This is a genomic window from Pseudooceanicola lipolyticus (assembly GCF_002786325.1).
Lineage (GTDB): Bacteria > Pseudomonadota > Alphaproteobacteria > Rhodobacterales > Rhodobacteraceae > Pseudooceanicola_C > Pseudooceanicola_C lipolyticus.
The window spans coordinates 1-57,671 of sequence record NZ_PGTB01000007.1 but is presented as its reverse complement, the minus strand read 5'-3'; the positions used below and the strand labels follow the sequence as shown (position 1 = coordinate 57,671).

The window sequence follows — 57,671 nt, the reverse complement described above, 5'->3', positions numbered from 1 at the left end:
GCCGAGCCCGCGGCTGTAGCGGCTTTCATGAAAAATGAACTTTTTTCCGAACGACCAGTGCCCGTACATCAACGGCATGCCCGACGAGGAATAAGCGTCCAGCATCTGTTCTGCCGAGATGATCTCGATCTGGTTCGGGTAAAGATCAAGCCCGAGATCTTCCAGCGCGACCGCCTCGATTGCGTCATAGGTCCGCCGGATGGCATCGAATGTCCATTCGCTGCCTTCGAACAACAATTTGTCTGTGGCGGCAGGCTCAGCCATCGCGGCGCTCCGATTGGGCCGAAAAGAGTTCGCGAAACACCGGGTAAATGTCCGCGGGCGCCGCCACCCGTTTAAGCGCGAAATTCGGCCATTCCTTTGCGACGCGCAAATACGACTGCCAAAGCTCGGTCCCGCTGTCCGGGCTTTTCAGGATCAGCGCTTCGTCCGGTTCGATGATTTCGACATAGGCGAAATATTGGCAGATCCGCAGCAGCTCGGCGTCCAGGATATTGACGCATTTATCCGAGTCGCCGGGATAATTTTCGCCATCCGACGCCTGTGCCGCATAGATGTTCCATTCCGCCGGAGGGTAACGCGCCGCGATCAGGCGCTGCATCTCGGCAAGCGAGGTACTGACAACCGTGCCGCCACTTTCCTTGGAATGAAAGAACGTGTCTTCATCAACCTCCTTGGCTTCGTGCGTGTGGCGGATGAAGACCAGTTCGACCTTTTCGTAGCATCGCTTCAGGAACAGGTGCAAAAGCGCGAAGAACCGCTTGGCAAGATCCTTTTCCCGTTCGCCCATCGAGGCCGACACATCCATCAGGCAGAACATCACCGCATGCGCGGTCGGTTCCGGTCGCATCTCGTAATAGCGATAGCGCAGGTCGAGCGGGTCGAGGAAAGGCACCAGCTGTCGCCTTTTCAGGAGATCGTCCAATTGCCGTTTCAGGCCCACCATTTCCCCTGCATCCCGCTGCTCAGGCACGCCTGGCGAGGCAAGGTCTCCGATCCGGTCCCGCAGGCGCTGGATTTCCTCGTTGCGCGGACGCCCAAGCGCAAAGCGGCGTCCGATCGCATTGCGCATGCTGCGGCCCACACTGAGATTGGCGGGCGTCCCGGTGACCGAGATCCCGGACCGCCGGGGCCGGACCGCCTCGACCCGCTTGAGCGACCGCTTGACCATGTCGGGAAGTTTCAGATCTTCAAAAAAGACATCCAGGAATTCGTCCCGGGACAAAACGAAAAGAAAATCATCCTCGGCCTCGCCTTCCGGCGCGCCGCCTTTTCCGGCGCCGCCCCCGGCGCCCTGCGGCTTGTCGATCCGGTCGCCGGGGCGGAAATTCTTGTTGCCCGGCAGAACATGTTCGCGGTGTCCGCCTTCGCGGGCATGATGGAAAGTCGGCTCTTTTATGCCTTTGGCAGGAATGCTGACGCTATCGCCGCGGTCGACATCCGCGATCCCGCGCTTTCTGACCGCACTGTCGACGGCCTCCTTGACCGCGCCTTGCACCCGCCGGATGAAACGGCGTCGGTTCCCGAGGCTACGGTCCTTTGGGTTGCGACGCCTGTCGATGAACTGTGTCATGGTCGAACACCGCTATCCCGCCCTGCTGACCCGCATGTACCATTCAACCAGGCGTTGCACCTGGTGCTGGGTATAGCCCCGCGCCTGCATCCGCTCCACGAATTCCGTATGCTTGGAATCGGTTTCGCGGTCGCGTTTGGCGCCGAAGCTGATCACCGGCAGCAGGTCTTCGACCTTGCTGAACATGCGTTTCTCGATCACCCGGCGCAGCTTGGCATATTTGCGCCAATCCGGATTGCGGCCGTCATTTTCGACCCGAGCCCGCAGCACGAATTTGACCACCTCGTTGCGGAAATCCTTGGGATTGGCGATGCCGGCCGGTTTCTCGATTTTCTCCAGTTCGTGTTCCAGCACGTCGCGGTCAAACATCTGACCGGTGTCGGGATCCCGATAATCCTGATCTTCGATCCAGGCATCGGCATAGGCGATATAGCGATCGAACAAATTCTGACCATAGTCGGAATAGGACTCGAGATATGCTTTCTGGATCTCCTCGCCAATGAAATCGGCATAGCGCGGGGCCAGCTCGGATTTGACGAAATCCAGATAGCGCCCCTCGACCTCTTCGGGGAACTGCTCGCGCAGGATGGCATTTTCCAGCACATACATCAGGTGCACCGGATCCGCCGCGATTTCCTTGGTGTCATGATTGAATGTCTCGGACAGAACCTTGAAGGCGAAACGGGTCGAGATGCCGGTCATGCCTTCGTCGACACCCGCCTTGTCACTATATTCCTGTTTGGACTTGGCCTTGGGATCGGTGTCTTTGATGCTTTCGCCATCGTAGATCCGCAGCTTCGAATAGGGGGTCGAGTTCTCGTGTTCGCGCAAGCGGGTTAACACGCTGAACCGCGCCATCATCGTCAGCGTCTCGGGCGCGCAGGGCGCTTCTCGCAGCGTACTGTCGGCGATCAGTTTTTGATAAACCTGCGCCTCTTCGGTCGCCCGCAGGCAATAGGGCACCTTGACGACCGTGATCCGGTCAAGGAAGGCCTCGTTGTTGCGGTTCGCCTTGAATTGCAGCCATTCGGATTCGTTCGAATGCGCCAGTACGATCCCCTGATAGGGCATGGCGCCGATATTCTCGGTGCCCATATAGCTGCCTTCCTGCGTGGCCGTCAGCAGCGGGTGCAGCACCTTGATGGGTGCCTTAAACATCTCGACGAATTCCAAAAGCCCCTGCGTGGTCCGGTTGAGCCCGCCGGAATAGCTGTAGGCATCGGGGTCGTTCTGGCTGAAATGTTCCAGTTGACGAATGTCGAGCTTGCCGGTGAGCGTCGAGACGTCCTGGTTGTTCTCGTCTCCGGGCTCGGTCTTGGCGACGCAAGCCTGCCGCAGCACCGATGGGTAGATCCGCGCGACGGTGAACTTGGAAATGTCACCGTCGAATTCCTCCAGCCGCTTCACCGCCCAGGGCGAGATCGGGTATCGCAGCAGATGTCCGGGGATGTTGTACTTATCCGCCAGCAACTTGCCGAACCGCGCCTCGTCGAACAGGCCAAGCGGCGATTCAAAGACCGGGCTGATCTGATCGCCCGCCTTCAGCACATAGATCGGCTCGCGTTCGACAAGTCGCTTGAGTGTCTCGGCCAGGGTCGACTTGCCGCCGCCTACCGGCCCCAACAGGTAGAGGATCTGCTTGCGCTCCTCCAAACCCTGCGCCGCACGTTGGAAGAAACCGACGATGCGCTCGATCGTCTCCTCCACCCCGTACATCTCCGAAAAGGCCGGGTATCGCCGGATGGTGCGGTTCTGAAAAATCCGGCCCAACCGCTGATCGCGACTGGTGTCGACAAGCTCGGGCTCGCCAATGGCGGCGGCCATCCGCTCGGCAGTTGTGGCGCGCATCTGGGGCGAATCTCGACAGCCAAGCAAATAGTTTTGCAGCGACAGTTCCTCGACTTTGCGCTTGTCGAAATCCTCGAAGAACCGTGAAAATACCTCCATCGTGGTTTCTCCATTCACGGGATTGGCGACGCCGCCGAACGTAATGAAAAGCCACTGGCGGCTGGTCTCTATCTTAAAGATGGGATGCCTAACCGTCTATTCCCAGAATTTTTTTTCCTTCAGCGCGAATATTTGATACCCTGTGAGTGATGGGTTGTGGGCTCAGATCGGACCCGCATCACCGTCGCCGGGTGGAGTCATTCGGAACCGCGTTTGACGGGCGTCAGAGGCGCCCCGCAGGCGTTGCAGGGCGACGGCAAACGGTGCGGTTTCGCCGTCGAAGGCCTGCCGTCCGGCAGGTTCCAGTTGATCCATCTCGCGCAGACTGACCTCTCCGGGATGCCGCCGGAAAAGGTGGGTCACCCGATGCTCGAAACCCAGGCCAAATGGCGGAGACACAGCGTCGCGGTGCCGAACGACCAGGCAGACCTCGGCCCGGTGGCAGCGGCGGCCAACGACGTCGATCCCGAGCCAAGATGATGGATGCGATCCACGAGTTGACCGGCACGGCGGGCAAACCTGAAGATTGGTTTTGGAGATCATGGCGGCCTTGGCGTAACATCCGGGGCGGAGGAGACATGATCGGAGACATGCCAGACGCTTTCACCCGCGAGCAGATCGCGGCCTCGTGGGACCGCTGCGAGCGGCAGCACAGGCTCACCCGGGATGCGGCGCGGCCGATTCTGCGCCTGCAAGCCAGCGAGATCGCGCCGCGGCTTGAGCAGATAACCGAACGGACCGGCGGCAGGCAGGGCTTTTTCCGCCAGCTGGCATCGTTCGCAGGCGATGGCAAACGGTGTCTGGTCGTTACGGATGCCGATGGCGTTCTGGTGCGGCTGGAAATGGCCGGACCGTGGCGGGGCGCCGAAGACTGGAACGGCATCGCGCTGGGGTCCTGCTGGGATGAACGGGTGGCCGGGACGAACGGCGTCGCGATGGCCCTGCGCGCGGGCCGTGCCTTTACCGTTGGCGGGGCCGATCATTTCTATGCGCGGCTCAAGCCCTTTGCCTGCACCGGCGCGCCGATCTTCGATGCCGAGGGGGCGCTCGTTGGGGCGGTAAACCTCGTCACCTTCGAAAACGGGAACGCGGCGGAGCATTATTTTGCCCGCCAGTTTCTCGACACCGCGGCCGAGCGCATCCAGCACCAGCTGTTCGAACAGCATTTCGCGGACAGCATGATCATATCAGTGTCCTCCGGCGCTGAGGGGCAGCCGCTGTCGGGAGGCGGGCTGATCGCGGTCGATGAAGCCGGGATCATCCTTGGCGCGACATCCGCGGTGCAGCGGATCGTCGGTGACCGCGCGCCCGGGAAGCTGAAGGGGCAGCCCTTCCAGGCGGTTTTCGATATGGACAGCGACACGCTGGCGAAGGTGCCGGAGCGTGTGCTTTCGATACCCACGACGACGGGCCGGGCGATGACGCTGTCTGCTGTGCTGCCGAAAACAGCCGCTCCCCTGCCCCGCACCGCCCGCCCCGCCTCGCCGCCCCGGCGACGTCGGCTGCCGCCCTCGCTGCTGGAACTCGCGACGGGCTGCAAGCTGATGGCGGCGCGTTGCGCAGAGGCGAAGATGCTGTTTCGTGCGGCGATGCCCTTCCTTGTCGAGGGCGAGACCGGCACGGGCAAGTCGGCGCTGATCGCGGCACTGGCAGGCACCTCGCCCGTGCTCAAGATCGATTGCGCCACGATGGGCGGCACGGCGGCGGATATCGACGCTCTGCGCAGTGTTCTGTCGCAGGCGCGGATCCTGTCGCTGATGCCCGAAGCGGCGCAGGACAGGGCGTCGGTGCTGCTGGACAACATTGCCGAGATGCCGTCCGAGGCGCAGGCGGAGCTCCGCAGGCAATTGGACGAGGTGGAGGCCGACCGGCAGGGGGAAGATGGCGCGCAGCCAAGGATCGTTGGCCTGAGCCGCCAGCCCTTGCTCGATGCGGTGGCAGAGGGGCGCTTCCGCGATGACCTCTACTACCTGATCGCCGGGGCGCGGGTTGCGCTGCCACCGCTCAGAGAGCGCGCGCATCCCGAGATGCTGGCACAGGTTCTCGCCACCAAGATCGCCGGCCGTCAGGTCGACCTCAGCGACGAGGCCGCCGCGATGATCCGCGCGCACCCCTTTCCTGGCAATGTCCGTGAATTGAGTGCGGCCCTGTCGCGCGCGCTGATGACCGCATCGAATGACCGCCTCACCCCGGTCGACCTGCGCCCGACCTCGATCGCCGCGGGTGCGGCGATTGCTGCCGCGCCCCCCGCCGCGCGGGCACCTCGGCTGGTCTATGACGAGGCCACGCAGATCCGCGATGCCCTGACATCCAGCGGCTGGAACGTCAGCGAAGCCGCGCGGCGCCTCGGCATGAGCCGCGCGACCATCAACCGCAAGATCAAGCGGCACAGGTTGATCCGGCCATCCTGACCGGCAGTCTCGGAAACAGTTGAACCCGGCCTTTTAGGAGAGCTTCGGCGGCCACGGCCCCTCCGGCACCACCGGATATAGGGTGTCGCCTTGTCGGAGGCGGTGGCCTCGCCACGCCCCACCGATTGGCAAAATCGGCCGGCGGAGGGGGCGGCAATGCCTCTGACCTGCCTATCCCCTGCTCCGCATCGGCGTCGCGCCCTGCTCCAAGCGGTGGTGAATTCAGGCGGCGAAGATCGCCGGCGGCGGGGCGAGCGCTTGCGCCGCGTGGGCCGCGAGGTGTCTGGCAAGCTGTGCAGGCTCGGCTGCCTCCGGCCCAAAGACATGCGCAAGGGTCGTATGGGCCTGGTCCGTCACCCGCGGCAGGCCAAGGTCCGCATGCAGCCCGTTTACCGCCTCGACGCCGGCCGAAAGATCGCCCTCCAAGAGGATTAGCGCGTGCACAAGAACGCGGCGCCGCCCCCCGCTGGCGGGGCGGATACGCTGCGCGGTGCCGACGAGCTTCCGCCCCGCCACCGAGAGGTTCCAGGCGCCGTCGCAGAAGCTGTCCGGCGTGGCGCCGGTGGCGAGGCTGCGGCCGAAGGGGCCAAGCGCGTGGCGGATGACATCGGTGACCAGGTGGTAGCCCGCTTCGATGCCAAATTCGGGCCCAGCGGTGAAAGCCAGCGCGAGGTTCAGCACCCCCGGCCCCTGCGGCACGGCTCCTCCGCCGGTTGGCCGCAAATGCAGCGGCCAGTTCCGCGCGGCCGTGGTCCGCGCGGCGGCGTCAAAGCCGCGCTTGCGTCGAAAGGCCGCCGGACAAACCAGCGCCCGAGCTTGCGCCATCCAGAGCCGCACCGGCGGGCCGGTGCCGTCGAAAGCCTCCGCCTCCAACGCCAGACCCTCGGCCACCGTCGGCACCACCCGCAGTGCAGTGCTCATGCCCGTATCGCCTCGATTTCTTCGCAGATCGCCGTCAGCAAGTCGCCCGCCGGGGCGCCGTCAAGCGCGCGGTGATCGAAGGTCAGCGACAGGCCGACATGGGGGCGCAGCGCGATCCCGCTGTCCGGCGCGCGCACGGCGCGGTCGGTCACGCGGCCGATGCCGAGAATGCAGATTTGCGGCGCGTTGATGATAGGTGTGAAATGCTCGACCCGCGTCAGCCCAAGGTTCGAGACGGTGAAGGTGCCACCGGTCATCTCGGTCACGCTCAGCTTGTTGGCCTTCGCCCGCCTGGCCAGGTCCTGCCGGGCAGCGCGCAGCGCGCTCACCCCCATCTTCTCGGCGCCGAAAATCGCCGGGGCCACCAGCAGATTGCCCGGCAGCGCGATGGCGACCGACAGATCGACCGCCTCCGACAGCTTGACCTCGCGCCCCTCGACCCGGCCATTGGCATCGGGCACCGACCGGAGCGCTCGCACCACGGCCAGCATCAGCAGATCTTCGACCGAGACCTTCGTCCCGGCCTCCGCCAGCCGCGCCTTTTCGGCCAGGAGCGCCGAGGCATCGGCGCTGCCGTGATGGGTCAGCTGCGCCGCCGTTTGCAGGCTTTCCACCATCCGGTCGGCGATCATGCCGCGCACGCCTTTCAGCGGAACGATCTTGGCCGCGCCGCTCATTCGATCCGCCCGATGACCGCGCCCTTGGCGACGACCGCGTCAGCCTCTTCGGTGATCCTGACGCTGCCAGCGGCCGGGGCGTGCACCTCGTATTGCACCTTGGCGGTCATGATTTCGGCCACCAGCGCGCCCTCCTCGACCGCCGCGCCGTCATCGACGAGCCAGCCGGTGATGACGCAGTCCTCGTCTTCTTCCCAGAGGTCCGTGGGGATGGTGATGTCTGTTGCCATGTGGATTGTCCTTCTCTGTTCGGGGACAGGCACCGCCTGCCCCCGGTGGGCTCCGTGAGTGGTGAGGTGGGGATCAGGCGGGCTGCATCGCCGACATGTCGCGCCACGCGGCGACGATCTTGACCGGATTCGGCAAGCAGTGCTGCTCCATCACGCGGGCGAACGGGATCGGCACGTCGGGGAAGGCAACCCGCTTGGGCGCGGCCTTCAGGACCGAGATGTCATGCTCGGTCACGCTGGCGATCACCTCGCCCGAGACGCCATAACTCTGGTAATCCTCGTCCACGACAATCAGCCGGCCGGTCTTGGCGACGCTGGCCCGGATCGTGTCGCGGTCGAGCGGCACCAGGCTGACAAGGTCCACGACCTCGGCACTGACGCCATCGGCCTCGAGTTTCTTCGCGGCCTTCAGCGCGTTGTGCACTCCCATACCGAGGCTGACAATGGTGACGTCCTTGCCCTGGCGCACGACCTTGGCCTTGCCGATCTCGAGCGTATAGCGTTCCTCGGGCACGTGCACCGTGGCGGCGGGCTCGGTGCCCAGCCAGCCCATGCCCTGCAAGCCCTTGTGGTACATGTAGACCACCGGACTGTCGTCGCGCATCGCGGCGGTCATCAACCCCTTGGCGTCATAGGCGTTGGACGGCGCCACCACCTTCATTCCCGGCAGATGCGCAAACGTGCCGTAAAGGCATTGCGAATGCTGCCCGCCGTCGGAATAGCCGCCGCCGGTCGAGGTCATCAGCACCATCGGCACCTTCAGGTTGCCGCCGGAGAAATAGATGTTCTTGGCCATCAGGTTGTAAATCGCGTCGAAACAGACGCCGAAGAAGTCCACGAACATCAGTTCCACCACCGGGCGCATCCCGTCCTGTGCGGCACCGACGGCGGCACCGATGAAGGCGGTCTCGGAGATCGGCGTGTCGCGGATACGCTCGGGGCCGAATTCCTCAAGCAGGCCGCGGGTGTTGCCATAGACGCCACCAAGGGCTGCGATGTCCTCGCCCATGACAAAGACGCTGGGGTCCAGCCGCATTTCCTGCGCCGTGGCCTCGGCCATGGCGCGGGCGATGGTCAGTTTTCTCTCGTTCGATTTGGTCATTGGTTTTCCTCCCTTCAGGCTGCAAAGACGGCGGTCAGCGCGTCTTCGGGCGCCGGTTCCGCGCTGTCGCGGGCGAACGTGATGGCCGTTTCGACGCGGGCCTCGGCCTCGCGCTCGATGGCGGCAAGCTCCGCCTCGCTGGCCGCACCATCGGCGAGCAAACGGGCGCGCATTGCAGGGATCGGGTCCTTCTCGAACAGGCCATCCTTTTCGCCTTCCGGACGATAGCCCTCGGCGTCGCCCATGAAGTGCCCGGCAAGCCGATAGGTCTCCACCTCGATCAGCGACGGGCCCTCGCCGTTTCGGGCGCGGGCGATGGCCTCGCCGGCGGCCGCGTAAATGGCGAAGGGGTCATTGCCCTCGACACGGGTGCCGGGAATGCCATAGGCCGCCGCGCGCACATCGTTGGTGGGCACCGCGGTTGCCGCGGACTTGGCCACCGAGATGCCCCAGGCGTTGTCCTCGATCACGCAGACGAAGGGCAGATTCCACACGGCGGCGAGGTTCATCGCCTCGTGCCAGCCGCCCTGGTTCACCGCGCCTTCGCCGACAAAGGCCACGGCCACGCCCGGCTTGCCCTGCATCTTGCGGCTGAGCGCGGCGCCCACGGCCGGCCCCATGCCCTGCGCGATGATACCCGAGCAGGCAAAGTTCACATCCGCATCGAACAGATGCATATGCCCGCCGCGTCCGCCGGAAAGCCCGGTTGCCTTGCCAAAGATCTCGGCCGCCATCTTGTTCAGATCCACGCCTTTGGCGATCGCCTGATGGTGGGGGCGGTGGGTGGCCGTGACCACATCCTCGGGAGTCAGGTGTGCACAGACCCCCACCGCCACCGGCTCCTGCCCGTCGGACAGGTGCATCTCGCCCGGGATCGGCCCGTTTGCCATGTTGAACGCGGGCGTCTTTCCTTCGAAATAGATCTTCGCGATGGTCTCTTCGAACCGACGGCTCGTGACCATGTTGCGATACATCCAATGCTGTTCGTCGCGTGTAGGTGCCATGAACTCCTCCCTGTCATGTGCGGCGGGATTGCCGCCTCGAACACTGGGCAGAGGGTTCATCGGGGCAGAGGTTCGGGCAATCTTCCGACGCCTGCCAAGGCGCCGCGAGAGCTTATCTGTCTCATCGTGAGTCAGGTTGAGACAGGTCGGGTTGCCGCGTGAGGCAGGGGGCCGCGCTCACCTCAATTATATTCCAAATCAAAAAACTGAACTCATAATCTGAGCCATTATCTCCGGATCGATTGGCCTGTATCTCGGATCCAAACAACACACAGGAGCTGACCAATGAAAGCCATGACCCTGAACGCCTACGGGCCTGACGCGTCCTTCGACGAAACCGATCTCCCGCGTCCGATGGCGGGCCCCGGCCAGGTCCTGGTTCGCGTCAAGGCGACCAGCGTCAACACGATCGACACGATGATCAAGAACATGGGCCGCGACCTGCCCCTGTCGCCCGCGCTGCCGGCCATTCTTGGCATGGATTTCGCCGGCATCGTGGAAGAGATCGGCGATGGCGTGACCGGCTACCAGGTAGGGGACGAGGTCTATGGCTGCGCCGGCGGTCTTGCCGACCTGCAAGGGGCGCTGGCCGAATTCATTCCCGCCGATGCCCGGCTGATCGCCCACAAGCCGAAATCGCACTCCATGCGCGAAGCCGCGGCCTTGCCGCTGGTCGGCATCACCGCCTGGGAGGGGCTGGACCGTGCCGGCGTGACCGCGGGGCAGAAGGTGCTGGTTCAGGGCGGCGCCGGCGGCGTGGGGCATATCGCCGTGCAGCTGGCGCGCCATCTCGGGGCCGAGGTCTCGGCCACCGGAACCGGTGCCGATCAGCTTGCGGTGATCGAAGGCTTCGGCGCGCGGCCGATCGACTTCAAGTCCGAAGAGATCGAGGCGTACGTGGGCAGCCACACCGGCGGCGCGGGGTTCGATGCCGTCTTCGACAGCGTCGGCGGCGCCAACCTGACCAATTCCTTCGCGGCGGCGGCGTTGAATGCGCAGGTTGTCACCACGGTCGCGCTGTCGGAAATCGACCTGTCCCCGGCGCATTTCAAAGGGCTGTCGCTGCACATCGTCTTCATGCTGCTGCCGATGCTGCATGACCATGGCCGCGAGGTTCACGGCAAGATCCTTGCCGAGCTTGCGCAACTGGCTGACGCCGGTGCGGTGAAACCGCTGCTGGATCAGCCGTCCTTCACCTTTGCCAAGACCGGGCAGGCCTATGGCCGGCTGCAAAGCGGCAAAGCTATCGGCAAGGTGGTCGTGGAAATCTGATCTCTGAAAGGGGGTCCGGACCCCAATGCATCCGACCCCCTTTTCCGCGACCCGTGCACGGCCGCCAGGCCGGCCATGATCCGCGCGAAGACGCCCCTGTCGCTCCACCGCTTCCAACGGTTTTAGAGCGTCTTGTGCGCGCGGGACCGCGATATCAAAATGCTGAAAATTGTGATATTATTGCCACGCGCATGCTGAGGGGGGGAGGCAGTCGTGGCTTTGTTCATTTTCGGACCGAGCAAGTTAAGCGTCAGATCACTGAAGGACGCGAAACTTGCGATATATGGAGCCATCACCGAAGACTTGGTTTCTGACACAGGAGCAGTGCCTGTAGTACCCCCGATACCTATCCCCGATCTTGTTTCAAAACTTTTCCAAGGGAACATTGATGGTATCGCAGTCGAGGGCAAGAACGACCGCGATGCGTTGCGCGCCGTAATGCCAAACGATGTTCTTGACTACAAAATTGAACTGTCTGGCGCCTCGGCAGCTGCCCTCGATCTGGCGGCAGGCGCGCCTGACCTGACGGCAGAGGATGTGAAAGTCGCCGACACCTCCCCAGCTGCGGGTGACACCACGACCGTAACATTCGACGTCCATAACATAGGCGACGCCAACGCGGCTGGGTCCGTGGCGGGCGTTTACCTTTCGACGAATTCCATCATATCCACTGCAGACACGTTGCTGACCACAAAATCCTTTGCCAGCCATACAGCGGGAAAGTACTACAATGACGTGAGCGCGTCGGTCACTTTGCCAAACTGGGTTGTTGAAGGCCAAACCTACTACATCGGCGTCATTGCCGACTACGATGACAAGATTGCCGAAAGCAAGGAAGGCAACAACGAGAGTTCCAGCAGCAGCAACGATGGCAGCGGCGTCGCCGTAACCATACCCACAGGGTCCACGGGTTCGCCTGACCTAACGGCAGAGGATGTGAAAGTCGCCGACACCTCCCCAGCTGCGGGTGACACCACGACCGTAACATTCGACGTCCATAACATAGGCGACGCCAACGCGGCTGGGTCCGTGGCGGGCGTTTATCTTTCGACGAATTCCATCATATCCACTGCAGACACGTTGCTGACCACAAAATCCTTTGCCAGCCATACAGCGGGAAAGTACTACAATGACGTGAGCGCGTCGGTCACTTTGCCAAACTGGGTTGTTGAAGGCCAAACCTACTACATCGGCGTCATTGCCGACTACGATGACAAGATTGCCGAAAGCAAGGAAGGCAACAACGAGAGCTCCAACAGCAGCAACGATGGCAGCGGCGTCGCCGTAACCGTTGCGACACCTGTGCCGTCGAGGCTGGTCGGGACCAGGGACCCAGACAAGCTGATTGGGGATCGCTACGATAACGTGATCCTGGGCAAAGGTGGAAATGACACGCTTAGGGGTGAGGCAGGCGACGATACCCTGCTTGGCGGTGCGGGGCGCGACATTCTGAACGGCGGCAATGGCAAGGACAAAGTAATAGGCGGCTCAGGCGCCGACACCTTGGTGGGCGGCGGCGGGGCCGACCTTCTAAAGGGTGGTAAGGGGGCCGATGTGATGATCGGCGGTGCGGGGCGGGACGTGTTCGTGTTCGGCCACGCCAAGGAGAGCAATCCCAAGGCGCCAGACTTGCTGAAAAAGTTCGGGACCGGCGTGGACTTGATCGACCTGACCGCACTCGACGCCGACGACGACACCCCCGGCAATCAGGAGCTAACGTTTATCGGGCGGAACCAGTTTTCCGACAGCACAGGTGAGTTGCGCTACGTAAGGAAAGTTCAACAAGACAAGACGATCATCCTGGCCGATTTGGACGGCAATTCGGAAGCAGATTTCCGCGTTATCTTGACAGGTGCAATAGCTCTAAGTGATACCGATTTCTCGCTTTGACCATCAGAGATACTAACTTAAAAAAGCTGCCCCGTTGAAGGAGAGCGGTCTCCCCTCAATGAGTTGGGACGGCTCGGCCGCAATGGTCGTTTTTCCGGCCGATACCTTTCCGCGAAACATGTGCAGCGTCGGTTTTTCTCCATTCTTGGATTGTCGGCTTCATATGACTTGCTATCATGTCACTGAGGATTGTCAGCTGATTTGTTGTCGCGGTGTTTGGCTTTAGGGTCAGGACACATAGCCAATAGATGACGGTTGCGGCGAGTGCGATTGCCGAGAGGAAGACCTTTGGGCATCTGTCGTATCGGGTTGCCACGCGTCGCCAGTCCTTCAGTCTGCCGAACATGGTTTCGATGCGGTTGCGTCGTTTGTATCGGCGCTTGTCCACCGCCCGGCAGGGAATCGCGGCAGCAATGTCCCGAGAGGGAACTTTACAGTTTTCTTGCGCTGTTTTCGACCGGAGATACACGGGCGTATCCCTTTGTCTTTCAATGCTTCTCGGAACCAGTCGGCGTCATAGCCGCGGTCTCCGAGTAGCCAATCGACATCCGGCAGGTCGCCGTGCAATGCCCGCGCGCCGATGTCGTCGCTGACCTGACCGGCGTGACAAACAAGTTGAGCGGCCGCCCCTGTCTGTCGCAGATGGTATGCAGTTTGGTGTTCATGCCGCCCTTGGTTCGGCCCATCAGGCGTCCACGCTCCCTTTTTCGCGGCCATGCTTGTCGCGGTCCGGTGCGCCTTCAGATGCTTGCGCAGGCTCACTCGAACGCATGGCGTTCACCTACTTATGTCGATCAGGACCGTCTTCTCCTCACCGTGCGCGGCCGCCAGGCCCGCCATGATCTGCGCGAAGACGCCCTTGTCTCGCCACCGCTTCCAACGGTTGTAGAGCGTCTTGTGCGGGCCATAGGTCTCAGGCGCATCGCACCTCCGCAAGCCATTGCGGATGATGAAGATAATCCCGCTCAACACACGCCGATCATCGACGCGCGGCTTGCCGTGGGGCTTCGGAAGATGGGGCTCAAGACGCGCCATCTGCGCATCTGCCAGCCAGAAGAGATCAGACTTTGCACCGCGCGGTTTTCGAACCGTGAAGCACGCCCCTACGCGGGATTAAATAAATCCTGACCCCAGTATCGAAGTTGGCCCCATATAGTCATGGGCCAGCGACCACGCCTATCGTCTACATATCGACCTGAAGCGTTTGAAACGGTCAATTTAGCCGCTCAACAAGTCGCACCAGCCGCGACGCGTGCGCACCTCCGGTTCCACGATCGATGCTACCGCCTCCCCGGACAAAGTCAGGGCATTCTGGTGCTCCACGAGATCGCTTAACGCTTCGGTCCAGTTTTCCACCGCAAGACCGCGGACCGGGATCGCCCCCATGGCGACATGATCGCGAAGACCGTCAACTGCCGTCACCATCAATGGGCGCTGCGCTGACCTGGCTTCCAGCGCAACCAGGCCAAACGGCTCCCAGCGCGACGGCATCACGACGGCGTCACATCGCGCTATGGCATCGGCGGGATTGGCTGCGAAGCCGGGAAAGCGCACCCGATGATCCGCTGCCCCGAGTTGGTGCAGCCGTTCCGCTTCGGGTCCATCGCCGAAAATCAGCAATTCCAGGTCTTCGCCGGGGACGGAGCGAAAAGCTTGGATCAGGATGTCAAAGCCCTTCTGGCGATCAAACCGGCCGATCGCCCCGATCCGGCGGACCGGGCCAATTGGCGCCGATATTTGCCGGAACGCGCCGAGGTCCACGCAAGGTGGTATCACCGTCAACCTCTTCGCCGCGATCAGGTCCAACCGGCGCATCCAGTCGGCCTGGACCGTACTGACGGCCACAACCCGGTCGAACAGGCTGTATCCACTGCCCAGCAGGCTTCGAAACCGGCCATGCGCGGTGACATTTGCAGCGGCAAACCCTCCGCAATAGCTGTGTTCGACATGATAGATTGGCGTGCCCGGATAACTGGCGCGCAGCAGCATCAGCCCCGGCAGCCCACGCCAGGTGATGGTCAAGTGCGACACGATGAGATCGGCCTCGATCGGCTTTGCCGCGGGCCTGATGCGCGAAACCGGGATCACCTGGTGATCGGCCAAACCGGTGAGTTCGCTGCTGGTGGCGAGGAAATCGAGATAGCGCATGACACCACCGGGCTGGGTGTCGTCTATCAGATGGGCGATACGCAACATGGCATTGGTTCCTTTCATGAAATCAGGCGCGGGTTCTGCTGGCGGAAATGCGACGCAAGGCAGCAACCGGTGCCGGACCGAAGGCCGCCAACACACTGGTCGCAATCAGGGTGCTGAGCGTCTTGAGTGGTTCGCTCAGCAGCGGGTGGAGCGAACAGCGCATCGAAGCCTGAACGTTGCGCCAGGCCGATGGGACATCACCCGAACTGATTGCCCGACGCGCGAGATAACGCAACTGATAGGCGCGCGCCGCCGGCGTATGCGCCGCCATGAATTGCGGCGCGATCGGGCTAAGCTTCTCGACCATGCGCTCCCAGGTCGCAAGCTGGGTGTCGGTGCCGGCCGACAACCCTCCTGAACTGATGCGATAGCGGGTCAGCAGCCCGTCGACGCCTTCGATCTGCCAGTCGGTCGTCAGCGCCAGGCGCAGCCAGCATTCGATATCCTCGGACTGACGGAAGCTTTCATCGAACCACCAGTCCCGCTGCGTTTCGCGGGCGGGGCGCCATGCGATGTCGTCCAACGCCGCTCGGCGCATCACCGCGGCCGACCCGTTGCCAACCGGGTTGCGCAGAAACACATGCGCCGCCGTGATCCGCTTCAGGCGCGGACGCTGAGCCAGCCCGAGCGGATTGCCCGCGTCGTCGATCAGCTCAGAGCCGGAAAAGCTCAGGCCTACGACCGGGTTGGAATTCAGGTGGGCGACATGCGCCGCCAGCTTGGTCGGGCGCCACAAATCATCCGCATCACAAAAGCCGATATATTCGCCGCGCGCTTGCGCAATGCCGCTGTTGCGGGCGCCAGCCAGGCCACGGTTGGGCTGCTGTACGACCCGAATGCGTCGGTCGCCCAGACTGCGCGCAACAGCGACTGTGCGGTCCGACGAGCCATCATCGACGACGATGATCTCGAAATCGGCAAAGGTCTGGGCACATAGGCTTGCAAGGGTGTCCGCCAGGGTGGTGGCAACGTTATATGCCGGGACGACGATCGTGGCCTTGGGCATGGCTTGGTTCCTTTCAGCTTGCAAAAAGAGCGCGGTGGAGAGGTGCCGGCATTGCCGAGCCGACAACGGCCCCCAACAGCGTGAGACCGCCGCGGCGGAAGTCGGAAAAAAAGCCCCGAGGGCTGGTTGCAATGCCGGCCAGGGCAAAGCGCAACGCGTCCCGACCCGGCGCTCCGACGCGCAACGCCCGACGCGCGAGATAGCGATAATAGACCGCCTCTGCGCAGGGGTTGGTGGAAAATCCGTAATGCGCCGCGGTTGCCAGCGCCGCTTGTCGACCGGATTGCATGGCCTCCAGATCAGCGGACAATCCGGTCACGCTGGTGCGATATCGCACCAGGCATTCGTCAATCCCGCTCAGCCGGTATCCCTGCGCAATCAACCGGACCAACCATTCCAGATCCTCGTTGTGAACCATTTTGGTGTTGAACCCGCCGGTGGCGGCAAAGACGTCGCGGCGCACCACCAGGTTGGACATGGTGCACACCGGATTTTCGCCCAGCAATGCCGGCACCGTCAGATCACCGGCGCGCACGGTCGATTGCGAACGCGTCCGCGCACCGTCAAAAAACGCGATCCGGGCATAGGCGGCAGCCACCGTGCCATCGGCAAAGGCCGCGTTCATACGGTTCAACTTGTCTGCCATCCACAGATCGTCGGCATCGCAAAAAGCCAGGAGGTCACCATTTGCCTCTGTGATCGCCACATTCCGCGCCGCGCTTGGCCCCCGTTCCGGATTGTCCAATAGACGTATGCGCGGATCCTGTGCCGCCGCATCGGTCAGCAACCTTGTGGTTGCATCGGTCGAACCGTCATCGATGCACAGCATTTCCCAATCTGAAAAGCTCTGCGAACGCAGGCTATCCAGCGTATCCATCAGCGTTTCCGCCGCGTTGTAGCAGGGCATGATGATCGAAAACCGGGGCATATCAGGCGACCTTTGCAATGGGGTTGCGGAAAGCCGACGCAAGGGTCGGAACAGCTGCGCCAATCTGGGTCACAGTGGCGATGATCAGATAGCCCCAGGCCACGGCGGTAAGCCCGTGAGGGATCATCAGGACCGTGTTCGCGACCAGCGCCAGCGTGACCACGACGGTGACGACAAATTCGAATTGCGGCCGTTCCTGGCTGCGCAGCCATTGTGCCGCACCGCTCCAGATCACCGCAGGGATGGCTGCCAGGCAAAGGATCGACACCACCTCGGCGATCCCGTCCCAGCCGTCGCCGAAAAGGACAGGCACATAGTAGGGCGCAGCCAAAGCCTGAAGAACCACGATGACGGAAATCACCGCCGTGCTGAGCCCAAGCGCCCCGCGCAGGGCGCGGTCGCGGTTCTCGGCCGAACAGAGATGCGGGAACAAGGCGATCGCAAACGCCTGGGCGAAGGAATTCGCCAGGCCGAGACCGGCGTTGAACGCCATGAAATAGAGCCCCAGCACTTCCGTCCCGGCCATAGCGCCGATGACCAGCTTGTCGGCTTGCAGCCGTAGCGCCTTGACCACTTCAACGCCCAGAACCGCCCAACCATACCTGATAAAGGGGGTAACCGGGGCCAGAGCAACGCGCGGGTCCGGGCGCCAGGGATGCAAACGGCGCATGCAGACCAACCAGACCGGGGCCGCCAACAGCCGAGGCAGGACCAGGGCAAGAGGCCCCGGAAAAACGAAGGCCAGCACCGCCGACGCGGTATTGGCACTGACCACCTGACCGGCAGAGATCGCCGCAGTCTGGCGCAGCTTTCCGGCCCGCATCGCCAGCGCGCATTGCACCAGGCCGGCCGGCATGAAGAGGTATTCCCCCGCCAGGATTGCGAGTAAAACAAAATGCGTGGCTTCGCCGCTGATCCGCCAGATCACCGCGCCGATCACCAGCTGAATTGCGAACAGCCCGAGGCACCACACCCAGAAAATGCGGCTGGCTGTCCGGCAGGTCGCGTCCAGCCGGTCCGCAGGTGCGGCGATGATGCGCTGGCCTGCGCCGTTTTCAGTCAGAGACTTGAAAATATCTGCGGCGGCCAGTGCAATTGCGGCAACCCCGATGGCCGCCGCATCCATCGAACGCGCGACGGCGATGACAACCAGCAGCCGTGACGCCTTGGCAGCCATTTCCGACAGCAGATAGGCCATCAGGTGGCGAAGAAAGGGACCGATGCGATTGGTCTTGAACATGGTGGCACTTCCGAGACTGAGGGGCCTATTCCGGCTGGGTCATGCCTAAACCAGATGGCTCAGCCTGTCCGAGGCGCGCGCGGACAGTGCAAAGAAGCAACGGACTATCGGCCTATCCTGTTGGATAGGACGCCTAGCCGCGCGTGCTTGTGGACGTAGTGTCACCACTGCGTTTAGATTCGCGATCAACCAAGACGAGAAAAACCCGGAGCAGTAAATTCATGGCCCGCACCAGTGCCCGGAATGCGGCAAGCACACTGGCGATAATTGCCTTGGCCGCGTGTGGGGGCAAAACCCCCGCCAATATCGAGGCAGTGTCGCGCGGCGAGTCCTACCAGGCGCAATATAGGGATCTGGAACGCCCCGCCGCCGACAGTCCGACTTTGCGCTCGGCCCTGATGAACGCATCGCGGTGCAAACCTTACAGCGGTTCGGCGGGTGCTGGTAAGCTTCGCACCTATCTGCCCGACGCTTTGCGCGGCGAGCTGCTGTCACGCGGCGATCTGATCGATCTGCGCGTGCCCAATGACGAGACCTTCACCGGTGAGTTCGTCGTTTCTCGTGACGGGATGCTGAAGATACCGTTTCTCGACCCGATCCCGGCACAGGGCCGGCGGACCGAGCAGGTCGCGGCCGAGATCCGCCGCAAGCTTGTCGCGGGTGGCTTCTATGTCGACGAACCAGCCCTGTCTCTGCTGGTGATGGATTTTGCCCCCGTACGCATCGGGGTTTCCGGTGCCGTCTTCGATCCGCAGGCCAGCGATATCGGCGGGGTTCAGGGCGATCAGGTGGACTCGCGCCGGCAGGCCGCCTTGGGCGCCTCGACGGAAGGCCGCAACCTGTCGGTCGCGCTGCGCAGTGCCGGCGGAGTGCGCCCCGATGCGGACCTGTCCGCCGTGCGCATCACCCGGGCAGGAACCAATCATATTGTCGACCTCCGTGGCGCCGTCGACGGGCGACATTTCGATGACATCATGCTGGTGACCGGAGACGAGGTTTATGTTCCGTCACGGCAGTGTTTTCAGGACGAACTGATGACGCCGAGCCCGGTCAGTCCGCCGGGCGTATCGCTTTACATGTCGAACCTGACCCAGCCCGCGAACAACAACGCCGCGGCGGCGGTTTCGCAAGGCGTGCGCGAGGTGCCATATGGAACCCGCTATTTGCAGGCAGTGATCGACGCGAACTGTGTTGGCGGCGCCCGAGCCACCAGTGCAGACCGATCGGCAGCGCTATTCTCACGCAATCCCGTCACGGGTGTTTCCGTCGTGATCGAACGGCGCGTCGAAGAACTGCGCACCCGCGCGGATCGTGATGACTATGACCCCTATGTGCTCCCCGGAGATGCCATCGCCTGTTATGACAGCGGGGTCACCAACCTGGGAGAAATCGGGCGATTGATTGGTGTGTTCACGCTGGGCGCGTTAGTCGACTGACGGGTTCTCCAGTCGCCTCCCAAACCTGCAGAGCCAGCTTGCTGTCTTCCCAGACCGACGCGAGCGCCTGTAGGTCTTGCCGCTTGACGGACCCGTTGGCCGCTTGAGTTTCGATCCGCCCCAGCGCCCGCCGCATCGCGACCATCCCGAAAGAGCTGCACGATCCGGCGCATTTGTGCGCGGTGGAACCCAACGCTCGATCATCCGTGGCGGTTTCCGTTAACTCCTGAATGGAGGTATCAAGCTCGTTGATACATTTTCCGATCAGCCGTGCGGTCTGGGTTGCTCCAAGCGTGTCCCGCAATTCATTCAGAATATTCGTGTCCAGCAGCAAAGCCTCCTGCGCCGTGGGGCCTGGTTCCGGATGCTCCGTCCGGATTGCCACCTCATTCAGCAGCCCAAGCAAAGCTTTGCGGTCGATCGGTTTGCTGATGCAGTGTTTCATCCCCGCCGCCTTAAATCCGGCGATCTCTTCTGGCAGCGCATGGGCCGTGACCGCCACGATCGGGCTATTGGCCGAAGCGCCATTGCCCGCGCGGATGGCCCGGGCAGCCTCCTGCCCGTCCATCACGGGCATAGAGATATCCATCAAGATCACATCGAATTCCTGCGCCTGCGCCCATTCGACGCCGGCTTTGCCGTTAACGGCTTCGGTCACGGTATGACCCTCGGCTTCGATCATGGCGCGGGCAACAAATCTGTTTATTTCGTTGTCCTCGACCAGAAGAATGGACAAAGGCCGGGCGACCCCGTCGGCATCCGGGGTCTTTTTGGCAGTGTTGGTCGTATCCGACGACCCCTGCTCCTCGACGGGAAGCGGGACGCGCAGCCAGAACATGCTGCCCTCGCCCGGTTCGCTTTCGACGCCGATCTCGCCCCCCATCAGGCCGACGAAACGCTTGGAGATGCCAAGTCCCAGACCGGTTCCCCCGGCCCGCCGTGCATAAGAAGAATCCAGCGTTTCGAAATCCTTGAATATGCGTGCCAGATTTTCCGGGGCGATGCCGATCCCCGTATCGATCACCCGAAATTCGACCAGATCCTCCTGCCCCGGCAGACGCTCCACCTCGATATCGATCGTTCCCGCACGGGTAAATTTGATCGCATTGCTCACCAGATTCAGAAGCACCTGCCGCAGACGTCTGGAATCGCCGAGAACCTGTGCATCCGGTTCTCCTTGCCAAGACCAAGCGACTGAATTTCCACTTGCCGCGGCCAGGCTCATTGTCGTTTCAACCACGCCATCCAGCAGACGTGTGATATTGAAGGGCCGCGTTTCTGCCCGCTGCTTGCCTGCCTCGAATTTCGACAGGTCCAAGACATCGTTCACCAAGCCCAAAAGCAAGTGCCCTGACGACTGCATATGATCCAGCAAATCGGTTTGTCGCTCGGTCAACTTGTGGTCGCGCAGCAGGTCCATGGTGCCTAGCAACCCATTCAGCGGCGTACGCATTTCATGGCTCATCAAGGCCAGGAACTCGGCTTTGGCCTTTTCGCCCGCCAGTGCCCGGTCGCGCGCCTCGGTCAGCCCTTTCTCGGCGGCCTTGCGGTTGGAAATATCCCGGATATGCGCGACAAATACCCGTTCCCCCGCCGCTTCGGCCTTGGCCATCGAAATTTCGACAGGGAATTCGCGCCCTGCCCGATCAACGGCAATGGTTTCGACCTGACGTTGGTGAGCCTCAGGGTTCTCTGTGTCTTCTGTCGCCTTGATCAGCCTATCGAGAACTGCGCCCCGAACGCTTGGCGGTTGAAACAACTCAAGCGCCGGGCATCCGAACGTTTCGTCGCGGGAATACCCGAACAGATTTTGGGAGGCCGCGTTCATCTCAACGACGTGACCGTCGTCGTCACAAACTATGATCGCATCGGCTGCGGCTTCGACAACCGTGCGACTGCGCGTGCTTGCGCGTTGCGCAGCCAGCGCATTCTGCTCGGCAGACCGGTAAAGCCGGTTGAATGAATAAGCCAAAAGAGACAGACCGCCCAAAAGCACGGCCAACACAATGGACACACGGACCAAGCTCTGCACAACTTCCTCGCGGCGCTGATCGGAGAGCTTGGCAAAGGCCGCCAAGCCTGACAGCGAAATCTGGCGAACGTCCGCGGCGGCCTGCTTGGCAGCTGACGCCATTGCAGGAAGCGCATCGACCAGAGCCTGATCGGTACCGTCAATCTGCGACACGCTTGTAGAGAGAAAGTTTTCAATTCCTTGACGGGACTGTTCGAATTCGGGTTCGGACCTCAGCGCCTGAAACACCTCCCCACGCTGCAGCGTCTGCATTCGGCTGTAGAAGATATCGAACCGCCGCCGAACCTCGCGGAGATTTTCCGGATTCCGCAAGGCCTCGTTCACGGCCAGTTCGAATTTCAGGAACTCGACATCTGCCTGTGCCAGACTCCATTGCAGGTTGTCCGAGTTGGCAGTGCTCAATTCATCGATTTCGCGCAGCACGAGCCAAGCCATACTGGCCACTGTCCCCATGCAAAACACCAGCAAAAGGACGATTGCGGAGGTGCGCGTCCAAACGGTGCGCTGTCGCCAGTTTGATTCAGTGCCAGCCAAGCGCACCTCCCTTTAACCCGATGTCTTCGAAGCTCAGTCCTTCACGATGATCCGATCCAGTTGCCAAATACTACGAGAATAAATCACTTCGGTCTGAAAATCGGGGTTCGAGTCGTAGGGGTAGACGATCCAGAGGGGTCCCTTGTCGCGAATCGACATGGGTTCGTCATTGTGAAGAAAACTGACGATCGGCCATGTTTCACCCCAATTTTCGGCGGGTATGTCCACGGCGTAATCATTGATGGCGGTTGCGCTGAGGGTTTTCCCGCGGGCCTGCACCACGTCCATCAGTTGGGCCAACGGCACGCCAGTAAAAGTTTGCAGTCCCTCTGTCCATATCGTGGTGGTCTCGATCGTAACCACGCCGAGCTGTTCCAGCATGTCCCGGTCGAACTGCGCAGTATCTCCAACGTTGGTCACGCCGATGTCGCCACTGATGACCAGAATGACTTCGCCCTCCGGCGCAGCGAGTTCCGCAGCATAAAGGCGTAAAGGGGCGATGAGAAAAAGAGAAGCCAAGACAAGCTTTGGCAGGTTGAAGCAAGACATGTGAAGTTCTCCGAATGTGACCAAGTGGTTTATGCCACGGCTGTCGGTGCCGCGTCATCGGCGCATCGGTGCAGGGCACCTATCCGATCGTATAGGTGGCGGTGTGCGGGCAACTTACCGCCCGTGAAGCGATAGGTCTGACCAAGCGAGGTTTTCAGTCCGACGACTTAGGGTTTGTCCCCTTGCCCCTCGTTCCAGGGCTGGAGGTGATCCACGCACCTTCACCGCCGGCTGGCGTCGTCAATAGGCGCCACGACCTCCGACCACTGCGCGGAATGTCAGCAAGACAAGCATGAGGTCGAGAACGATCGTCCGCGACCGGACATAAGCGAGGTCCATGTCGATCATCTTCTCAAAACCGATCTCGGCACGGCCTGAAACCTGCCAAATACCGGTCAGTCCGGGTTTCGCCTCAAGGCGTTCGCGCGCGCGGTCGTGATAGGCCAGAACTTCCTCTGGCAAGGCCGGCCGTGGGCCGACAACTGCCATCTCGCCACGCAGCACGTTCAGGATTTGCGGCAATTCGTCGATCGAGAAGCGGCGCATAATCCTGCCGATCCGCGTGATCCGCGGATCGCTACGCGATTTGAAACACACGCCGTCGCGATCCGAATGCAGCAAGAGAGCCGCGCGCTGCGCTTCGGCATCCGCATACATCGACCGGAATTTCAGCATCTCGAATGGTTGACCGTCGCGCCCGATCCGGGTCTGTCGGAACAGGACCGGCCCGCGGCTGTCCAGCCGGATCGCAAGGGCCAGGCAGATAAAAAACGGCAGCAAAACAGCCAGGGCAGTCAGGGCAATCGTCAGGTCAAGACCCCGGCGCGCGACAGCGATCCGATCGGTCCTGGCGATGGCGTGGATTGCAGAGCGGGCGAGAAATGAGAAATTGCCGATCAGATAGCGTTTGGCCATTCGACGCGGCTCCATCGCCAATCGCCAAATCCACTCGCATTTCACTTTGCGCACAATCTTCGGGGCACGTCGGACACGGCCGGAGAGAAAATCGAACAGCGCGCCGACACCCAATGTGATGCGTGCATCGAGGTGCCGCGCATTGCGCGCCAACCACAGATCTTGCTGGGGCACACCCATGGCGACAAGGACGATGTCGGGACGCGCCCGGTTGATCGCCGCGATCGCGGCGCCGGTATCGGCCGAGCCCTCAAACCCGTCGCGCGTTCCGACCACGCGCAGACCTGGAATCTTCAAACACAACTTGTCGGCGGCATCCTTGGCGACGCCGGGCCGACCACCGAACAGGAAGACACTCAGGCCCCGCCTCCCCGCCTCGGCCAACAGCGCGGGAACGAAATCTGTCCCATTGAGATTTTCACGGATCGTGTCCCCTCCCATGCGCGCTGCCAGTTCGACCCCGATGCCATCGGGCAGCACCATATCCGCCGTATGCAGCGCATCCGCATAGTCCGGGTTGCGCGCCATCACATTCCCGCAATGGGCGTTCAGAAATGCAACCCGGCTGCGTCGTCCGGGTGCCAGAAGCCGTTCCACAACGGCCGGCGTCGAAGCCGAGACAACGGGCAGCCCGAATAGGGTGACATGGCCGAAAGACGGGGCTTCGACCCGCTTGGACGCGCGCGCGGTGTCGGCAGTGGGTGCCGGGCCGGAGAACTGAAAGTCGCTGAGATAGGTCACTGGGAACGCTCCTCATTTGATTGCGTTTCCAGTTACTTGCAATGAATTCACCCAAGCTTTCAAAAGCCCGAGAGGACAGTAAGCGGGGTCAAAGGAGGAGTGATCGGGGCTGATCAACTAGCCTTTTCCTCCCAAGGGATCGCAATGTTTGAGATCGGATTGCAGGCACCTATCCGGTTGGATAGCCGCGGTATCCGTGGGCGCCCTGTTTTTGCCAATTTGTTCGTGCTTACTGCGACATCTGAAAATCGAGTCAAGTTCTTCGATTTGTTGATGCCGAATTCCGGAGACACACATATGCTGATCCAGCAACGCAACTTTTCACAGAAGTCCGGTGCGACAGGAGGGAGCGAAATGCGAATACTGATCGCCGACGACCACGAGTTGCTGCGCGATACGCTGGTCCTGTTCCTGGAAAGCGAGGGCGGCATCGAAACGGTGACTGCGCCAGATCTGGCCAGCGCCGAGGAACTGGTAGCCAAGGACTCGTTCGACCTGGTCCTGCTGGACTATTCCATGCCCGGGATGAACGGTCTAGCCGGGCTTGAACGCATCATGGGTATGGATGGCGGACAGCGCGTTGCGATCATTTCGGGCACCGCAAAACGCGAAGTTGCCGAAGAGGTGCTGGCCAGCGGAGCCGCGGGGTTCCTGCCGAAAACGCTGTCTGCCAAGTCGCTGATCAACGCCGTCCGCTTCATGGCCATGGGCGAACAATATGCGCCACTGGATTTTCTTCGCGCCGCGGAGAACGAGCCGGAACATCCCTTGGCGAAATCCCTCTCGCAGCGCGAGATCGAGGTCCTGCAAGGTTTGACAGAGGGCAAATCGAACAAAGAAATCGCGCGCGATCTGGATATTCGTGAACCGACGGTCAAGCTGCATGTGAAAACGCTGTATCGCAAGATCGGCGCGTCAAACCGGACGCAGGCCGCGATGATCGCGCGTGACAAGGGCCTGTTCTGACCTATCCGATGGGGTAGTTCCATTCTCGATTGCCCCCTGCAGACATCCTTCCGCAGCCGCGCATGATCCTGGCGCCAGGTGTAGAACCCTGGGCAAGGAGAAACGCAAATGCCACGCCCGAATTTCAAATTGAATCAATTCTCTCTGCCGCGTCTGGTCCGAGTGCCGTTGCGCCAGCTGTCACCCGCCCGCCTGCTTTGCGGGGGGCGGCTCAATGATACCGGGCGCCTGCCCCGCTATGTCGGCCTGTTTGCAATTGGCGTCCTCTGCATATGGGCGCCGATCGTCAGCTACCTTCAAACCGCGCCGCTGAAATACACCAGCACCATGTCTCTGATTCTGCCGGGATCGGGCGCCTCTGCTTCGGTCAACCTCGATCGTATCGGGCAGGCATCCTCGTTTGCCAATTCGGCCTTCTCCAATAATGCGGTCAGCCCTACCGAAACCTACAAGCGTCTGCTTGGCGCCGGTCGCATTCTGGATACCGCGGCCGGTGCCATGCACATGAAGACCCGAGATTTCGGCAAGGCGCGGATCGAGCTGGTGGACCAGACCAGCCTTATTCACATCTCGATCACCGGCAACTCGCCGGAAGACGCCCAACGGCGCGGTGCGGCCTTGCTTGATGCGTTTTTCAGCGAGATCGAGGCGTTGCGCAATGACGAGGTGGTCACTCGCGAAGACAGCGGGCGCGATGCGATCGAGGAATACCGGCAATCGGTGCTTTCCACCCGCAATGAGATCTCGCGACTTCAGCGCGAAACCGGTCTTATCTCGGCCGCTCAATATCACGAACTGGTCTCTGAAACCGATGGCCAGGCGCAGGCGCTGGCGGAACTGGCGATCGAACTGGAGGAAAAAACCGAAGCTGTCTCCGCTTTGAAAATCACTCTCGGGACCGAACCCCATCTGGCGGCCGCGGCCCTCCGCCTTCATGCCGACACCGAATTCACCACCTTGACCGAACAGATGTCGGAGCAGGCGGCTGCGCTGTCCATGGCCCGCGGCCGCTATGGCAACAAGCACCCCGAAGTGCTGGCGGCAGAGACCGGCCAACGTGCCACTAAACACGAGGCCTTCAACCGGGCCCACGCCCTGACGGGGCTGAAGGCATCAGAGCTTGAAGATCTCGATCTCAGCCATGTCGGCAGCCGCGCCGGGTTGTTGAGCGATCTTGTGACCCTGGAAGCCGAGCGCGCCGGTCTGGCCGCAGAATACCAGGCGATGTCAATTCGATTGCAAGCCGCAGAAGCGCGCAAGCTGAGCCTGATCGAACCGGCCGCGAAACTGGAAGACCTCCAGCGCGATTTCGCCGTGGCCGAAGCTGTTTTTGCTTCTGCAATGGCGCGAACGCAGACCAGCAAAACCGATGTCTACGCCTCGTATCCGTTGGTCCAGGTATTGGAGGACCCGTCGTTGCCTACAGATCCCTCTTCCCCCAAACGTCTGCTGGCTGTTGCAGCCGGTTGTGCCGCGACATTTTGTTTCTTGCTTGGCCTGCTTCTCGGCTGGCTTCGAAAATCATTGATCTCCCGGCTGTTGCACAACCCGGTGCAGCCGATCCACGCGCCCCTTATGGCCGCGGAATGAACGCGCGCACTGACATCCAGCCGCACAACCCGGCCGAGGCCATGATCTTCCGGACACTGGTCTGGACCTGGCCGCTGTACTTTGTCGGTGCGCTCTACGTGGCAGGGCCTGTTCTGGCCTGGTTGCTGGGCGGGTTGGCGGCGCTGTCCCTGTACCTCGGGCCGGCCATCCGCCGCGATCTCCAGGCCACTGGCCCGGTTCCGCCAGTGGTTATGGCATGGTGTTTAGGGATGACGGTTATGCTTGTCGCGCTCTGGGTCGGTCATCTCGACTGGGGCCTGGGGCTGAAACAAACCATCAAGTCCTCGATCGGATGGGCCAAGGGGTGGGCGCTGCTCGCGCTGTTTCCCTTCGCCGGCGCCATCCTCCCGATCCGGCGCGAGGTGATCATTCGCGCCCAGTGTATCGTAGGTTTGTGGACGCTTGCGTTGCTGCCCGTTCTGTTCGTCGCGCCCTATGTCGGGCTGCCCGAAAAGCTGTTCACGTCGCCACTCAAAGCGATCGGCGGGCCCGGCCCCGAATATTTCTCGGTCTATTTCTTCACCTGGGACCCGGCAAGTTGGACGCCACGCTGGCAATTCTACGCGCCATGGTCGCCCTTTGCCGCGCTGCTGGGCGTGTTGCAGATCTGCTTTGCGATGGAAGAACGAAACATCCGGTGGCGGGCGATTGGCATCGCCGCCGGCACCGCGATGGTGCTGCTTTCCAAATCGCGCATGGGTCTTGTCGGACTGGTTGCGTGCACGCTGGGACCGCGCCTGGTGCCGTTGCTGTTGCGAGGCTGGGCCTGGCAGCTTCTCGCTGCCATTTCCGCCACCATGGCCGTGCTTGGGGCTGCGCTGCTGCAATCGGTCAAGGATGGTATCGCCGCCTTCAAGGGCGCGCGCGCCGACAGCACCCGTGTCCGTGAAACCCTACAGCGCATCGCGGGCGAGCGCTGGCAAAATGAAGCGTTCTGGTTCGGCCATGGCACAGTACAGCCCGGTCCGCATCTCGTTGAATATATGCCGATCGGAAGCCACCACACCTGGTGGGGGCTGCTGTTCGTGAAGGGGCTGGTCGGCTTTGTCGCCCTCCTGGTGCCCCTGGCATGGCAGACGCTGCTGTCGCTGGTCGACTCGGCCAGATCACCCCGAGGCTACCTGCCGCTGAGCATCTCGATGACCTTGGTCCTATTGTCGTTCGGGGAAAATATTGAAATCGAGGCCTACATGCTGTGGCCGGCGCTTGTCATTCTGGGAAGGCACGCTGCGGAGCTGCGATCGTGTCGAGCGTTGCCGTGCGCTAGCACCTCCGACACCACCACCCGCGACATTCCCATCGCGCAGCGATTTGGTGTTTGAGCCCATTTCGACGGATGCTGCACGCTGCACGGATCTTCGCCTGGCATCTGCGTGGCTGCATTATGGTCTTGCCGATGTGGTTCGATCGGAGCCTCGATGAACGCATGTAGTTTTATAGATACGGCGTAGCTGGTGGAGCAGGTCGACCAGAGGCTCGGCCGTTCCGCTACGGTGACCATTGAGCCTGGCGGAAAGATCATCAGGTCGCCTTCTTCGCCTATCACCTCGCCTTGGGTTGGGCAGAGAACATATTTGCTGCCGCGTTGGATGAAGAAGAAAAACGTAAGACGGAAATAGAGCTCGGTGAACGTGGCTGTCGTCGCTTGGGTGATCGGAAAAATGGAGACTTTACTTTCCACGGTGGCTCCCTGGTTCTTTAGGCATATCGCTGACAGGAGCTGCGCTCACCTCTGTCAGGTGCCCCCTTGCATTGGGCGGGTGCAACGTTGCCCGGCAGAACACACCGGGACGTCTACGGTCACGTACACTAGGCCATTGACCTTATTGGGAATCAATTGGCTTGAGAATGGTACGGCTGAGTTGAGCAGCCAAGATGCAGAGATTGGCGCGACCGCGGCGGATGCGACTTCTGTGCACGCTGTCGACCCCCGATGCCCCTAAGTGCTGCGCGCTGCACCAATGGCCGGTCTGGCGAAGCGGCGATGCCGCAGTCGACACCCTCGCTGCAGCGCCGCTTGGACGATTCGAGCGCTTTTCAGAGATTTCGGGCAGAGGCCCCAGCCTTTGAATATCCACCGCCTTGCCACAATCCAGCAACAAACATTCGTATGAGTTTCTCCGTCGATTGTGGACTAAACTTTGGAATGTGGATCAAGACGGTTTGAAAGATCTGATTGGCGAGATGGCGCGGCTTTGGGATTTGGTCCAACCCGCAAAGAAAATGAACAAATACATCCCGATTGCCGCATCGCTTGCGCCTGTCTTGATGGTGCTGAGCGCATCCGACGCTGGCGCTGCCGAGACCTACAAGGTGGACTACCTCGAAATCGAGGAATGCGAGTATGATCAGGTCGCCACGGTGTTCTCCAACGGCTGGGTGTTCGTTTGCGAAGATTACCAATACCCGTATCACTACGGGTCCGCGGTGTTGATCGTTGACCACCACGGGTACGGAGGGGCCAAGCTTTGCCTGTCTGGCAGCGTGTGCTTGAAGGGACGAATTGAATAAGATTCCCTCCCGTGGCATCCAAAGTGCAACGGGATATCCGGATCAATCGCCTGCCGGTTTCATAGGCTGACCCTCCCGCGATCTGTCCGTGCGCCACCAGCAACGGTTCGCCGGCGCGGCGACGGTCCTCTCTGACCGCCCCCCGCAGCCTCGAACCCCCGAGACGGAGGTCGGCTTTGGGCCGGGCCCGGCGTTGCCCGGCATCATGCTCGACTGTCCGCAAGGGGCCGTTCGCGTCCATCGATAGAAGGGGCGGGAAGCGATCGTTCGCTACACTTGCGAACGAGACTTTAGCTGAACTTGGAAGCGGACCTTCCACCAATGTCAATCCATCGCTCCTGAAGGATCCACACACAGGGCGGAAAGGTGAAGGAAGGCAGCGCGGTACGGCAGCTACAGTAAAACCAGGCAGCCGGACGACCTCCGGGCTGGCCTTTAAGTATTGGAAAGGCGCGCGTTGGGGCATGGACGGAAGCTGGCCAGCGTCCTGCCCCGCCTCAAGCCACGTTTGTATGACAGTGCCCGCGACAGGCGTCTTAGGAAATACATTTTATGATGTAGTTGTTCGGCATCCTCCGTCAGGCTAGAAAAAGCCTAAGATGTTATAGGCGAAGGTACCGAAAAGGGTGCGGGGAATGAAGAGAGCGCCGACCGAAGCGAGTTCAAACGTTACTAAGGGGAAAGCACTTCTATATTCCGCCATTTTGCTAGAGTTAACATTCTTCGGGCTGCTTCTTTTTGCCAAAGATTATACACCTGCCAGCTACACAATACGTCGTGCGACCTATGGAGTAACCTTAATAGCCATACTCGTATTACTCATTGTATTCATAATAACTAGGGCAAGAGATTTCTGGAATCTCTACATCTTCTATACATTCTTTTTTCTCTTTGTACTTACCGCCACTTACTACTTCGACTTTCGCCACATATCAGATTTTTCGTCAATATTCCTCGCGGCAGCGTACGATCTATTCAGATGGTATATCGTTGTAACGCTTCCGTTATTCGTAGCGATGACTCTATTCAACATATTTAAAGGCAGGCGCAACGGATAAAAATAACTCACAGAATCAAATAGACCGCCTTCATTATGCTGTCAGCTCAAATCGAGCGCGCCTTGCCTGGCTCAAGGCAAGTACCCCTGACAAGACCCAATGCAATATATCCTCACTCTGATTTTTCAATTCCGGCCTCCAGTACAGTCAATGTAAAATGGCACCATGATATGTTTTTACATGTACCCCACTATCTTTAAAGAAATCGCGCCCGCAATAACTTGCGAAAATCTCGTCTAGAAAAGTCACTCGCCCTTGAAATTCTTGTAATGGATAAACTTCGCAAGCGATATCCCTGGTTAATACGTCGCAATCCTTCAAGACATTCCTAAGATTTTCTCTGTATTCTCTTGGGCTGCTTTTTCTCACATGTGCGATAAGATTTGCATAATCTTTCTTAGACAGGAAATCGGCCCCGGTTGGGCAGATCAAAGTTAGATATGCTATATCGTTGGTTTCCATTGCCCGGAAGAACAAATTTTTATCTTCCTCATATGGACTTGGTTCGATACCAGAATAGACGACGCCACCAACGGCCATCATGGAAATCAATACGGCCGACACCCTTTTGAATAGTCGAAAGTTTTCGTTTTCCGTGATGCTGCTTGGTTTGATCAATGTCTTGCCGCTCCTCGCATCGTCGCTCGTTTCGCAGTTCAGTGGATTTTTGTACAATTGGCAAGTTTGACGGAACACCTAAAAGCACATGCAGATAGTGTGAGGCGAGAGCGAACCGGTTCTGCAAGGGGTGGAAGGCTGCCCTTAATGTCGCGCAGACGCCGCGTCACTTGGCGAGAGCGGCAGTGCGGGTTAGCCAACCAATGCTGCACCCGGCGTTCGATGCCCTCTTCGGATGAACTGCGCCGGAGAGCGCAGCGGCAAACGAACGGCAGCAATGGGCCGAGAGCGCCGCGATCGAACCCCCGAACCGGTGTTTCGCCTGCTAGGATCCACCACCTGCCGGCTTGGGGCCTTTGGGCTGCCGTTTTGGCGCGCCGGGTTTGTTGCGGGTTTTTCCTGGCCCCTTGCCCGACATGGCCGCTGCGGCGCGAGCGCGGTTCTTCTTGCTGCTCGGCTTGCCCTTGGGCGGCGGCGGCCCCTTTGGTTTACGGTTTGGCTTGGCGGCGCTACCGGGCTCCACAGGGGCGCGGTCGACCGCTTCCTTGCGGCCATCGCTGGTCCGGTGGGGGCGCTTTCGCTCGGGCGTCGTCGCCGGATCAGGTTCAGGGCCGGCCGGCACCGGTGCCTTGCCGCGATGCGGTTTGGAGCCGTGGGGTTTGCGTCCGGCGTTGCCCTTCCTGGGTCCCGCCCCCCTGGCCGCGAGGTCGGGGGGCGCAGCCAGTTGGGTGAGTTGCGCGCCCTTTTCCAGCACCATGCTCTCGCCCACGTTCGCCAGGAAACCCGCGACGGCCTCGTCGCGGATCTGCACGAAACTCCGGTCTTGCTGCACCCGGATTGCGCCGATGTCGTCTTTCGACAGGCCGCCCGCCTTGCAGAGCATCGGCAACAGGCGGCGCGGCTCGGCGCCCGCGTCGCGTCCACCTGACACGGCAAACCAGGTCGCGGGGCCGAACTCCCTGACGGGCTCGGGCTTGGCCCCCGGTTCGGCCAGTTCCTCGGGAGGGGCGCGCAGCGTGTGCAGCACGCGCAGGTAACCGGCGACGATCTGCTCGGGCGAAAACGCATCGAGAAGCCGCTTCGCGCTCGCCTGCTCTTCCTCGGTTGCCGGTTCCTGCCAGGTCGGGTCGGAAAACAGCCGCTCTTCATCCATCGCGCGGACCTCGGCGGCGGACGGCGCGCTGCCCCATTCGGCCGTGACCTTGGCCCAGCCCAGCAAGCGTTCGGCCTTCTTGCGCACGCGCGGCGTCACGATCAGCGCGCTCACGCCCTTGCGCCCGGCCCGGCCGGTGCGCCCGGAGCGGTGCAGCAGGGTCTCCTGGTTGGATGGCAGTTCGGCATGCACGACAAGATCGAGCCTTGGCAGGTCGATGCCGCGCGCCGCCACGTCGGTCGCGACGCAGACCCGCGCGCGCCCGTCACGCATCGCCTGCAAGGCGTGGGTGCGTTCGGATTGCGACAGCTCGCCCGACAGCGCCACCGCGTTGAACCCGCGGTTCGACAGCCGCGTCGCAAGCCGGTTGACCATCGCGCGCGTGTTGGCAAAGACCAGCGCATTGGGGGCTTCGTGATACCGCAACGTGTTGATCACCGCGTTCTCGACATCGCGTTCGGCCACCATCATCGCGCGGTACTCGATATCGTCGTGCTGCGGGGTTTCGGACCTGGCGACGATCCGTTCGGCGTTGTTCTGATAGCCTTTCGCGAGCGCGGCGATGGTCGGCGGAACGGTGGCCGAGAACAGCAAGGTCTGCCGCTCGGAGGGCAACTCGTCCAGGATGAATTCCAGCTCCTCGCGAAATCCGAGGTCGAGCATTTCGTCGGCCTCGTCGAGGACGACGGCGCGCACGGCGGAGAGATCGATGGAGCCGCGGGTGATATGGTCGCGCAGTCGCCCCGGTGTGGCGGCAACGATATGCGCCCCGCGTTCCAGCGCGCGGCGTTCGTCGCGCATGTCCATGCCTCCCACGCAGGAGGCCAGGACCGCCCCCGTTTTTGCATAAAGCCACCCGAGTTCGCGTTTGACCTGCAAGGCCAGCTCGCGCGTCGGGGCAATGACAATGGCAAGCGGTGTGGCACCCGGCGAGAAAACCTCACCGTCCCCCAGAAGCGTGGGCGCGATGGCAAGGCCGAAGCCCAGCGTCTTGCCCGAGCCGGTTTGCGCCGAAACCAGCAGGTCACGACCTTTCAAAGCGGGGTCGAGCACCGAGGTCTGAACCGGTGTCAACGTGGTGTATCCACGGTCATCGAGGGCCGCGCGAAGTGCAGGATGCATGGAGGAACTTTACTCTCGGGAACTGCTCGGAGTGATCCGGGCCGGCGAACGGGTAGGTTTCGCGCCCAAAAGGGCGCACAGCCAACCGCGTTTAGAGCAATTGCGATGGCTTGTATAGGTTCAAGACAGGGCAAGTGCACCCGGTGGCGCCTTGTCGCGCGCGGGATGCATAGGCCCTGGCCCGAGATCGAACGGTATGAGGGCAGCGACCTTGCCCTCCAATTCAGTGTTCACAGGAAGATCCGCATTCGGCCAGGTGAACTCGTGCCAAGGCCATCCGCCCCCGCTGCACACCGGGAATCGGTGGGACATGGAATAAAAGCAGGCGTTCAACGACTAAGCGGGGATGGTCGGCTTTGGGCCGAAAAGTCACGGTGCCCTGCCCGGTCGACCGCTTCCTGCGCCGCGGCGCCACAGGACCGCTGTACAGCCCATACCTACCAAAGCACGCGGCTGGCACTTATAATCGTGGCAACTTAAATCACCCAAGATTTGAAAGCTGGTCATGGCGCACAAGAACAAGGTTATCCGCTCGATCAATCTGGATGGCGAAACCATCTGCGTCGATATTTTTCGTCGCCCTGACAACACTTACGGTTTTGATGAGTATCGGAGAGACCCGGAAGACGGTCGAGGTTGGTATAGCATTGGGCGCTATGGCGCAGCTTCTTTCGGGACCTTCGATCAAGCATTTGCAGAGGCAAAGGCAAAGGTCTCATGGCTGAGGGATGCCGTTTCTGAATGACGGGGCTGTCCCGCTCACCGTCCGCTCGGCATCGCAAAAGTTGTGGAGCCGCAGCAAAAACCCGGTCTGATGAAACGCGTCGCAGCGTTCGACACCCTCGACGGCCTGCCGGTTTTGGACCGATCTCAGCGCCGCCACGACTCTGAGTGAAGCTTGCCACTGGCCATGACGGCTGGAGCGCGGTCTCACAGATGACCGGGTATCTCTTCCGCATCAGGTGGCCAGCAGCTTAATCTGGTAGGGTCTGGGATTTTTCGCTATTTTCCGCAACCAGCATGGCTGGTGGTTTTGATCATAGGATCGACGCAGCAAGAACTGCATATTCATGCAATGCGTGGATCGTATTCGGCATGGTCCCGGCTGAGTACCGCATCCTACAGCACCTCAACGTTACCGACGCTGGCCGTGCGGCCGGTGTGTAGAAACTGATCTATATCAGCATCATCCGCCTCGGGGGCACTTACTTTTCCGCCGAAGTATGAAGCAATCGCCAGAGCGAAGACGACATCAGGGCAAATGGCCTGGACGGGGCCGGCGGGCACAATTGCATGTATATCGAGCCGGATCTCGGACACATCAACAGCTACAAGGAACGCGGCAGGATTGCCAACAGCGCCGGAACTGACATCTACGTCCAAGGCCGCAAATGCCGTGAGAACCTTCGGCATCTGGCTTTTTCTGCGCCTCAAGAGGCGCTTCGCGAAAGAAAGGCCGTGCGATTCTGCTCGGGAAACTGGCAGCATCACTCCTGGATTTCACATCTTCCGATGACGGCTTCTTAGCCCGCCGAACACTGAAACTCGAGTGAGGCAAGATGAGCATTAAAGAGAAGCGGCCGTCATGGCGGACGGCCTAGTCCTTAAATGGGTCATACACCTAGAACTCCAGCCAATTCAGATCCGGATCGGGCGGGCTGTTGAAAACGAAGCTGTCACCGGCCGACGATACCGAGGCTATCTGCTCGCTCAGCGTGAACATGTCGATACGGGCGTGCTCACCACCATCCTTGCTTCCGCGGAAGGTGATTTCATCGCCGTAATCGAGCGACAGCGCGATCTGCTCAATCTCACGTGCGGCCGAGGCGGTGCCTCCTGCCCCTTGCCAGCCTGCAACCTGGACACCGTCGACCAGCACGGCGAATTGCGACACGCCGTCGTTTTCGTTGTACCAGGCCACGTCCAGGAGGTAGTCGCCGCTCGCACCGATGAAGGTGCCAGTGGCAAAGCCCGTGCCGGTCGACTTGATCACCGCACCGCCCGAGGCATCGGGATTGGGGATCGCCTCGACCTGATAGGCGCCGGAGAGATCGAGCGCCTCGGCCTCGGTATCGCCGATCCCGATCAGGGCGCCGTCGGGAAGGTCCCCCACCTCGATGATGACCGTGGCCTGGTCGCTGCCACCATTGCCGTCATCGACCTCGTAGGTGAAGCTGTCCGTGCCCGCAAAGGCTGCATTGGGCGCGTAGCTGAAGCTGCCATCCGCGTTCAGCGTGAGGCTCCCGTTGCTGACATCCGTCACCAGCGCGATGGTCAGCGGATCACCGTCGAGATCGCTGTCGTTGTCGAGAATGCCCGGCGCGGCCACGGTGAGCGATGTTCCGGCCTCGGTCTCGAAACTGTCATCCACCGCCTGCGGCGCGTTGTTGCCGTCGCTGGCCCCGATGGTGATTGCGTCGATCCGCGCATGTTCCCCGCCATTCTTGACCCCGCGCAGGACGATCTCGTCGCCGGTCTCGAGCGTCAACTCGATATGCCGGGTCTCGAGCGCACCGGAACTTGCGCCGCCCGCACCGGTCCAGGTCGCCACTTCGACCCCATCGACCAGGACCGCGAACTGCGAGACACCGTCATTCTCATTGAGCCAAGCGACATCCAACCAGTAGGCCCCGGTTGCGCCGGTGAAGGTGCCGGTGGCAAAGCCGGCATCCGTTCCGATTGCCTTGATCATCGCTCCGCCCGAGAAATCGGGGCTGGCATTCGCCTCCACCTGGTAGGCGCCCGACAGGTCCAGCGCCTCGGCCTCGGTGAGGCCGAGGCCGATGGTCGCGCCGGTTGGCTCCGGCTCGGTCTCCCGCTCCGTGACGATCAACGTATCGATCCGCGCCGGTTCACCCCCGCCCCTGATCCCCCGCAGGGTGATCTCGTCACCGGCCTCCAGCGAGACCGCGATATGCTCGATCTCGCGCGAACCTGACGCGGTGCCTCCTGCACCGGTCCAGGCAGCCACCTGCACCCCGTTGACCAGAGCCGCAAACTGCGAGACGCCGTCGTTCTCGTTGTACCAGGCCACGTCCAGCCAGTAGTCCCCCGCGGCGCCGGTGAAGGTGCCGGTGGCAAAGCCGGTCCCGGTCGATTTGATCACCGCGCCACCGGAGGTATCCGGGTTGGGGATAGCCTCCACCTGGTAGTCCCCGGACAGGACCAAGGTCTCTGCTTCGGTCTCGCCGAGGCCGATCTCGCCGGGCAGTTCAGGCCGGTCGTTGACCGCGAGCGTCACCGTGGCCTGGTCGGTGCCGCCATTGCCGTCATCGACCGCGTAGGTGAAGCTGTCGCTGCCGGTGAAATCCGCATCCGGCGTGTAGTCAAAGGTCCCGTCCGGGTTCAGGGTCAGGGAGCCGTTGCTGACGTCGCTCACGAGGCTGACCGACAGCGTATCGCCATCGATATCGCTGTCGGCGCCATTGCCGTTGTCGGCTAGGACATTCTCGCCGGTCAGCGCGCCATCCTCGGAGAGCGAGAAGCTGTCATCCTGCGCCATGGGCGCGTCATTCACCGCGCCGACGTCCAGGGTCACCGTGGCCTGGTCAGTCCCGCCATGGCCGTCATCGACCGCGTAGGTGAAGCTGTCGCTGCCGGTGAAATCGGCATCCGGCGTGTAGTCGAAGCTGCCATCCGGGTTCAGCGTCAGGGTGCCGTTGCTGACGTCCGAAATCAGCGAGACCGTCAGGGTGTCGCCATCGATATCGCTGTCGGCACCATTGCCATTGTCGGTGAGCACGCTCTGCCCGGTGAGGCTGGTATCTTCATTGAGGCTGAAGCTGTCATCCTGCGCGACGGGCGCGTCATTCAATGCGCCGACGTCCAGCGTCACCGTGGTCTGGTCGGTGCCGCCATTGCCGTCATCGACCGCGTAGGTGAAGCTGTCGCTGCCGGTGAAATCCGCATCCGGCGTGTAGTCAAAGGTCCCGTCCGGGTTCAGGGTCAGCGCGCCGTTGCTGACATCGCTCACGAGGCTGACCGACAGCGTGTCGCCATCAATATCGCTGTCAGCGCCGCTGCCATTGTCGGCCAAGACATTCTCGCCGGTCAGCGCGCCATCCTCGGAAAGCGAGAAGCTGTCATCCTGCGCTACGGGAGCGGTATTTAGCAGTTCGGCAAGGCTGATCGTGCCGTCGGCAAACTCAAACAGTTCGACATTGCTGACCAGGTCGGTTCCGTCCGTCCGGGGATCCGTGCGCGTATCGATGATCGTAAGCGTGCCATCGCCATTGTCGGTGGCGGCGTAATCTGAGCGACTGCCCGAATACTGAGCCGTGTCGGTGTCGGCTCCGCCATTGATCAGGTCGTTACCGGGGCCCCCTGAGATCAGGTCGTTCCCAGCACCACCTTCAAGAGCGTCGTCGCCACCCTGACCAAAAATCATGTCATCGCCGCTACCCGCCCAAACAACATCGTCGTTTTGTGCCGCAACGACTGTGGCGGGCTCGGCGAGCAAAGTGAGATCGGCAAAATCGGCTCCTGCTCCGAGCTGAAGGACCTCAAAATTCTCGAGGGAACCCAGACCAAAGCGGGTACCTACCAGATCGCTCTGATTGCCGGCCGAAAGAATATCGAAACCGTCGCCTCCGTCGTATCCCGCTGTGCTGACGACATAGACCCCGTCGAGATGAACGATACTGCCCGTTGACGGATTGGCCAGTGTTCCAACGAGTTGGATAGACGGACCTTCAAAATTGACGACTTCGTCACCTGCTGTAGCCTCGTCCGACAATGACAGACGGTCACTCTGCAGGATGTCGATCTTCAGCACCTGCGTGCGCTGCACACCCGCGCCGTCTTCCAGCGTGATGGTAACCACGTCACTCTCTGCCGTGGCGGTCGAGGGGTCATAGACGATGCCCTCGCCATCGAGACCCGAAAAGGTGACGCCTGCGCCATTGGCGCTGACCGCGGCGACGATGTGCTCGCCAGCCTCGACACGGTCGATCGGAGTCGGCAGGCTCTCTTCAAAGGTCGTCAGGTCGAAGGTTTCTTGCACGTCCAGCGTCACCGTCGCCTGGTCGGTTTCGCCGAAGGCATCGGTAATTTCGTAGGTGAAGCTGTCCGTGCCGATGAAGTCGGTATCCGGCGTGTAGTCAAAGCTGCCATCCGGGTTCAGCGTCAATGTCCCGTTGGATACGTCGGACACCAGGGAAACGGTGAGCGTGTCGCCCTCGGGATCGCTGTCGGCGCCGTTGCCATTATCGGCCAGCACGCTCTGCCCTATGAGGCTGGCATCCTCATCCAGGCTGAAGCCGTCGTCCTGCGCGACGGGAGCGGCATTCAGGAGTTCGGCAAATGATACCGTCGTGTCAGCGAAGCCGAAGAATTCGACATTGCGAACAAGGTCGGTGCCATCAGGAGAGTCGGTCCGGGTATCGACAATCGTAATGGTACCATCACCATTGTCGGTGACCGCATAGTCCGCGCGGTTGCCCGAGTAATAGGCCGTATCGGTATCGGCGCCGCCATCGATGATGTCGTCGTTTGCCCCGCCTATCAGTTGATCGTCGCCGAGCCCACCGTCAAGAAGATCATTGCCGTCAGCACCGATGATGGTATCGGCACCGCCACCAGCCCATACGATGTCGTCGCCGGAAGATGCAGCCAAATGCATCGAAGCGACAGCGCCCGTAAGGTCCGCAAAATCGCTTCCCGTGCTCAAGAAAATCGTTTCGATACTTGTCACAGATCCGAGACCGAACCGGGTACCGATCAGGTCACTTTGGGACGAGCTGATCAGCGTGTCATTTCCACCTTTACCGTCGTAGGCACCAATGTTTACCCTGTATGCATCATCAAGATGAACGGTCATGCCGGAGAACGGATTGGTCAGGGTCCCAACAAAGTTGGCCAGATCCAGACTGTGAAAGTTCTGCATGTCATTCCCACCCGTGCCATCCACCGGCGTCAGTACCCGGTCGCTCTGCAGGATGTCGATCTTCAGTACCTGCGTGCGTTGAACACCCGATTCATCTTCCAGCGTGATGGTGACAACGTCACTCTCTGCGGTGGCGGTCGAAGGGTCATAGACGATGCCCTCACCCTCGAGACCCGTGAAGGCGACACCCGCACCATTGGCACTGACCGCGGCGACGATGTGCTCGCCTTCCCCGACCCGGTCGATCGGCGTCGGTTCGCTGGCCTCGAAAGTGAGAAGGTCAAACACCTCGCCCGACAGCACGCCGCTATAGGACAGAACGGTCGTTTTGCCGTCCAGGTCGGTCGCCCGGATCTCGAGGTCATAGGCCGGCGAGGCGCCGTAATAGAGCGCCTTGAAGTCCGCCAGGACCAGCTGATTACCCAGGATTCCGAAGGCACCCGAACTGTCCGACACGATTTCGTAGGTGTATTGCGTGTTGACGGCGCCATCATTGCCGAGATCAGCAAAGGGCATACCATCTTCGAGTTCGGAAATGTGCCCGAGTTCCTCGACGAAAAGCGTTTCGGGAGTATCGAAGGAGGGCGTGAACACCTGCGACTTGATCGCAGGGCCATCACCATCCTGCGCCGGGTCGTAGGTACCCCATGCCACAACGATATTGCCGTTGGTCAAGGATGTAATCGCTGGAAAGTTCTGTGAGCTTTCCGTTTCGCTGTTCACCAGGAACTCGGTGCCCACAGGATTGCCGTTCTGGTCAAACACCTGTGCTTTGATGGCGTCGCTGCTGCCGTCCTGCGAACTGTCACTCGTTTTCCAGGATACGACGAAACCGCCATCGGGAAGCACGCTGATTGCCGGGCTGTTCTGGACCGACTCCACTTCCGTATTGACGACGAAATCATCGTCGCGCGGTGTGCCATCCGCATCATAGAGCCGGGCGATGATAGCATATGTGCTTCCGTCCCGTGTGTAGTCCTGATCGGTCCAGGCAACAGCGAAACCGCCATCTTGCAACGCCGTGATCACCGGTTCGCCCCGGCCGGAAGTCGTCGAGATATTGACCGTGAACTCACTTCCGACGAGAACTCCACTGGCGTCGTAGACAGCGGCATTGATGCTGGTTTCCGACCGCCAAACCGCGGCGAACCCGCCGCCTTCCAGACCAGCGACTGATGCCTGATCCTGAGAGCCGCTGGTGGTCTGGTTGACCGATATCTCGCCCCCGACCTTCGTGCCGTTGGCGTCGAAGCGTTGCGCACGGACGTCGTTGCCGACAGTCGTGGCGCCATTGTTATTGCTGACCCATCCGACCACGAACCCACCATCTGACAGAGATGAGATCGTTGGGAACTCCTGCTGGCCTCCGCCATCGGTGTTGACCAGGAACTCACCGCCGCGCATCGTACCGTTGGCATCGAAGACCTGGGCTTTAATCGCGTCGCGGTCACCGTCTTGGCTGGTGTCTTGCGTTTTCCAAGCGACTGCGAATCCACCGTCATCCAGTGCCGTGACAACCGCTCTGCGCTGGCTATAAGCGGTGTCGGAGTTGACCTGAAATTCACCGCCGATGGCCTGGCCATCCGCATCGTAGAGCTGGGCCCTGATCTCGAACGGGCTGGACGTCGCGCTGTCGTAGCTTTCCCAGGTCACGACATAGCCGCCGCCCGCGAGGCCTGTCACCGAGGGAGAGAACTGAAAGGAATATGCAGCGGTATTCACCAGCGTCTCGGGTCCGAGCCGTTCATACAGATCGGTGCCGACGGTCACCGTCACCGTGCCAGTCGCGGTCCCCGAAGCGCCATCGGAAACCTCGTAGGTAAAGCTGTCTTCACCGACAAAATCTGCGGGCGGCGTGTAGGTGATCGTCCCGTCCGGGTTGACCTGCGTGGTGCCCCCCTCGACGCTGCCGGAGGAGGACGTCACCGTCAGTGTGTCGCCGTCAATGTCGGTATCGTTGTCCAGAACCGCAACGGTGACCGGCGTATCCTCGTCGGTCCGACCGATGTCGGACGCGGCCGAGGGATCATCGTTCACCGCATCGACGTCCAGTGTCACCGTGGCCTGGTCGGTGCCGCCATTGCCGTCGTCCACCGCGTAGGTGAAGCTGTCGCTGCCCGCGAAGTCCGCATCCGGCGTGTAGTCGAAGCTGCCGTCGAGGTTCAGCGTCAGGGAGCCGTTGCTGACGTCCGAGACCAGCGAGACGGAGAGCGTATCGCCATCGATATCGATGTCCGCTCCGTTGCCGTTATCGGCCAGAACGCTCTCGCCGGTCAGCGCGCCATCCTCGGAGAGCGAGAAGCTGTCATCCTGCGCCACGGGGGCGTCGTTCAGATCCACCGCGGAAAACACCCGCGCCTTGATAGCGGCCCCGCTGCCGTCCTGGGTAGTGTCGCTGGTGTACCAGGTCACCACAAAGCCTCCATCTGGCAGTGCGGTGATCGCGGGGGAATCCTGATGAAGCACCGTCTCGGAATTGACCAGGAATTCGCTGCCCTGGGCGGCGCCGGAGGCATCGAACGCCTGCGCCTTGATGGCATACCCGTTTCCGTCCTGGGTTGTGTCCCGCGTGGTCCATGTCACCACGAAGCCGCCGTTTGTCAGCGCGGTGATCGCGGGCTGATTCTGATCATCCCATGTCTCGGAATTGACCAGGAATTCGCTGCCCTGGGCGGTGCCGGAAGCATCGAAAACCTGCGCCTTGATGGCAGACCCGCTACCGTCCTGACTCGCGTTTTGCGTATACCACGTCACCACGAAACCGCCGCCCTTCAGGGCGGTAATGGCGGGCACGGACTGGTGGCTCACGGTTTCGGAATTGACCAGGAATTCAGTTCCCTGGGCAGCGCCGGTGGCGTCGAAGACCTGCGCCTTGATGGCATACCCGCTGCCGTCCTGGGTAGTGTCCGCGGTCCACCATGTCACCACGAAACCGCCGTTTGAGAGCGCGGTGATCGCGGGTTCGTACTGAGAATCCACCGTCTCGGAATTGACCAGGAATTCGCTGCCCTGGGCGGTGCCGGAGGCATCGAACATCTGCGCCTTGATGGCATACCCACTACCATCCTGCGTCGTGTCACCCGAGACCCACGCCACCACGAAGCCACCGCCCAACAGCGCGGTGCTCGCGGAGAAGTCCTGAAAACTCAACGTCTCGGAGTTTACCAGGAACTCGCCGCCTTGGGCGGTGCCGGAGGCGTCGAACAGCTGCGCCTTGATGGCGGTCCCGCTGCCGTCCTGGGTGGAGTCCTGCGTGGTCCAGGTCACCACGAAGCCGCCGCTCGACAGCGCGGTGATCGCGGGGTGATATTGATTATTCACCGTCTCGGTGTTGACCAGGAATTCATTGCCTTGGGCGGTACCGGAAGCGTCGAAAACCTGCGCCTTGATGGCAGACGAGCTACCGTCCTGGGCTGAATCCTGCGTGGACCACGTCGCCACGAAACCGCCGTTTGAAAGCGCAGTTATCGCGGGTTCATATTGATTATTCACCGTCTCGGTGTTGACCAGGAATTCATTGCCCGCCTCATACCGGTCTTCGAGGCTGCTGTCGGTCACGGTCAGGTCAAAGGTCTTGTCCAGCGTATTGCCTTCCGGCCCGGTGACGCGCACGACCACCGAAACCGTCGGCATGGTCTCATAGTCAAGCGCAGCGGCATTTCCGATGACCAGCTTGTTGCCGTCGATGACAAAGGCACCGCTCGGGTCCGAGATAATCTCGTAGCTGTGCGCGCCATTTACAGCGCCGGTAGCCGTCAGGGTTGCCACCGCCAGGTTGCCGATTGCGGTTTCGCTAACCTCGCTCGTCGAAAGTTCGACATCCATCGGTGCGCCGGAATAGGGCTGAAACACCTGCGCCTTGATGGCCGTGCCGTTGCCGTCTTGCGTCACATCATCCGTGTACCACGTCACCACGAAGCCACCGTCCGACAGCGCGGTGATCGCGGGAGCTTCCTGAGAATTCGCCGTCTCGGAATTGACCAGAAATTCGCTGCCCTGGGCGGCGCCGGAGGCATCGAACACCTGCGCCTTGATGGCAGTCCTGCTGCCGTCTTGGGTGGAGTCATTCGTATGCCACGTCACCACGAAGCCTCCGGTCGCGAGCGCGGTGATCGCGGGAATGTATTGATAATCCACCGTCTCGGAATTGACCAGGAATTCGCTGCCTTGCGCGGTGCCGGAGGCATCGAAGATCTGCGCCTTGATGGCAGACCCACTACCGTCCTGGGCAGGGTCCTGCGTGTACCACGCCACCACGAAGCCGCCGTCCGACAGCGCGGTGATCGCGGGGGTGAACTGACTGTCTGCGGTTTCGGAATTGACCAGCAATTCGCTGCCCTGGGCGGCGCCGGAGGCATCAAAGACCTGCGCCTTGATGGCATAACCGTTTCCGTCCTGGGCAGTATCGTGTGTGCGCCACGTCACCACGAAGCCGCCGCCCGACAGCGCGGTGATCACTGGATCGTGTTGAAAATCCGCTGTTTGGGTGTTGACCAGGAACTCGCTGCCCTGGGTGGCGCCGGAGGCATCGAACAGCTGCGCCTTGATGGCAGTCCCGCTGCCGTCCTGGGCAGTATCGTGTGTGCGCCACGTCACCACGAAGCCGCCGTCCGACAGCGCGGTGATCGCCGGATCGTATTGATTGTTCAGAGTTTCCGAATTGACCAGGAACTCGCTGCCCTGGGCGGCGCCGGAGGCATCGAACAGCTGCGCCTTGATGGCAGTCCCGCTGCCGTCCTGGGCAGTATCGTGTGTGCGCCACGTCACCACGAAGCCGCCGCCCGACAGCGCGGTGATCGCGGGGGCGTACTGATAGTACAGCGTTTCGGAATTGACCAGAAACTCGCTGCCTTGCGCAGTTCCGGCGGCGTCAAAGATTTGTGCCTTTATGGCTGAAGAGCTGCCGTCCTGGAGGGAGTCGTTTGTTCGCCACGTCACCACGAAATCGCCGTTCGAAAGCGCGGCGATTGCGGGCTCAAATTGACTCCCCTCTGTCTCGGAATTGACCAGAAACTCTTCACCCAGCCGTTCGTAGAAATCGGTCAAATCAATTCTCCAACAATTCACAGGGCACACAAGGTGACCAAAAACTCAACGCTGCTTCAAAAAACGGTCAATAAATAACCACGAAACGCCCAATTTTGGCCAAATTCAGGAATGAGCATCTATGCGTCAAGCAGATTCAAGCACCCTAAACACAATCATGGCGCGATCGACCGCAGCCGCATTTGCAATATTTTCCATGAAAACTGGCTGAAAATTGACATCGTTGCCTTGAGACAGTGCCGTCGAATTGAAGGCCAATCCGACACGATGCGCCAGCTGCGACAATGACAGTTCTACGTCAACGGATTGGATTGTTCCCGGGGGCTGAAAAGTTCTCAACATCCATTCAAGAATCTTGATCCGAGGACTCCCAAAAAATGACCAAAAGCGGGGATGGCGCGCGACAGCGACCTCTTCGGTCAGGTTCCTGCCGCAGTGTCCGTATCGAGCATGTGCGGTCCGACGAGACGGACTATCCGCGCAGAATCGGCCGGCTCCTCTTGACCTTCACCGCCTCTTGAAATAGGCCATGACACTGTTGATACGCGGGCGTTGTGTAGTGGTAAGACCTTAGCCTTCCAAGCTAATGACGCGGGTTCGATTCCCGCCGCCCGCTCCAATCCTTCGCCCTTCGGATCCTGCCCAAATCGCCGCACGCTGCACACCCCATTTGCGGTTGACCGCGGCGCCGCGCCCGGCCATGACACGGGGCCAGATACCGGCCGCGGCCGGCACCTGCGCAGCAAGAAGGACAGGCATGGCCCGCACCCGATCTGGCAGCACCCCGCCGCCTCCCGCGCCCGGCGCGGAAGAGGAGCGCGCCGCATCGCGCAATATTTCCGGGCTCGAGGCGCTGTGGCCCTTCCTGCGCCCCTATCGCCGCCTGCTGGCCGCCGCCTGCCTCGCCCTGATCTTTACCGCCGCGGTTTCGCTGATGCTGCCGCTGGCGGTGCGCCGGGTGGTGGACAATTTCCGCGGCCAGGACGGCCAGCTGCTCGATCAGTATTTCCTCGCCGCCCTCGGCATTGCCGGGCTGCTCGCCCTGGGCACCGGGCTGCGCTATGCGCTGGTGACCCGGCTGGGCGAACGGGTGGTCGCCGATATCCGCAGGGCGGTGTTTGACCGCGTCACTGGCATGAGCCCGGCGTTTTTCGAAACCATCATGACCGGCGAGGTGCTCAGCCGGATCACCACCGATACCACGCTGATCCAGTCGGTGCTGGGCTCGTCCGCCTCGATCGCGCTGCGCAACCTGCTGCTGTTCTGCGGCGGGCTGGTGCTGATGCTGGCCACCTCGGCCAAGCTGACCGGGCTGGTGCTGCTGCTGGTGCCGGCGGTGCTGGTGCCGATCCTGGTGCTGGGGCGGCGGCTGCGCCGGATCAGCCGCGAAAACCAGGACTGGATCGCCGCGTCCTCGGGCAATGCCTCGGAAACCCTGGGCGCGGTGCAGACGGTGCAGGCCTTCACCCATGAGGAGCACAGCCGCCGCCGCTTTGCCGAGATGACCGAAACCGCCTATGACGTATCGCTGCGGCGCATCCACACCCGGGCGCTGCTGACTGTGATCGTAATCTTCCTGGTGTTTTCCGGCGTGGTCGGGGTGCTGTGGATCGGCGCCCGCGACGTGCGCACCGGGTCGATGACCGAAGGCATGCTGGTGCAATTCGTGATCTATTCGGTGATCATGGCCGGCTCGGTGGCGGCGCTGTCCGAGATCTGGGGCGAATTGCAGCGCGCCGCCGGCGCCACCGAGCGGCTGGTCGAATTGCTGAACGCCACCGACAAGGTGCAGGATCCGGCGGCGCCGCAGGCGCTGGCGCAGCCGGTGCGCGGCGCGATCACCTTCGATGCGGTCAGTTTCACCTATCCGGCGCGGCCCGACTCCGCGGCGCTGGACAATGTCTCGCTGCGGATCGCGCCGGGCGAAACCGTCGCCTTTGTCGGCCCCTCGGGCGCCGGCAAGACCACCATCATCCAGCTGATCCAGCGCTTTTACGACCCCTCCAGCGGCACGGTGCTGCTGGACGGCGTGGCGCTGGACCAGCTGGCGCGGAGTGACTTCCGGCAATACCTGGCCATGGTGCCGCAGGACCCGGTGATCTTCGCCTCCAGCGCCCGCGACAATATCCGCTTTGGCCGCCCCGGCGCCAGCGACGCCGAGGTCGAGGCCGCCGCCCGGGCCGCCGCCGCGCATGACTTCATCAGCGCGCTGCCGCAGGGCTATGACAGCCCGCTGGGCGAACGCGGCGTGATGCTGTCGGGCGGGCAGAAACAGCGCATCGCCATCGCCCGTGCCATCCTGCGCGACGCGCCGGTGCTGCTGCTGGACGAGGCGACCAGCGCGCTGGATGCCGAAAGCGAACGGCTGGTGCAGCAGGCGGTCGACCGGCTGGCCCAGGGCCGCACCACCCTGATCGTCGCGCACCGGCTGGCGACGGTGAAAAAGGCCGACCGCATCGTGGTGATGGACCAGGGCCGCATCGTCGCCACCGGCAGCCATGACGACCTGGTCGCCGAGGGCGGGCTGTATGCCCGGCTGGCGCGGCTGCAATTCACCGACGGCATCGCGGCGGAATAGGCGCGCCGCGCCTCAGCGCACCACATGCACCGCGCATTGCGCGTGGCGCACCACATGGGTGGCGGTCGACCCCAGGATCACGTCCTGCATGCCCGGCCGGTGCGAATCGAGGATGATCAGGTCGCAGCCATGTTCCTCGGCCCAGTCGACGATGCTGCCGCCGGAATGCCCTTCGATCACCTCGGCGGTGCAATTGGGCAGCTCTGCCGCCATGGATTTCAGCTGCGACTCGACCGCCTGCCGCGCCGCGGCGGTGTAATCCGCCGGCATGTAGGAAATGGCATAGGCCGGGATATGCTCGATCACATGCATCAGCGTGATCCGCGCCTCGGGGGTTGCCAGCAGCCGCGCCAGCTTGATCGGCGCGGTGGTGTCGTGATCGGCCTCGAAGGCGATCGGCACCAGGATATTGTGATACATCTACGTCCTCCTTCCGGCGCGAAGCGGCTTAGCCGAAGCTTTTGGCCACCTCGTACATCACCGGCTCGAAACTGCGGCACAGGGTGTGGATCTTGCGGTTGCGCGCGCGCATCTCCTCGCTGCGCAACATCGCCTGGAAATCCTCGCGCCGCTGCCATTGCGAATAATTGGCGATCCGGGTCTGGGCATCGTTCACATGCAGCCCGGCGGCGATGAAGCCGGGCTGTTTCGAGATGAATTCGTCATAGGCCGATTCCAGCGCATCCAGCAGATCCTGGCAGGTGCCGGGGGTCATCTCGAAAGTGGTGATCACGGTCTGCAGCGCCGCGTCGTCCCTTATGGTCAGCATCGGCTCCTCCCTCTGCCGGTTGGTCCGGGCCGGCGACGATGTTGGCCATGCCCGAGCCTGATCCATGCTAGGCCCGCGGCGGGCGAAGTCAACGCAAGCCGGTGATAAGGCGGCCGGATTGCCACGCGCCGGGGCAAGAATCTTGGAACATTCCTGGCAATTTTCGTCGGGAAATTTCCCTCTCGGAAATGGCGGTGCTAGCGGTTCAGCGCCGCGCCGATCTCTTCGACCAGCGCCTGCAACTCGGCATGGGCGGGGCCTTTCGGCGCCTCCAGCGCCGCCTTGCCCTGGCCCAGCGTCTCGGCATAGACGATGCGGTTGGCCATCGCCGCCGCGGCGATATCGGCCTCCATCTCGGCTGCCTTGGCGGCCACGTCGGCGCCCAGCCGGGTGCCCTTGCGGGCGCGGGTCATCACCATCATCGAGGGCTTGCCCTCGCGCGCGGCCAGGTACAGCACCACCTCGACCGCCCACAGGTCCAAATGGCTGGTGGCCACCGGGATCAACACCAGGTCGGCGGCACGCAGCGCCGGGCGCAGATCGCTGTCTGCCTTGGGCGGCGTGTCGATAATGACGATGTCGTGGCGGTCGGCCAGCTTGCGGCATTCATAGGGCACGCCCCAGGCCGAGGCAGTGGAAAACTCCAGACCGGGATCGGCGCGCTCTTCGGCGCGGGTCATGAACCAGCGCCCGGCGCTGCCCTGCGGATCGGTGTCCATTAGCGCCACCGATTTCCCGGCCTGCGCGAAACCGACAGCCAGGTTGACCGCAAGCGTTGTCTTCCCGGCGCCGCCCTTTTGCTGCGCGATGGTGATGATCTGACCCAATCTGTCCCCCAGCACTGCTGCACTGCAACATAACAGCACTGTGACCCTGCAGAAAGTCCTAATCCCGCGGCGATTTGGTAACCAAGCCTTAACCACAGATCCGCAATCTGGGGCGCGGAGGATGTCGATGCGCCCTGCCCTTGCACTCTTGCTGATCTGCCTGTTTACGCCCCTGCCCGCCTTGGCCGGCGCTTGGCTCCGCGGCGAAGGCGAAAGCTTTCTCTCGCTCACCGGCAGCCTGCGTCAGGCCGGCTCGGCAGAGTATCTGGAAACCGATCTTTACGCCGAACACGGTCTCGGTCCGCGGCTGACCGCCGGGCTGGCCTATAACGATACCGGCGGCGATTCGGGCCATGCGCTGGCCTTCCTGCGCCTCCCGCTGGGGCGGCGTGACGGGCCAGCGCGGCTGAGCGTCGAACTGGGCCTCGGCGCGCATCACCGCCAGGGCCAGTGGCGCCCGATGCAGCGGCTGGCCCTGGCCTATGGCCGCGGCCTGACCTGGCCGGGCGGCACCAGCTGGCTGAACCTGGAAACCGCGCTGGAACGGCGCCGGGGGCTACCGGATCCGGAGTACAAGATTGACCTGACGCTGGGCCAGTCGGGCGGCGCCAGGCTGCGCCCGATGATCAAGCTGGGCAGCAGCCATACCCCCGGCCAGCGGCTCGGCTGGTCGGCTTCTGCCCACCTTCTCTTCGACGGGCCCGAGCAGGTGACCTGGACCGTCGGGCTCGAACGCAAGCGCGCCGGCAGACTGTCGACCGCGCTGATCCTGGGGCTGTGGCGGCGGTTCTAGCAGGGCGGCAGATGCGGCACAGGGTGATTGCGCGGGGATGACAGGGGGCACAGACCGGGCCGATGGTGCGCAGCGCCGCCCCAGGCGCCCCCTCACGCGTCCATCCGCACCACCAACGCCACCGCGCCGCTGACCGGCGTGCCCCAGACCAGATCGATGCGGTCGGCGCCCGGCCCCTGCTGGGTCAGGACATGCGGGGCGCCGAAATGACCCGCGCCGCTGCCGGTTTCCAGCGCGCCCAGCGCCACCACCGATTCCACCGCGCGGGTCTGCCCGCCGAAGGGCAGCGCGCCGTCCAGATCGGCGGTCCAGGTCTGCGCCGCCGTCGCTGCGCCAAGGCTCAGGCGCAGCGGGTTGGCAACCTGCACCGCCACCTGGTGAAAGGTATTGGCGGCAAAGGTCACGTCCTTGGCCTTGCCGTGATCCAGCGCGGCAAGACTGGCATCCACCCGCTCGACCCGGTCGATGCTGCTGCCGGTGCTGCGGAACTTGTTGCCGGTCACCGTCAGCCCGTTCAGGTAATGGCCGCTGCCAAAGGGCTTGACCACGAGATAGCTGAACAGGCTGCTGACATCGCCGCTGAGAAAGATGTTGTCGGTCAGGCTGAGCGCGCTGAAGGAAAAGCCGGTGGAAAAATCCGGCGTCGCGTCGCGTTCGTTGCACCATTCGACAAAACAGTTGTCGATGTAATTGCCCGCCACCGTCGACGAGGTGACATTATCGGCCAGGATCAGCCCGGCGCTGCGCACGCCGCCGGGCACCGAATCGCCCTGGAAGAAATGGTTGCCGGTGACGATGTTATTGGCCCCGCCCAGGATGGCGAAATGCAGGAACCGGGTGGCCCGGTTGTGCCGCAGCTTGACGTCATTGGCATTGGCGCTGATCGCGATCGACACCCGGTCTTCGACGTCCAGCGCATCCTCGTCCGACAGGAACTGGCACTCGTCCACCAGCAGCCCCTGGCAGCCCGACCCGATCGAGGTCAGCCCGCGATCCTTCGGCTTGGTGATCAGCGACTTGTGCAGCGCGAAGGCGACGCCGCTGGGCGCCATGCGGATGCCGCTGCACAGCCCGTTGCACTGCAGTTCGACCTCGTTCAGCTCGAACTTGCTGAGCTTGCTGAAGCCGGAAAAATCCAGCATGTATTTGAAATCCCGAAAGGTATAGGTCTGGGCGCCCGCGGCCCCGTACAGCGGCGCGCTCAGCGTCAGTTCCCCGGCCCCGATATTGCGCTCCTTGACATAGATCTCGCGGCCCACCCCGGTGCCCTCGACCAGCGCGCCAACCGGGATATTGGCGACATTCACCACATTGCTCAGCGTCTTGTCGTTGCCGGCGCTGTAGGTGGCCTGCGAGGTGACGGTCTCGGTGTCCCAGGAGGCGCCGCCGCTGGCGTTCAGCTGCCCGTTCCGGATCACCCGGCGGGTGGTATAGCTGGTCTTGTTGGGCACTGCCGCCGCCAGGTCGACCGGGCCGGTGAGCGTCACCTTGCGCCCGCCCAGGTCAAGCGAATCGTGATCGGCATTGTTCAGCAGCGCCTGGAACGCCTTTCTGAACGCCAGTTCCTCGCTGCCAAAGGCGGCGATATAGCTGGGCAGGTCACAATTGCGGGTCAGCAGCAGCATCTTGTCCTCGGGCATCATCACCGTGCCCTCGAACTCCACCGGCACGTCGAAGGTGACGCTGTCATCCAGGTAATAGCTGCCTGCCGGCACCAGTACCCGCCGCCCGGCCGCCGCCGTATTGGCGGCGGTAAAGGCGGCGGTATTGTCGAAAATCCCGTCGCCATAGGCGCCGTAATCGCGCACATCGACCAGGCTCAGCATGTCACGCAGGAAATACGAGGTGACATCCTCGATCACGATATCGTCGATCCGCACGATGCCGCCGCTCGGCCCGGTCAGGTCCAGCCCGAAATGCCCGTACAGCGCCGCGGCACCCCAGGGCATATCCACCCCGCCGCGCCTGCCGGCGCCGACAATCGCGCGGATCTCGACCACCTCGCCATAGGTGGTCAGCGTGGTCGCAGGCCCGGTTTCGGCCACCCCCTCCACATGCGCGCCACCGGCGCCGCCGGCCCAGGCGGCGATGCGCAGGCCCGGCAGGTTGCCACTGATCGCCTTCACCCGCACCCTGATCTGCAGATAGCAACCGGGCAGCAGCGGCGTTTCCCCCATATAGCGGATCTTCTGCACAGCGTCGGTTTTCTGCAGTTCCAGGCAGCCGGAAAAATCCTGGTCCGCCGGCACCAGCGCCACGTTCATGTCGCCGTCATAGGTGTCGGATCCCGGCGTGCCATTGCCGCTGGACCAGACGTCCAGCCCCGCCTCGAAGGCCGGCGGCATCAGCAGCACGCCATCGGTGATCGCCTTGTTCATCTCAAACCCTTTCCCGGATCGCCTGTGCAGGCCATCTCGCTAAGGCAAAAGGGTAAAGGTCGCCTCAGACCACCGTGACGGTCGGGCGGATCAGGCGCTGACCGCGGGCGGTTGCAACGGGGTCACGGCATTGATTTTCCAGCCGCTCTCGGTCTCGATCATCTGGTAGCCCAGGTAATGCACCCGGCCCTGCGCATCGGTCACCTGCACCGTCTGCCACAGCGCGCCGTCGATCTCGCGCAGCTCCAGGAACTGCACGTCCGACGGCCGCCAGACCATCGGATAACCGTTGCGCACCATGGCGCCGAAATTTTGCGGCGTGCGGAATATGCCGCGGATTGTCGGGCTGGCATAGCTGAAGGCGCGGTCGACATCATCGGCCTTGAACGCCTCCATCTGGGCGCCGATGGTCGCTTCGATCTCGGCATTCTGCGCCGCCACCGGCGCGGCCAGGCCCAGTATCAGCAGCCAGGCAATCAACAGGGTGCGCATGATCTCCTCCCGAATGTTTCGGGAAGAGATAGCGCCCGGCCGGATCGGATCAATCAATCGATCAGGGCAGGATCGAATCCACACCATTGCCGCGCGGCCGGTTAGAACCGCCCGCGCGTTCCCCCGTCATCCCCGCGCAAGTCGGAACCGGCCGGTGCGCGGCATGGGGAAAACCCCGTCCTAGCGCGAGAATTTCTTGTATTTCAACCGCTTGGGCTCCAGCGCGTCGGCGCCCAGGCGGCGTTTCTTGTCTTCCTCGTAATCGGCGAAATTGCCCTCGAACCATTCCACATGGGCCTCGCCCTCGAAGGCGAGGATATGGGTGCAGATGCGGTCGAGGAAAAAGCGGTCGTGGCTGATCACCACGGCGCAGCCGGCGAAATCGACCAGCGCGTCTTCCAGCGCGCGCAGGGTTTCGACGTCCAGGTCGTTGGTCGGTTCGTCCAACAGCAGCACGTTGCCGCCCGATTTCAGCAGCCGCGCCATATGCACCCGGTTGCGTTCACCGCCCGACAGCAGGCCGACCTTTTTCTGCTGGTCGCCGCCGCGGAAGTTGAAGGCCGAGCAATAGGCGCGCGAATTCATGCTGGCATCGCCCAGTTCGATCACCTCGGCGCCGCCGGTGATTGCCTCCCACACGGTATCACCGGCCTGCAGGTCGTCGCGCGACTGGTCGACATAGGCCAGATCCACGGTATCGCCCACCTCGATGCTGCCGGAATCCGGGCTTTCCTGCCCGGTCAGCATCTTGAACAGGGTCGATTTGCCGGCGCCGTTGGGGCCGATCACGCCGACGATGCCGCCCGGCGGCAGGGCAAAGGACAGGCCCTCGATCAGCAGCTTGTCGCCCATCGCCTTTTTCAGCCCGTCAACCTCGATCACCTTGCCGCCCAGCCGCTTGCCGCTGGGAATGACGATCTGGGCGCGGGTCAGCTTTTCGCGCTCGGACTGGCTGGCCAGCTCGTTATAGGCTTGGATCCGCGCCTTCGACTTGGCCTGCCGCGCCTTGGCGCCCTGGCGCATCCATTCCAGTTCGCGTTCCAGCGTCTTGGCGCGCGACTTGTCCTCGCGGGCCTCCTGCTCCAGCCGCTTGGCCTTCTGTTCCAGCCAGGCGGAATAATTGCCCTCGTAGGGGATGCCGCGGCCACGGTCGAGTTCCAGGATCCAGCCGGTGATGTCATCCAGGAAATAGCGGTCATGGGTGACGATCAGGATGGTGCCCTTGTACTCGATCAGGTGTTTCTGCAGCCAGGCGATGGTTTCGGCGTCCAGGTGGTTGGTCGGTTCGTCCAACAGCAGCATGTCGGGCGCTTCCAGAAGCAGCTTGCACAGCGCCACGCGGCGGCGTTCCCCGCCCGAGAGGGTCGCTACATCGGCGTCGTCCGGCGGGCAGCGCAGCGCCTCCATGGCGACGTCGATCTGGCTGTCCAGATCCCACAGGTTCTCGGAATCGATCTGATCCTGCAGCGCCGCCATCTCGTCGGCGGTCTCGTCGGAATAGTTCATCGCCAGCTCGTTGAAGCGGTCCAGCTTGGCCTTTTTCGCCGCCACGCCCAGCATCACGTTGTCACGTACCGACAGGCTTTCATCCAGCTGCGGCTCCTGCGGGAGATAGCCCACCTTGGCGCCCTCGGCCGACCACGCCTCGCCCGAGAAATCGGTGTCGATTCCGGCCATGATGCGCATCAGCGTGGACTTACCGGCGCCGTTGACGCCGACCACCCCGATCTTCACCCCCGGCAGGAAGTTCAGGTTGATGTTTTCAAAACATTTCTTGCCGCCCGGATAGGTCTTGGAGACCTCGTGCATGTGATAGACGTATTGATAGGCTGCCATGATCTTCCCCTTTGCCGGACCGCGATCCGGCCCTCATCTAGTCGAGGCAAGGGCAAACCGCAATCAGTCAGCCGGCGGTTTCACCGCTTCCAGCGGGCACGGGTGCTGTTGGGGATCGGCCACAGGGTTTTGCTGTTGTCGAAATGGTGGCAGCGGGCCCCTTCCGAGTTGCGGCCCTGGCGGTGATTGAGGCAGGTCGCCAGCGCGGCGATGATGTTCGGATCGGTCGTCACCGCCAGGTCGACCTCGTCGCCGGTCAGGTGCCGGCTCAGCGCCGACCAGTCCGCCTTGGCCTCCAGCAGCGCGATGAACCCGTCGCGGTCCTTCTCCTGCTTGCGCTCGTCCAGTTGCAGGCGCAGCGCCTCCTTCCGGGCCAGCCAGGCATTGTCCTTGCCGCGGCGCAGGTGGCTCTGCCAATTGGTATACAGCGCCAGCGCCTGCGCCCGCCGGCTGCGCTGGCCCGACAGGATGGCGATGGGGGCGGCGTAGAACCCGGAAACCTCGGTCAGGATGGCCAGGATCTTGCGGTCGATGCCGGTGGTCTTGCCGGTAATCGTGGCGCCCGGCTGCGGCGGCGCTGCGGACGGCGCGGTGGTTGGCGCAGTGGGTGCCGCCGCCGGGAATTTCTGCCGCGCCCGGCGCGCCACGATGCGGGCGATTTTCGGCGCCGCCACCTCGGGCGGTTCGCGCTTCTGCTGGCTGGCGGCAAACAAGCTGGCGAACAACCCGCGGACAAAGGTGTCGATCGCGTCCAGATCGGCGCCGTCGGGCGCCGCATCGCACAGTTCGGCGATCATCGCCGCGCAGGCAGCATCGCGGATTTCCAGGGCGCGGGGGTCGGGCGTTGGGTCCATGGCGGCGGTCCGGGACAGGGGCGCGACCTTGATACCGGCCAACGCGCGAGCCGTCAAAACCGCAGTTTTGCCAGCGCCGGCCCGGCACCTGCCAGGGGCGCGCGGGATTGACAATCGCGCGAGTCCCGGCAGAACACCAGAAACTGCCCTTGGGGAGACAGACTTGAACAACCGGCCATTTGCGCGGCCCGGCCAGGCCGTGGGCCTGCTGGGCGGGTCTTTCGACCCGGCCCATCCGGGCCATGCCCATATCACCCGAGAGGCGCTGAAACGGTTCGGGCTCGACCGGGTCTGGTGGCTGGTCTCGCCCGGCAACCCGCTGAAATCGCGCGGCCCGGCGCCGCTGGCCGACCGGATGGCGCGGGCGCGGGACATCATGCAGGATCCGCGCGTCACCATCACCGATATCGAGGCCGACCTGGGCACCCGCGCCACCGCCGATACCATCGCGGCGCTGCTGGCGCTGTATCCCGGCGTGCGCTTTGTCTGGCTGATGGGGGCCGACAACCTGGCCCAACTGCATCTCTGGCAGGATTGGCGCTTTATCATGGACAGCGTGCCAGTGGGCGTGCTGGCGCGGCCGGGCGACCGTATCTCGGCGCGGATGTCGCCGGCAGCGCGGATCTACCGGCGCTACCGGATCAGCGGCGCGGCCAGCCACCTGCTCGGCCATGCCACCGCGCCGGCCTGGTGTTTCGTCAATGTGCCGATGGTCGATCTCAGCTCGACCGCGATCCGCGCCCGCGGCGGCTGGTCAGCGCCGCACGAGCGCCGAGGCCAGCCCGGCGCCGATGATCACCAGCAGCCCCGCCCAGGTCAGCAGGTCGGGCAGATCGCCGAACACCGCCCAGCCCAGCGCGGTGGCCGATAGCAGCTGGAAATAGACGAAGGGCGCCAGCACCGTGGCCGCCGCCCTGGCATAGGCGATGAACAACAGCAGGTTGGCCGCCGCCGAAAAGGCGGCGCTTCCAAAGGTCAGCGCCGCGGTCGCCGGGGTGATCGGCGGCAGATGCGCCAGCCCCGGCAGCAGCAGGATCACCGCGCTGAGCGCCAGCTGGGTAAAGATCATCTGTCGGGGATGGCCCGCCCCGGACAGCCAGCGCGATGCGGTCAGGAAGGCGCCATAGAAACAGCCCGCGATCACCGCCCAGATCAACCCGCCCGACCCGCCGAAACCGGGCCGCACCACCAGCAGCACGCCGCAGAACCCGACCAGCATCAGCAACGCGCGCCGCGGCTGCACCGGCTCGTGCAGAAAGATCACCGCCAACACATAGCTGACGATCGGACCGATGAAGAAGGCGGCGAAGACATCGGCCAGCGGCTCGGTCCGCAGCGCGGTCTGGATCGACAAGACGCCGGCGGCGATCAGCCCCGCGCGCAGCCAGATGCGCCAGTCGCGCAGCAGCCGGGCGCTGCCGCGCAGGCCAAACGGCAGCGTCAGCACAGCCCCGATGGCAAAGCGCGACCAGGCCACGAAGACCGGGTCGGCCCCCTGCGCGCCGGTCAGCAGCTTGCCGCACAGATCGCCTGCCGGCACGCTCGACATGGCGATGAACATGATCAGGATCGCCTGCCACATGGCGCCAGGCACTAGCACGGCCACAGTTCGGCAAAAAGCCGCAAAGCGCCGCTTGTCCGACGTCACTTGCTGCGGTTAAGTGCGGCCATGCAGGTCAAGTTCACGCGCCGTTTCATCCTTGCCGGTCTCGGGGCCTGGGCCGCCGGGGCGGCGCATGCCGACCCGCTGGCCACCTCGCTGCGGCCGCGCCTGCGCCAGACCGGCGCTCGGCAGGTGTCGCAGCCCGAGTCGATGCTGTCCCAGGCCGGCACCAGCGGCGATGTCGCCTGGTCGGTGGCCGATGTCAAAACCGGCCTGCGGCTGGAGGCGGTGAATGGCGGCCTGGCCCTGCCCCCCGCCAGCGTCGCCAAGACGCTGACCGCGCTTTACGCGCTGGAAAGCCTGGGGTCCGAGCACCGGTTCAAAACCCGCGTCTATGCCGCCGGCGCGGTCCGCAACGGCATCCTCACCGGCGACCTGATCCTTGCCGGCGGCGGCGACCCGACGCTGGACACCGATGCGCTGGCCGCGCTGGCGGCCCAGCTGAAAGCCGCCGGGCTGCACGAGGTGCGCGGCGATTTCCTGGTCTATGACGGCGCCCTGCCCTTTGTGCGCAGCATCGATGCCGGCCAGCCCGACCATGTCGGCTACAGCCCGGCGGTCAGCGGCATCGCGCTGAATTACAACCGGGTCCATTTCGAATGGAAACGCGCCGCTTCGGGCTGGGCGATCAGCATGGATGCCCGCACCGAGCGTTACCGCCCCGAGGTGCAGATGGCGCGGATGCGCGTCGTCGACCGCAAGACGCCGGTCTATACCTATGCCAATAACGGCGCCGCCGACAGCTGGACGGTGGCGTCGCAGGCCCTGGGCAATGGTGGCGCGCGCTGGCTGCCGGTGCGGCGCCCGGCCGACTATGCCGGCGACGTGTTCCGCACCCTGGCCCGGTCGAACGGCATCGTGCTGAAACCGGCCAAGGTGACCGGCCGGCTGCCCGGCGGTGCGGTGGC

At 62.6% G+C, this 57,671-nt stretch carries 42 protein-coding genes, 1 tRNA gene and 2 pseudogenes (1 of these 45 running past the window's edge); 15 read left to right on the top strand and 30 right to left on the bottom strand.

From position 1 onward, the window contains the following. The 3 genes in view from CVM52_RS04590 to CVM52_RS04580 are tightly spaced (at most 12 nt apart) and all read right to left on the bottom strand, a layout consistent with a single transcriptional unit that may run on beyond the window. Positions 1–264, bottom strand: the start of a protein-coding gene (locus CVM52_RS04590) for a SpoVR family protein (protein ID WP_100161423.1). It extends 1,233 nt beyond the left edge of the window; 264 of the gene's 1,497 nt are visible here — the first part of the coding sequence; its start codon is at positions 262–264; the stop codon falls past the left edge of the window. Further along, a complete protein-coding gene (locus tag CVM52_RS04585) occupies positions 257–1,573 on the bottom strand; it encodes a YeaH/YhbH family protein (RefSeq protein WP_100161422.1) in 1,317 nt (438 codons plus the stop codon). Before CVM52_RS04585 ends, CVM52_RS04590 begins: the two co-directional genes overlap by 8 nt. 12 nt (positions 1,574–1,585) lie before the next feature. Then, positions 1,586–3,520 carry a PrkA family serine protein kinase gene (locus CVM52_RS04580; protein WP_100161445.1) on the bottom strand — a complete coding sequence of 645 codons (1,935 nt, stop codon included), beginning with the start codon at positions 3,518–3,520 and terminating at the stop codon, positions 1,586–1,588. 213 nt (positions 3,521–3,733) lie between these two features. On the opposite strand from CVM52_RS04580, the gene CVM52_RS26795 reads away from it, so the two are divergent. Both CVM52_RS26795 and CVM52_RS04575 read left to right on the top strand, forming a co-directional pair. Continuing rightward, complete coding sequence (locus CVM52_RS26795) at positions 3,734–4,000, top strand: hypothetical protein (RefSeq protein WP_172720906.1); 267 nt, start codon at positions 3,734–3,736, stop codon at positions 3,998–4,000. A 98-nt stretch (positions 4,001–4,098) separates the two neighbouring features. Further along, positions 4,099–5,931 (top strand): sigma-54-dependent Fis family transcriptional regulator, encoded by a 1,833-nt coding sequence (locus tag CVM52_RS04575; RefSeq protein ID WP_172720905.1) that lies wholly within the window; start codon positions 4,099–4,101, stop codon positions 5,929–5,931. 222 nt (positions 5,932–6,153) lie between these two features. On the opposite strand, the gene CVM52_RS04570 is transcribed toward CVM52_RS04575, so the two are convergent. From CVM52_RS04570 to CVM52_RS04550, 5 genes are all read right to left on the bottom strand, one after another. Beyond that, a complete protein-coding gene (locus CVM52_RS04570) occupies positions 6,154–6,852 on the bottom strand; it encodes a lipoate--protein ligase family protein (RefSeq protein ID WP_100161420.1) in 699 nt (232 codons plus the stop codon). Further along, positions 6,849–7,529, bottom strand: a complete 681-nt coding sequence (locus tag CVM52_RS04565) for a 2-oxo acid dehydrogenase subunit E2 (RefSeq protein WP_100161419.1) — start codon at positions 7,527–7,529, stop codon at positions 6,849–6,851. Before CVM52_RS04565 ends, CVM52_RS04570 begins: the two co-directional genes overlap by 4 nt. After that, positions 7,526–7,759: a biotin/lipoyl-containing protein gene (locus CVM52_RS04560; protein ID WP_100161418.1), complete on the bottom strand. Its 234-nt coding sequence runs from the start codon at positions 7,757–7,759 to the stop codon at positions 7,526–7,528. Before CVM52_RS04560 ends, CVM52_RS04565 begins: the two co-directional genes overlap by 4 nt. Positions 7,760–7,832: 73 nt before the next feature. Further along, positions 7,833–8,861 carry an alpha-ketoacid dehydrogenase subunit beta gene (locus tag CVM52_RS04555; protein WP_100161417.1) on the bottom strand — a complete coding sequence of 343 codons (1,029 nt, stop codon included), beginning with the start codon at positions 8,859–8,861 and terminating at the stop codon, positions 7,833–7,835. A gap of 14 nt (positions 8,862–8,875) precedes the next feature. Then, the gene (locus tag CVM52_RS04550) at positions 8,876–9,865 is read right to left on the bottom strand and encodes a thiamine pyrophosphate-dependent dehydrogenase E1 component subunit alpha (RefSeq protein ID WP_240620862.1); all 990 of its coding nucleotides are present in this window, start codon (positions 9,863–9,865) and stop codon (positions 8,876–8,878) included. Between the two features lie 285 nt (positions 9,866–10,150). Between CVM52_RS04550 and CVM52_RS04545 the strand changes: the two genes are divergently transcribed. Continuing rightward, positions 10,151–11,137 (top strand): zinc-dependent alcohol dehydrogenase family protein, encoded by a 987-nt coding sequence (locus CVM52_RS04545; RefSeq protein WP_100161415.1) that lies wholly within the window; start codon positions 10,151–10,153, stop codon positions 11,135–11,137. Between the two features lie 41 nt (positions 11,138–11,178). Here the strand turns inward: CVM52_RS04545 and CVM52_RS28065 are convergent. Continuing rightward, positions 11,179–11,259 (bottom strand): annotated as a pseudogene (locus CVM52_RS28065) (IS5/IS1182 family transposase); the annotation flags it as partial. A gap of 91 nt (positions 11,260–11,350) precedes the next feature. Here CVM52_RS28065 and CVM52_RS04535 point away from each other — a divergent pair. Further along, positions 11,351–13,027: a CARDB domain-containing protein gene (locus tag CVM52_RS04535; RefSeq protein WP_133119787.1), complete on the top strand. Its 1,677-nt coding sequence runs from the start codon at positions 11,351–11,353 to the stop codon at positions 13,025–13,027. Between the two features lie 238 nt (positions 13,028–13,265). On the opposite strand, the pseudogene CVM52_RS04530 reads toward CVM52_RS04535, so the two are convergent. From CVM52_RS04530 to CVM52_RS04510, 5 genes and pseudogenes are all read right to left on the bottom strand, one after another. Beyond that, positions 13,266–14,062, bottom strand: a pseudogene (locus tag CVM52_RS04530) (IS5 family transposase); the annotation flags it as partial. A 183-nt stretch (positions 14,063–14,245) separates the two neighbouring features. Continuing rightward, the gene (locus CVM52_RS04525; protein WP_100161444.1) at positions 14,246–15,223 is read right to left on the bottom strand and encodes a glycosyltransferase; all 978 of its coding nucleotides are present in this window, start codon (positions 15,221–15,223) and stop codon (positions 14,246–14,248) included. A gap of 22 nt (positions 15,224–15,245) precedes the next feature. Further along, positions 15,246–16,295 (bottom strand): glycosyltransferase family 2 protein, encoded by a 1,050-nt coding sequence (locus CVM52_RS04520; RefSeq protein ID WP_370741356.1) that lies wholly within the window; start codon positions 16,293–16,295, stop codon positions 15,246–15,248. Continuing rightward, positions 16,243–17,157 (bottom strand): glycosyltransferase family 2 protein, encoded by a 915-nt coding sequence (locus CVM52_RS04515; RefSeq protein ID WP_100161412.1) that lies wholly within the window; start codon positions 17,155–17,157, stop codon positions 16,243–16,245. The genes CVM52_RS04520 and CVM52_RS04515 overlap by 53 nt, the downstream gene beginning before the upstream one ends. Position 17,158: 1 nt before the next feature. Continuing rightward, the gene (locus CVM52_RS04510; protein ID WP_100161411.1) at positions 17,159–18,397 is read right to left on the bottom strand and encodes an oligosaccharide flippase family protein; all 1,239 of its coding nucleotides are present in this window, start codon (positions 18,395–18,397) and stop codon (positions 17,159–17,161) included. A 221-nt stretch (positions 18,398–18,618) separates the two neighbouring features. Between CVM52_RS04510 and CVM52_RS04505 the strand changes: the two genes are divergently transcribed. Further along, on the top strand, positions 18,619–19,833 hold the full coding sequence (locus CVM52_RS04505; RefSeq protein ID WP_100161410.1) for a polysaccharide biosynthesis/export family protein: 1,215 nt from the start codon (positions 18,619–18,621) through the stop codon (positions 19,831–19,833). Here CVM52_RS04505 and CVM52_RS04500 read toward each other — a convergent pair. The 3 genes from CVM52_RS04500 to CVM52_RS04490 all read right to left on the bottom strand — a co-directional run bounded on the left by CVM52_RS04500 (position 19,808) and on the right by CVM52_RS04490 (position 24,604). Next, positions 19,808–22,399 (bottom strand): hybrid sensor histidine kinase/response regulator, encoded by a 2,592-nt coding sequence (locus CVM52_RS04500; protein ID WP_133119786.1) that lies wholly within the window; start codon positions 22,397–22,399, stop codon positions 19,808–19,810. The genes CVM52_RS04505 and CVM52_RS04500 overlap by 26 nt on opposite strands. Positions 22,400–22,432: 33 nt before the next feature. Beyond that, positions 22,433–22,948 carry a putative pterin-binding protein gene (locus tag CVM52_RS04495; RefSeq protein ID WP_100161408.1) on the bottom strand — a complete coding sequence of 172 codons (516 nt, stop codon included), beginning with the start codon at positions 22,946–22,948 and terminating at the stop codon, positions 22,433–22,435. 240 nt (positions 22,949–23,188) lie between these two features. After that, on the bottom strand, positions 23,189–24,604 hold the full coding sequence (locus CVM52_RS04490) for a sugar transferase (protein WP_100161407.1): 1,416 nt from the start codon (positions 24,602–24,604) through the stop codon (positions 23,189–23,191). Between the two features lie 354 nt (positions 24,605–24,958). On the opposite strand from CVM52_RS04490, the gene CVM52_RS04485 reads away from it, so the two are divergent. From CVM52_RS04485 to CVM52_RS04465, 4 genes are all read left to right on the top strand, one after another. Further along, positions 24,959–25,570: a response regulator transcription factor gene (locus CVM52_RS04485; protein ID WP_100161406.1), complete on the top strand. Its 612-nt coding sequence runs from the start codon at positions 24,959–24,961 to the stop codon at positions 25,568–25,570. A gap of 108 nt (positions 25,571–25,678) precedes the next feature. Continuing rightward, complete coding sequence (locus tag CVM52_RS04480) at positions 25,679–27,160, top strand: GumC family protein (protein WP_100161405.1); 1,482 nt, start codon at positions 25,679–25,681, stop codon at positions 27,158–27,160. Further along, positions 27,157–28,503, top strand: coding sequence for an O-antigen ligase family protein (locus CVM52_RS04475; RefSeq protein WP_240620861.1), 1,347 nt, complete (start codon positions 27,157–27,159; stop codon positions 28,501–28,503). Before CVM52_RS04480 ends, CVM52_RS04475 begins: the two co-directional genes overlap by 4 nt. Before the next feature lie 841 nt (positions 28,504–29,344). Beyond that, positions 29,345–29,692, top strand: coding sequence for a hypothetical protein (locus CVM52_RS04465; RefSeq protein ID WP_133119785.1), 348 nt, complete (start codon positions 29,345–29,347; stop codon positions 29,690–29,692). 1,205 nt (positions 29,693–30,897) lie between these two features. On the opposite strand, the gene CVM52_RS26530 is transcribed toward CVM52_RS04465, so the two are convergent. Together CVM52_RS26530 and CVM52_RS04460 are read right to left on the bottom strand one after the other, a co-directional pair. After that, on the bottom strand, positions 30,898–31,368 hold the full coding sequence (locus CVM52_RS26530) for a hypothetical protein (protein ID WP_133119784.1): 471 nt from the start codon (positions 31,366–31,368) through the stop codon (positions 30,898–30,900). A 325-nt stretch (positions 31,369–31,693) separates the two neighbouring features. Further along, complete coding sequence (locus CVM52_RS04460) at positions 31,694–33,643, bottom strand: DEAD/DEAH box helicase (RefSeq protein WP_100161403.1); 1,950 nt, start codon at positions 33,641–33,643, stop codon at positions 31,694–31,696. A 505-nt stretch (positions 33,644–34,148) separates the two neighbouring features. Here CVM52_RS04460 and CVM52_RS04455 point away from each other — a divergent pair. Further along, positions 34,149–34,388, top strand: a complete 240-nt coding sequence (locus CVM52_RS04455; RefSeq protein ID WP_100161402.1) for a hypothetical protein — start codon at positions 34,149–34,151, stop codon at positions 34,386–34,388. Between the two features lie 374 nt (positions 34,389–34,762). Here the strand turns inward: CVM52_RS04455 and CVM52_RS04450 are convergent, their stop codons facing one another. From CVM52_RS04450 to CVM52_RS26790, 3 genes are all read right to left on the bottom strand, one after another. Beyond that, complete coding sequence (locus CVM52_RS04450) at positions 34,763–35,056, bottom strand: hypothetical protein (protein WP_100161401.1); 294 nt, start codon at positions 35,054–35,056, stop codon at positions 34,763–34,765. Between the two features lie 208 nt (positions 35,057–35,264). After that, positions 35,265–44,573, bottom strand: a complete 9,309-nt coding sequence (locus tag CVM52_RS04445) for a cadherin-like domain-containing protein (RefSeq protein WP_100161400.1) — start codon at positions 44,571–44,573, stop codon at positions 35,265–35,267. A 126-nt stretch (positions 44,574–44,699) separates the two neighbouring features. Beyond that, positions 44,700–44,858, bottom strand: coding sequence for a hypothetical protein (locus CVM52_RS26790; protein ID WP_172720904.1), 159 nt, complete (start codon positions 44,856–44,858; stop codon positions 44,700–44,702). A 260-nt stretch (positions 44,859–45,118) separates the two neighbouring features. On the opposite strand from CVM52_RS26790, the gene CVM52_RS04440 reads away from it, so the two are divergent. Both CVM52_RS04440 and CVM52_RS04435 read left to right on the top strand, forming a co-directional pair. Next, positions 45,119–45,192, top strand: a tRNA-Gly gene (locus CVM52_RS04440). Between the two features lie 138 nt (positions 45,193–45,330). Beyond that, complete coding sequence (locus tag CVM52_RS04435) at positions 45,331–47,151, top strand: ABC transporter transmembrane domain-containing protein (RefSeq protein WP_100161399.1); 1,821 nt, start codon at positions 45,331–45,333, stop codon at positions 47,149–47,151. Positions 47,152–47,163: 12 nt separating this feature from the next. Here CVM52_RS04435 and CVM52_RS04430 read toward each other — a convergent pair whose 3' ends face one another. From CVM52_RS04430 to parA, 3 genes are all read right to left on the bottom strand, one after another. Next, positions 47,164–47,571, bottom strand: a complete 408-nt coding sequence (locus CVM52_RS04430) for a universal stress protein (RefSeq protein WP_100161398.1) — start codon at positions 47,569–47,571, stop codon at positions 47,164–47,166. Positions 47,572–47,599: 28 nt separating this feature from the next. Continuing rightward, positions 47,600–47,920 (bottom strand): antibiotic biosynthesis monooxygenase family protein, encoded by a 321-nt coding sequence (locus CVM52_RS04425; RefSeq protein WP_100161397.1) that lies wholly within the window; start codon positions 47,918–47,920, stop codon positions 47,600–47,602. A 197-nt stretch (positions 47,921–48,117) separates the two neighbouring features. Then, positions 48,118–48,762, bottom strand: coding sequence for a ParA family partition ATPase (gene parA / locus CVM52_RS04420; RefSeq protein ID WP_276308629.1), 645 nt, complete (start codon positions 48,760–48,762; stop codon positions 48,118–48,120). 112 nt (positions 48,763–48,874) lie between these two features. Here parA and CVM52_RS04415 point away from each other — a divergent pair, with 112 nt between their 5' ends. Continuing rightward, positions 48,875–49,540 (top strand): hypothetical protein, encoded by a 666-nt coding sequence (locus tag CVM52_RS04415; RefSeq protein ID WP_133119783.1) that lies wholly within the window; start codon positions 48,875–48,877, stop codon positions 49,538–49,540. Positions 49,541–49,632: 92 nt separating this feature from the next. On the opposite strand, the gene CVM52_RS04410 is transcribed toward CVM52_RS04415, so the two are convergent. From CVM52_RS04410 to CVM52_RS04395, 4 genes are all read right to left on the bottom strand, one after another. Continuing rightward, the gene (locus CVM52_RS04410; protein ID WP_100161394.1) at positions 49,633–51,918 is read right to left on the bottom strand and encodes a glycosyl hydrolase family 28-related protein; all 2,286 of its coding nucleotides are present in this window, start codon (positions 51,916–51,918) and stop codon (positions 49,633–49,635) included. Positions 51,919–52,008: 90 nt separating this feature from the next. After that, a complete protein-coding gene (locus CVM52_RS04405) occupies positions 52,009–52,410 on the bottom strand; it encodes a DUF4864 domain-containing protein (protein WP_100161393.1) in 402 nt (133 codons plus the stop codon). Between the two features lie 180 nt (positions 52,411–52,590). Further along, positions 52,591–54,246 carry an energy-dependent translational throttle protein EttA gene (gene ettA, locus CVM52_RS04400; RefSeq protein WP_100161392.1) on the bottom strand — a complete coding sequence of 552 codons (1,656 nt, stop codon included), beginning with the start codon at positions 54,244–54,246 and terminating at the stop codon, positions 52,591–52,593. 80 nt (positions 54,247–54,326) lie between these two features. Then, positions 54,327–55,100, bottom strand: a complete 774-nt coding sequence (locus CVM52_RS04395) for a hypothetical protein (RefSeq protein ID WP_133119782.1) — start codon at positions 55,098–55,100, stop codon at positions 54,327–54,329. A gap of 163 nt (positions 55,101–55,263) precedes the next feature. Here CVM52_RS04395 and CVM52_RS04390 point away from each other — a divergent pair, with 163 nt between their 5' ends. Next, positions 55,264–55,971 carry a nicotinate-nucleotide adenylyltransferase gene (locus CVM52_RS04390; protein ID WP_240620860.1) on the top strand — a complete coding sequence of 236 codons (708 nt, stop codon included), beginning with the start codon at positions 55,264–55,266 and terminating at the stop codon, positions 55,969–55,971. Here CVM52_RS04390 and CVM52_RS04385 read toward each other — a convergent pair. Then, the gene (locus CVM52_RS04385; protein WP_100161389.1) at positions 55,855–56,682 is read right to left on the bottom strand and encodes a DMT family transporter; all 828 of its coding nucleotides are present in this window, start codon (positions 56,680–56,682) and stop codon (positions 55,855–55,857) included. The two genes, CVM52_RS04390 and CVM52_RS04385, sit on opposite strands and share 117 nt — an antisense overlap. Positions 56,683–56,769: 87 nt before the next feature. On the opposite strand from CVM52_RS04385, the gene CVM52_RS04380 reads away from it, so the two are divergent. Continuing rightward, positions 56,770–57,671, top strand: a 902-nt coding sequence (locus CVM52_RS04380; protein WP_205964879.1) for a D-alanyl-D-alanine carboxypeptidase, incomplete at its 3' end; no start/stop codon positions are given.

What these genes read in the sequence shown, in the direction of transcription:
- CVM52_RS04585 (WP_100161422.1), bottom strand. Translation starts at nt 1,573, where the DNA reads ATGACACAGTTCATCGACAGGCGTCGCAACCCAAAGGACCGTAGCCTC.
- CVM52_RS04580 (WP_100161445.1), bottom strand. Translation starts at nt 3,520, where the DNA reads ATGGAGGTATTTTCACGGTTCTTCGAGGATTTCGACAAGCGCAAAGTC.
- CVM52_RS04575 (WP_172720905.1), top strand. Translation starts at nt 4,099, where the DNA reads ATGATCGGAGACATGCCAGACGCTTTCACCCGCGAGCAGATCGCGGCC.
- CVM52_RS04570 (WP_100161420.1), bottom strand. Translation starts at nt 6,852, where the DNA reads ATGAGCACTGCACTGCGGGTGGTGCCGACGGTGGCCGAGGGTCTGGCG.
- CVM52_RS04565 (WP_100161419.1), bottom strand. Translation starts at nt 7,529, where the DNA reads ATGAGCGGCGCGGCCAAGATCGTTCCGCTGAAAGGCGTGCGCGGCATG.
- CVM52_RS04560 (WP_100161418.1), bottom strand. Translation starts at nt 7,759, where the DNA reads ATGGCAACAGACATCACCATCCCCACGGACCTCTGGGAAGAAGACGAG.
- CVM52_RS04555 (WP_100161417.1), bottom strand. Translation starts at nt 8,861, where the DNA reads ATGACCAAATCGAACGAGAGAAAACTGACCATCGCCCGCGCCATGGCC.
- CVM52_RS04550 (WP_240620862.1), bottom strand. Translation starts at nt 9,865, where the DNA reads ATGGCACCTACACGCGACGAACAGCATTGGATGTATCGCAACATGGTC.
- CVM52_RS04545 (WP_100161415.1), top strand. Translation starts at nt 10,151, where the DNA reads ATGAAAGCCATGACCCTGAACGCCTACGGGCCTGACGCGTCCTTCGAC.
- CVM52_RS04525 (WP_100161444.1), bottom strand. Translation starts at nt 15,223, where the DNA reads ATGTTGCGTATCGCCCATCTGATAGACGACACCCAGCCCGGTGGTGTC.
- CVM52_RS04515 (WP_100161412.1), bottom strand. Translation starts at nt 17,157, where the DNA reads ATGCCCCGGTTTTCGATCATCATGCCCTGCTACAACGCGGCGGAAACG.
- CVM52_RS04510 (WP_100161411.1), bottom strand. Translation starts at nt 18,397, where the DNA reads ATGTTCAAGACCAATCGCATCGGTCCCTTTCTTCGCCACCTGATGGCC.
- CVM52_RS04505 (WP_100161410.1), top strand. Translation starts at nt 18,619, where the DNA reads ATGGCCCGCACCAGTGCCCGGAATGCGGCAAGCACACTGGCGATAATT.
- CVM52_RS04495 (WP_100161408.1), bottom strand. Translation starts at nt 22,948, where the DNA reads ATGTCTTGCTTCAACCTGCCAAAGCTTGTCTTGGCTTCTCTTTTTCTC.
- CVM52_RS04485 (WP_100161406.1), top strand. Translation starts at nt 24,959, where the DNA reads ATGCGAATACTGATCGCCGACGACCACGAGTTGCTGCGCGATACGCTG.
- CVM52_RS04480 (WP_100161405.1), top strand. Translation starts at nt 25,679, where the DNA reads ATGCCACGCCCGAATTTCAAATTGAATCAATTCTCTCTGCCGCGTCTG.
- CVM52_RS04475 (WP_240620861.1), top strand. Translation starts at nt 27,157, where the DNA reads ATGAACGCGCGCACTGACATCCAGCCGCACAACCCGGCCGAGGCCATG.
- CVM52_RS04460 (WP_100161403.1), bottom strand. Translation starts at nt 33,643, where the DNA reads ATGCATCCTGCACTTCGCGCGGCCCTCGATGACCGTGGATACACCACG.
- CVM52_RS04455 (WP_100161402.1), top strand. Translation starts at nt 34,149, where the DNA reads ATGGCGCACAAGAACAAGGTTATCCGCTCGATCAATCTGGATGGCGAA.
- CVM52_RS04450 (WP_100161401.1), bottom strand. Translation starts at nt 35,056, where the DNA reads ATGCCGAAGGTTCTCACGGCATTTGCGGCCTTGGACGTAGATGTCAGT.
- CVM52_RS04435 (WP_100161399.1), top strand. Translation starts at nt 45,331, where the DNA reads ATGGCCCGCACCCGATCTGGCAGCACCCCGCCGCCTCCCGCGCCCGGC.
- CVM52_RS04430 (WP_100161398.1), bottom strand. Translation starts at nt 47,571, where the DNA reads ATGTATCACAATATCCTGGTGCCGATCGCCTTCGAGGCCGATCACGAC.
- CVM52_RS04425 (WP_100161397.1), bottom strand. Translation starts at nt 47,920, where the DNA reads ATGCTGACCATAAGGGACGACGCGGCGCTGCAGACCGTGATCACCACT.
- CVM52_RS04415 (WP_133119783.1), top strand. Translation starts at nt 48,875, where the DNA reads ATGCGCCCTGCCCTTGCACTCTTGCTGATCTGCCTGTTTACGCCCCTG.
- CVM52_RS04410 (WP_100161394.1), bottom strand. Translation starts at nt 51,918, where the DNA reads ATGAACAAGGCGATCACCGATGGCGTGCTGCTGATGCCGCCGGCCTTC.
- CVM52_RS04405 (WP_100161393.1), bottom strand. Translation starts at nt 52,410, where the DNA reads ATGCGCACCCTGTTGATTGCCTGGCTGCTGATACTGGGCCTGGCCGCG.
- ettA (WP_100161392.1), bottom strand. Translation starts at nt 54,246, where the DNA reads ATGGCAGCCTATCAATACGTCTATCACATGCACGAGGTCTCCAAGACC.
- CVM52_RS04395 (WP_133119782.1), bottom strand. Translation starts at nt 55,100, where the DNA reads ATGGACCCAACGCCCGACCCCCGCGCCCTGGAAATCCGCGATGCTGCC.
- CVM52_RS04385 (WP_100161389.1), bottom strand. Translation starts at nt 56,682, where the DNA reads ATGTGGCAGGCGATCCTGATCATGTTCATCGCCATGTCGAGCGTGCCG.